We start from the raw sequence: 41,128 nt of genomic DNA on the forward strand, positions 1-41,128 counted from the left end.
GAGCATGTCGACCGAGGCACTCTACGTCTACGCGGTCGTCCACGCCGGGACCACGCTGCCCGCGGGGGCGGCGGGGGTCGGCAGCCCACCCGCCGCGCTCCGCACCGTCGGCACCGGCCAGGTGAACGCCGTCGTCAGCGCGGCCCCGGCGAAGCTGCGCGCCCGGCGGCGCGACCTGATGGCCCATCAGAACCTGCTGACGGAGCTCGCCGGGGCCGGACCGGTCCTGCCGATGCGCTTCGGCGCGGTGGCCCCGGACGAGGACGCGCTGCGGGCCCAGCTCGACGCCGCGGAGCCGGACCATCTCGCCGCGCTGGAGCGGCTCGCCGGGCATGTCGAGATCAACGTCAAGGCCATGCCCGCGCACGACGCGCTGGCCGCGCTGGTCGATGGTGACGCGACCGTGCGGCGACTGCGTGACGAGGCGCGCAGGCGCCCCGGCTACCAGGCGGACGTGCGGCTGGGCGAGGCCGTCGCCTCGGCCCTGGCCCGCCGGGCGGCCGAGGCCGGGCGGCAGGCGCTGCACAGTCTCGCCTCGATGGCCCGCGCGGTGGCCACCGGCCCCGATGTGCAGGGGTGCGCGCTCAACGTGTCGTTCCTCGTGGCCCGTGCGGACACCGACCGGTTCCGCGCCGCGGCCGAGCGGTTCGCCGCCGTGCACCGGGACCACGTCGAACTCCGGCTGGTCGGGCCGCTCCCCTGCTACAGCTTCGTCGCCACCCGTCCGCAGGCCCCGTCGCTCGCGGTCGGCGGGGGATGACGATGGGGCTGATCAGCGGGGTGCTGCTGCTCCCCCTCGCTCCGGCGCGTGGCGTCGTGTGGGTCGCCGAACGGCTCCAGGACGCCGCCGAGCGGGAGCTCTACGACCCGGGCGTGGTACGCGCGCAGCTCGCCGCGCTCAACCAGGACCTGGACGAGGGCCACATCTCCCTGGCCGAGTTCGAGGCCGAAGAAGAGCGGCTGCTCGACCGGTTGTACGCCGCCCAGACCGGCCCGGCGCCGGCAGACAGAAGGTGACAGGCATGGACGACCAGAGCAAAGTGGCGCTCGCGACAGCCGTCGTGGGCGGATATGTACTGGGCCGGACCAAGAAGGGCCGGCTGGCTCTGAGCGTCGCGACCTATCTGGCGGGGCGGCGGTTCGCCCTCGAACCCCGTCAGCTGGCGGCCCTGGGGATGCGCAAGCTCGGCGAGATGCCCCAGTTCGCCGACTTGCAGGACCAGCTCAGGGGCGAGGTGCTCGGCGCGGGCCGGCAGGCCCTGACCGCCGCGGCCAACCGGAGCATGAACACCCTGGCCGACGCCCTCGGCGACCGGACGGCCCGCCTCACCGGGGCGGGCTCCGATGACGAGGACGACGACGAGGACGAGAACGTCGAGGACGACGACGAGGGGTACGACGACGAGGGCTACGACGACTACGAGGACTCGGAGGGGGGTGCGGACGAGGACGAGGAGTACGGGGAGCCGACCGACCGGCCCGAGGACGAACCGGACGACGAGGGCTACGACGACGAGGCCGACGAGGACGACTCCTTCGACGACGCCCGGCCCGATCCCGACGAGGAGGACGAGGACGCGGAGGAGGCAGAGGACGAGGAGGACGAAGCGCCCCCGCCGCCGCCCCGGCGCAGGAGAGCACCTGCCTCGCCCGCACGGTCGGCCCGGAAGCCGCGGACACCGCAGAAGCCCTCTGCCCCGAAGCGGGACGCGGCCCCGGCCAAGAAGTCGGCCCCGGCCAAGAAGTCCCCTCCGGCGAAGAAGAGCGCCGCGAAGACGTCGGCGCCGGCCAGGAAGGCACCCGCGAAGAAGTCCGCCCCGGCGAAGAAGGCCGCGCCTGCGAAGAAGTCGACGGCCAAGCGGCCCGCCGCGAAGAAGTCGGCCCCCGCGAAGAAGGGCGCCGCCAAGAAGGCCGCCCCGGCGAAGAGGACGACCGGGGGCGCGAAGGAGACCGCCGCCAAGAAGACAGCACCCGCGAAGAAAGCGACCCCCAACAAAGCCGCCGCGAAGAAGTCGGCGTCAGCGAAGCGCGCGACCTCCAGGCGCGCCGATCGGCGGAGGTAGCCGGCCATGGCACAGAACGACAGGGACGAGTCCGCGGGGTCCGAGGAGTCGGGGATCGGCCGGCTGAAGGACGAGCTGTCGAAGTTCGCCGAAGCTCAGGTGCAGCAGTGGTCGGAGAAGGCGGGCGACAAACTCACCGACCTGACGGGGAAGTTGGGCGACGCGGCGGAGAACGGCGGTTCGCTGGCCTCCATCGGTTCGCGCGTGCTCCAGGGCGAGTCTCCGGTCAAGGCGTTCGTCTCGGACAAGGCCAAGAACGCCAAGGACGCGGTCGTGGGCAAGGCGAAGGACGTCTTCGGCGGCGGTGGAGGCGGCGGCGGCAAGGGCAGTCGCAAGTCCGGTGACAGCAAGGTCATGAACATCATCGAGGTGCTCGACGTGGGGGTGCCGCTGCGCACCGCGTACGACGCGTGGACGCAGTACGAGGAGTTCAGCGGCTTCACCAAGGGCGTCCGCGATGTGTCGAAGAGCGACGACACGCAGAGCGACTGGAAGGTCAAGGTCGGGCCGTCCTCGCGCAGCTTCAAGGCCACGGTGCAGGAGCAGATCCCCGACGACCGCATCGTGTGGACCTCCGAGGGCGCGAAGGGCACCACCCGCGGCGCCGTCAGCTTCCACGAGCTGGCCCCGACCCTGACGCGGATCGTGCTGGTCGTGGAGTACTACCCGTCCGGGTTCTTCGAGAAGACGGGCAACCTCTGGCGTGCCCAGGGGCGCCGTCTGCGGCTGGACTTCAAGCATTTCCAGCGGTACGTCACTCTCACCGAGGAGGACCCGGAGGGGTGGCGCGGGGAGATCAGGGACGGCGAGGTCGTCCTCTCCCACGAGGACGCCGTCGAGCAGGAGGAGTCGGAGGCCGCCGAGAACCAGGACGGCGAGCAGGACGACGACGCGGACGAGAACTACGCGAGCGACGACGAGGACGACGACTACGACGAAGACGCCGAGGACGATGAAGAGGAGCCCGGCGAAGAAGGAGAGGAGGAGGACGCGGACCAGGCAGCCGAGGACGACGGGACGGACGAGGACGAGACCGACGACGAGGACGATGAGGACGGTGAGGACGAGGACGAGTGGGAGGAGCCGCGGCGGCCCAGCCGTAGGCGACGGCCGGGGGCGTCACGGTGACCGACCTCGACTTCCGGCCGGAGGGGCAGCCGGTGCCCGGCCCTGCCTCCACCAACCTGGCCGACATCCTTGAGCGTGTCCTGGACAAAGGGATCGTCATCGCAGGCGACATCAAGATCGACCTGCTCGACATCGAGCTGCTCACCATCCGCCTACGGCTCTTCGTCGCCTCCGTCGACACCGCGAAGAAGGCGGGCATCGACTGGTGGGAGACCGATCCGGCGCTGAGCTCACGGGCCTCGCGCAACGCGCTGGAGGACGAGAACCGCGAGCTGCGCGAGCGGCTGGAGGCGCTGGAGGAGGCGCCGGACGGCCGGGCGGCGCGGCAGGAGGCGACCAGCGAAGAGGAGCACCGGAAGACATGAACCACCCCGACCACGCCCAGCTCCCGGACCCCGCCGCGCGGATGCCGGGCGCGGGCGCCACGTACGTCTTCGCCGTGTGCCGTGGCACCCGCGCCGTCAACTCGGCCGATCTCAGCGCTCTGCCGGGCATGCCCGGTGGCGAGCGGGTGCGGCTGCTCACCGCCGGAACGCTGACGGCGGTGGTCCAGACGGTGCGGGCCGCCGACTTCACCGACGAGGTCTGGCAGTCGCGGCTGTCGGACCGTGCGGAGATCGAGCGGTACGCGCGGGCCCACCACGAGGTGGTGACGGCGGCGGCCGGCCGGGGCGCGGCGGTCCCGCTGCCCCTCGCCACGCTGTACCACGACGACGAGCGGGTCCGCGGTCTCCTCGACGAGGAGGCGGCGCGCTTCCACGGGGCGCTGAAGCGCATCGCGCACCACACCGAGTGGGGTGTGAAGGTGTACCGGCCGGCGGCGCCGCCGGAGCGTCCGGATCCCGTCCCGGTGCGGACCGCGGCCGGCCCTGCCCGGCCGGCGCCGGGCGCCGGTCTCGCCTATCTGAACCGCAGGCGCGGCGACCAGGACCGGCGGGAGCGGAGCCGGGAAGAGGCGCTGGGTGTCGCGGAGTCGGTCGACGCGGAGCTGCGTGCCCTGGCCGCCGAGTCCCGTCGGCTCCGTACTCACGGTGCGGCTCTCGCGGGGGATCAGCGGGTGCACGTACTCAATGCCACGTATCTGGTCGCCGCGGAGCGGGCGGACGAACTCAGGCGGGTGGTGGGGTCGTTGCGGGAGCGCACGGGAGCGCAGATCGAGCTGTCCGGGCCGTGGGTCCCCTACTCGTTCGTCGGCGGGGTGTAGCCGTGGAGCGGGAAGCGGTGCCGTGGGACGGTGCGGAGCCGCTGAGCGGTCCGCTGGGGGTGCCGCTGGTCGATCTGCTGGACCGGGTGCTGGCCACCGGGGTGGTGGTGAGCGGCGATCTCGTCATCGCGATCGCCGAGGTGCCCCTCGTACGGCTGTCGCTGCACGCGCTCCTGTCGTCGGTCAACGAGCGCGTGCCGGCGCCGTGGGCGGACGGGGGTCCGCTGTGACGGATCCGCGCGGCGACGGCTCGCGTACCGGCGGCGCACGCGTCGAGCTCGACTCGGCGAAGATGGGGCACGACCTGGTGGCCCTGGTGCTGACCGTGGTCGAGCTGTTGCGGCAGTTGATGGAGCGGCAGGCCATCCGGCGGGTCGAGCAGGGGGACCTGAGCGACGAGCAGGTCGAGGAGATCGGCACGACCCTCATGCTGCTCGACGAACGCATGCGGGAGCTCTGCGATCAGCACGGGGTGCGCCCGGAGGACCTGAACCTGGATCTCGGCCCGCTCGGCTCCCTCCTCCCCCGCGACTGAGTGGGAAGGCGTGGTCGGGCGCCTCGGGCGCGCTCACTCGAATGGCAGACCGTGACCGGTGGGCGCAGAGTGAGGGAGGGGAACTCACGGGCGGGCGCCCCCGTCCGTGCCGGCGACTCACTGTGAGGCGGTCATGTCCGACATCGGAATCGGTAGCGGCAGCACGACGACAGGAAGTGGACAGAAGTCCGGCACCCGCGGCACGACCACCATCGCCGACAGTGTCGTGGCCACCATCGCCGGCATCGCGATCCGGGAGACGGACGGTGTCCGTTCGGTGGGCAAGGGCGCGTCGAAGGCTCTGGGCGCGGTCTCGAACCGGATGCCCGGATCCTCCTCCCCCGGACGCTCGGTCAAGGCGCGGGTGGACGGCGAAGAGGTCTCGGTCGATGTCGACGTCGAGGTCGAGTACGGCGTACTGATCCATGAACTCGCCGACGAGATCCGCGCCCGCGTCATCGACGCCGTCGAGACGATGACCGGGCTCGACGTGACCGAGATCAACATCAATGTCTTCGACGTGCACGTCCCGGAGGACGACGAGGACGACGGCAGCGGCTCCGGTCAGAGCTCCGCGTCCCGCGTGGGGTGACGGGGGGCCGCGCCCGCCGGCGGACCGCTCACGCGGCCTGCCGGTGGGCGGGCGCCCGGCTGGCGTGGTCGCGGACCTGGGCGCAGCTGCGGTTGATGAGGCGGGAGACGTGCATCTGCGAGATGCCGACCTTCTCCGCTATGCCGGCCTGCGTCATGTCCTCGAAGTAGCGTAGGTAGAGGATGGTGCGCTCCCTCTCGGGCAGCGCCCTGAGCCCTTCCTTGGCGGCTTCGCGGTCGTTGATGACGTCGTACGCGGTCTCGGTGTGCCCGAGGGTGTCGACGAGGCTGAGCCCGTCCTCGGTGCTCCCGCTCTCGGCGTCGAGCGAGAGGGAGCGGTAGCTCTCCAGCGCCTCCATGCCGTCGTGCACCTCGTCCAGGGTCAGCCCGGTCTGCGCCGCGATCTCCTCCGTGCTGGCCTCGCCGGCGTGGCCGGGCCGGTTCATGATGTCGCGGCGTGCGGCGCGGACCTTGTTGCGCAGGTCCTGGACCCGGCGCGGGACCCGTACGTCCCAGGTGTGGTCGCGGAAGTGGCGGCGCAGTTCACCGGTGATCGTGGGGACCGCGTAGGACTCGAAGGCGCCGCGGGCGGGGTCGTACCGGTCCACGGCCTTGACCAGCCCCATGGCGGCGACCTGCTTCAGGTCCTCCAGGTTCTCGCCACGGTTGCGGAACTTGGTGGCGAGGCGGTGGGCCATGGGCAGCCAGGCCTCCACCAGCTCCTGGCAGAGCAGGTCGCGTTCGGGGCCTTCGGGAGCGGCGGCGAGACGTCGGAATGCCTCTGCGGTCTCGGGTGCGTCATCGTGCAGTCGGCGAACGGCCATCAGGATGTCTCCTCCTATCGCTGCTTCCGGGAAGTCCGTGAGAAGCAGCGGGGCCCGCATCCCGGGCACAGTGCTCCCACGAATGCGCCTGTGGTCCCAAGCACTGACACCCGCCTGCCCTCGGCCCCCGGCGACAAACAGGGGGACGGTCCGGGTTGTCGCAGCTCTCCGCGATGCTGCGATCATGGATGGCATGGACATCCTCCGCAGGAACAACGTCACCGTCACCGGGAACCCGCACGGACGGGCGGTGGTGCTGGCGCACGGCTTCGGCTGTGACCAGAACATGTGGCGGCTGACCGTGCCCGCGCTGGAGCGCGACCACCGCGTGATCCTGTTCGACTACGTCGGCTCGGGCCGCTCGGACCTGACCGCGTTCTCGGCGGAGCGCTACGGCTCGCTGGCCGGGTACGCGCAGGACGTGGTGGACGTGTGCGACGAGCTCGACCTGCGTGACGCGGTGTTCGTGGGCCACTCGGTCAGCGCCATGGTCGGCGTGCTGGCCGCCCGGCAGGCACCGGAACGCTTCGGGGCGCTCGTGATGGTCGCCCCCTCGCCGCGTTACATCGACGACGAGGGGTACCGCGGCGGCTTCAGCGAGAGCGACATCGCGGAGCTCCTGGAGTCCCTGGAGGCGAACTACCTGGGCTGGTCGGCCGCGATGGCCCCGGTCATCATGGGCAACCCCGAGCGGCCCGAGCTCGGGGACGAGCTCAGGAACAGCTTCTGCGCCACCGACCCGGACATGGCGCGGGTCTTCGCGCGGACCACGTTCCTCTCGGACGCCCGCGCCGATCTCAAGGACGTCCGGCTGCCGACGCTGGTCCTGGAGTGCACCCAGGACGCCATCGCGCCCCGGGAGGTCGGCGCCTACGTGCACGCGGCGATCCCCGGCTCGACGCTGGTGACGCTCGACGCGACCGGGCACTGCCCGCACCTTTCCGCGCCCGATTCCACCAATGCGGCGATCACGGCGTTCCTGGCAGGTCTGCGGTGATGTGCCGCACCGGGTCGGACTCCGGGGGCACCGAGGGCGAGACGGCCGCGGCCGCGACGTTCGCCGCCCTCCTGGAGGACAGCCCGGAGGACCTCTACGACAACGCGCCGTGCGGGTATGTGTCCACGCTGATGGACGGCACCATCGTGAAGCTCAACGGCACCCTGCTGGGCTGGCTGGGGCTCGAACGGCAGGCGGTGGTGGGCCAGTTGCGGTTCACGGATCTGCTGCCCGTGGGCGGCAGGCTGTACCACGAGACGCACTTCGCGCCGCTGCTGCGGATGCAGGGCGAGATCAGCGGGGTGGCGCTGGAGCTGAAGCAGGCCGACGGCGGCCGGTTGCCGGTCCTGGTCTCCGGGGTGGTCAAGTACGGCGACAGCGGGACACCGCTCCTGACCCGCATCAACATCTTCGACGCCACCGACCGGCGCGCCTACGAGACGGAGCTGCTGCGCAGCCGCAGGGTGGCCGAGGAGTCCGCGCGGCAGGCCCGCGCCGACCGGGCCCGGCTGCAACAGGCGCTCGCCGTCCTGCAGGAGTCGCTGCTGCCCGCGACGCTGCCCGACATCCCCGGGATGGAGGCGGCGGGCTACTACCACACGGCCTCCCCCGACCGGCTCGGCGGCGACTTCTACGACGTCTTCCCGCTGGACGACAAGCGCTTCGCCTTCTTCCTCGGCGACGTCTGCGGGAAGGGCCCGGAGGCGGCTGCCGTCACCTCGCTGACCCGGTACACCCTGCGCGCCGCCGCGCTGCACGACCCCGAGCCCATAGCCGCGCTGACCACGCTCAACCAGGTCCTGCACGAGCGGTACTCGGGGGACGATCCCCGCTTCTGCACCGCCATCTTCGGTGTCCTGGACCCCGATCAGGACACCGGGCACGTCACCGTCCGGCTCGCCTCCGGAGGCCACCCGCCGGCGCTCGTCCTGCGGGCCGAGGGCACGGCCGAGTTCCTGCCCACCCCCGGCGGCCTGCTCGTCGGCGTCCTGCCCGATCCGCGCTTCGCCACCGCGACCACGAGCCTCGCCCCCGGTGACACGCTGCTGCTCTACACCGACGGCCTCATCGAGGCCCGCACCGGGCCCGACCGCTCGGAACTCTTCGGGGACGAGGCGCTGCGCGACTTCGCGGTCGGGCACACCGGTTCCGCCGAGTCCGTCATCGCTTCGCTGGGCGGCCTGTTGAGCGGTCTCGGTGAAGGTCTCGACGACGACACCGCGCTGCTCGCTCTCGGCGTGCCCGCTTCCGCTCCGACGACGGAGAGCACGCCATGAGCCCGCTGAGGATCCTCACCGAGGAGCACGCGACCGGCACCGTCCTGAAGATCGTCGGCGATCTCGACCACGACACGTCCCCGGTGCTGCGCGAACTGCTGCCCACGGTCGTCCTGCGGCCGGGGGGCCTGCTGGTCCTGGACCTCGGTGCGATGCCGTTCTGCGACTCCAGCGGCATCAGCGCCCTGATCGCCGCGCGCAATCACGCCGGGGCCGCCGGCGCCGACATCGCGCTGGCCGCCGTCCCCGCCAACACCCTGCGCATCCTGCGCATTGTCGGCCTCGACCAGATCTTCGCCCTCCACCCGGACACCGCCGCGGCGACCCGGGCCGGCTGACGCGGAGCCCGGACGACGGAGGGGTGGGCCCGGCCGTCCCAGGCCGGGCCCACCCCTTGGCACGCGCGCCACCGCCCGTGGCGCTGTGCCGCTCGTGTGTCCGCGCGCTCCTGCGCGGAGCTCAGACGACGTGCGTCACCATCGGTACCAGCGGCCCTTGCGGCCGCCGCTCGCGGCGGGCCGGATCAGGAAGCCGAGCAGCCACACCACCAGCACGATGATCGCGATCCACCACAGCGCCTTCAGCGCGAAGCCCGCGCCGAAGAGGATCAGAGCCAGAAGAAGAACCAGAAGCAGGGGAACCATCGTTATCAACCTCCTGGCCCTCGTGTGCTCTTGGCGGGACCCGACAAACACACAAGGGGTGCGTTACTTTCACGGGTTGCAGGGAATGCGACCGCCCGCACACGTCAACGGCCCAGCCGGCGGCGGGCGTCGAAGCGCAGCAGCACCCGCACGACCCGCCACACCGCGGCGACGACGCCGAGCGCGGCGCCCGCTGTCAGAAGGTTCTTCCGCACCGGCCCGGACACGTCGGCAACCAGCGTGGGAACCAGGAACGCCGCGAACACGAGAGCGGCCAGCACCGCGGCCGTGACCAGCGCGAACATGATCTCCACCGTCATGGCGTCCTTCTCCGTACGCGATTCCCGCCCCATGCCCATGCCGCCAGTCGTATCAGACCCGCGCAAGTCCTCCGCCCCGGCGTTCCTCCTGGGACACTGCGAGGCATCGGCGCGGTGCGGACGGGGGCGTGGCGATGCGGTATTGGTGGCGTGGTTCGTGGGTGGGCGCGGTGCTGGCCACCGGGGTGCTCGCGGCGGTGGTGATCCGGGACGGGAGCCTCGCGGGGACGGGCCCCCTGCTGTCGGTCCTCGGGTTCCTCGTCTCGCTGGCCGGGCTGGTGCACAACACGCGGCGACCGGCGCCCTCGATCGCCCCCGGCGTGCAACTGGACGGTGTCGCGGCGGACTTGGCCGTCGCCGTGCGGGCCCAGTGGCAGGCCGAGTGGCGGTTGCGGCGGCTCCAGGACCCCGAGCCGCTCGCCGTACGCTGGTCCCCGGCGCCCGCGTGGCTGGCCGATCTCGACGAGGCCGTCGGATGGCCCGCCCAGGACACCGAGCGCCCCGACATCGCCGGACAACTCGCCGACGTCTCCCAGGTGTTCGGGTACGTTCCGTCGCGCCGCCTGGTCGTGCTGGGCGAACCCGGCAGCGGGAAGACCGTGCTCGCGGTGCGTTTCCTCCTCGACCTGCTGGCGCGGCGCGGTGCGGGCGATCCCGTTCCCGTGCTGTTCCAGGCGTCCACCTGGGACCCGCACCGGCAGGATCTGCGCCGGTGGCTGGCGGACCGGCTCGTGGCCGGATACCCCGCGCTCGGGCCCGAGGGGGCGTCAGGAACCGCACTGGCAAAGGAACTTGTGGCCGCCGGGCGGATCCTCCCCGTACTGGACGGCCTCGACGAACTGGCCGAACCGCTGCGCGCCCGGGCCGTATGGCGCCTCAACACGGAACTCGACGCGGGCTCCCCGTTGCTGCTGACCTGCCGCGGCGGCGTCTACGCGGAGGTCGTCGCCGACGGTGACGTACTGACGGCGGCCTCGGTCGTCGAACTGCGCCCGCTGGACTTCGAGGACGCGGCCGGGTACCTGGCGCGCACCGCCCGGCCCGTGCGGGGACCGGCCGGGGAACGTGCCACGGCCTGGGACCCCGTACTCGAACACGTCAGGCGCCATCCGAACACTTCCAGGGCCCGGTGCCTGGAGCAGGTGCTGGCGAGCCCGTTGATGGTGGCGATGGCCCGCTCGGTGTACGAGGACCCCGGCGCCGACCCCGGCGAGCTCCTGCACCGCCCCGGGTTCGACGAACCGGCCGCGGTGGAACGGCACTTGCTGGACGGTTTCGTCCCCGCCTCGTTCCGCACCTCGGCCCGCTGGGACAGCGACGAGGCCGTGCGCCTGCTCCGTTTCCTCGCCCGGCACCTGGAACGGCGCGGCGCCCCCGACCTCGCCTGGTGGCAGCTGGGTACCGCGCTGCCGCGGCCGTTGCGTCCACTGGGGCCGCTGCTGCTCCTCGGGGCCGTGGCGCTGACGTCCTGCCTCCTCGCATGGCGGGCCGGCGCCGGGCCCGTGGCGCCGGCCGCGACCACCGCGATCCTGGCCGGACTGTGCGCGGGGTACGCGGCCCTGTCCCGCGCGACCGTGCCGCTGCGCCGCAAGGTCCTGCTGTCGCTCGCCGGCGTCGCCGTGCCGGCCGCGATCGTCGGCGGGACGCGCCCGCTCGCCCGGGACACGTACACCGACCTGCCGTTCGCGGGGATGCCCGAGGTGGTCGGGTGGCTCACCGTCGGCGCGCTCTACGGGATCCTGGTGGCCGTCACCCTCGCCGTCATCGGCGTCACGGCCGAGCCCGGCCCCTCCACGATGGCGTTCCCCACGCTGCCCCGCCGCAAGTACGGGCGCTGGGTGTGGAAGGGGCTGGCGGGGCTCTTCGCGGCGGGGATGGCCACGGTCGTGGGCGGCACGGTGTTCTTCGACGCCTCCGGCGTCATGATCCTGGCCTTCGCGGTCGGCGGCGCCGTGCTCGGCGCCACCGTCGTCCGCGGAGAGGCGGGCGCCGCGGCCGGTTCGGCGGACGGGAGGGGCTCTCGCGGGCCCGGCCAGGCGCGGCGGTTCGGCGCGGCCCTGGTGCACGGGCTCGGGGTGGGGCTGCTCGCGGGGGCCGCCCTCGGCCTGACCTTCGCGGTGGCCGAGGGCGCGACCTCGGCCGGGCGGGCGGCCGTACGCGACGAGTTCCCGCTGCGCGCGCCGGTCCAGCGGGCGGCCGACGGCGGCCGGTTCGTGGTGGCGGACGACGGCGCCCGGTACGGTCTGGGCCCGGACGGCCGTCCGTACGTGCGGCCGGCGCGGCCGTTCACCGGAGTCGTGATCGCGGACTGCTACGGGTACCCGCTGCTGCTCTTCGCCGGCGACGTACGCGACCCCGACGCCCCGTGCGCCGAGGAGGGACGGCGCGGCCGGAGCTTCGAGGGAACCATCGAGGTGACCATGGGGGCCACACCGGAGGAGGACTTCCCCGTGCGTCTGCCCGACGGCCGTACAGCGGTGCCTTACGACGTGGAGGTCATCCTCGACAAGGCCGCCCTGGAGTGGGTCGAACAGCAGGACCCGGGCCAACTCCTGGGCTCCGCCGCGTCGTTCGGGCTGGCGGGCGGGCTGGGTATCGGCGTCGTCGCCGGGTTCGCCGCGGGCCTGCACCGGTGGCTCGGCGCCGCTGCCGACATCACCCGCGCGCTCGGCCCGGGGGCGAGTCTGCGTACGGACAGGGACACCGCGGTCGTCCGGGCGTTCCTGATCACGGTCGTCGGATTCTTCAGCGGCCTCCTGCTCGACGCCCCGCTGCCCGGGGACTCGGCCGTCGGCGCCCTCGTCTTCCTGCCCACCGGAGTCATCACCCTCGCCCTGTCCGCCTGGGGGCGGCTCCTCACGGCCCGGCTGTGGCTGTGCACGGCCGGGGCGCTGCCCTGGCGGCTGATGGCCTTCCTCGCCGAGGCGCACGAGCGGGGCGTGCTGCGGCAGGCCGGTGCCGTGTACCAGTTCCGGCACGCAAGGCTCCAGGAGCGGCTGGCGGCGGTGCGAGGGCCTGAGTGAGCGGCGGCCCGGTTCAGAAGTAGCGGGTGAAGGGGGACGAGTCGACGGCGAACAACCCGTGGAAGGGGGTGTCGAGCTGGTAGATGAGCAGCACGGTGAAGGTGATGAGGGCGGAGAGGCCCATCACCATCACGACGTGGGTGAAGCTGCGCTGCACACCGAACATGAACATGAAGGCGATGGTGAGGACGCCGCCGACGATCAGGCCGAACCAGATCGCCGGTGAGAGCCGTTCCGTGGAGTCGGCCTCCCGACCGCGGCGCGCCTCGTCCAGGGTGCTCAGCTGCGCCAACGTCTCCTGCCCTGTGGCCTGTTGGGCAGGGGTGGCGTCCGCGGGGACCTGACTCGTCGCGCGGACCTCGTTCAGCAGGCGCCACCCGGTCCGGCCCAGCGGGGCGCCCTCGGCCATGGCGGGCCACTCCATGTCGACGACGTGCCGGGTGTACGCCTCGATCTCGCCCCGCATCCGGCCGGCCTGCGCGGCGGGCAGGCCCGCGGCGAGCAGATGGATCTGGTGCGCGGCACTGGCCTCGGTGGCGGTGTGCTCCTCGGCGCCGGCGTGGGTGTCCCAGACCGTCACCAGGGCGAGGCCCAGCACGAGGGCGTAGAGGACGCCGACCATCATGGAGATGTACTCGGCGACGTCCTCGCGGGGTTCGTCGTCCGGCGCCGGTGGCCAGAAGCGGTGCTTGACCAGGACGACCGCGGCGGCGAGCACGGCGACGCCCAGGACGATGGCGAGGCTTTCGATCATCGGCGGGTCCCGTTCCGTGGTGGCGGGTCAGAGTCGGCGGGAGCCGAACACGGCGGCCGCGATGGCCGCGGGCAGCAGGATGAGGAACAGCGCGGTCAGCACGCCCAGGTCGGTGGGGCGGTGGTCCTCCGTGATGAAGCGCCTGAGCAGGGGGCGTCTCGACGGGGTCTGCTCCGGCAGCGCGGCCGGCGACTCGGCCGCCGACGGCACATCGGCCGTGGGCACACCGGCCGTGGGCACACCGGCCGTGGGCACACCTGCGGTCGGCACACCAGGGGTCGGCACACCGGCCGTCGGCACCACGGGCGGCGGTACCGCCGCCGGGGCCCTCCCGGCACCTACGCCCCTGCCCGGCCGGGCAGGGGCGGGGACGAGACCGGGGGCCGCTCCCCCGGGCAGGGCCGCCCCCGGCGGCGCGACCCCGCCCGGCACCGCGCCGGTCGCCGCGGCGCCGGGCGGTGCGATGCCCGGTGCCGCGATGCCCGGCGGCGGGGGCGGCAGGCGCAGCAGCGCGGCGATGGACGGCACCGGGGACCGCGCCGGAGGCGGCGGTGCGGGGCGCGGCCGCCGCACGGGGGTCACGGGCGCCGGGAGCCGCGGCGGCGCGGGGGTGGCGCGCGCCGGGGCGCGGAGCGTGAAACGTGCCGAGGCCCGCGCCGTGAGCCGGGGGGCGGGCATCGAGCCGCCGCGGGGGTCGAGGGTGCGGAGCAGGTCGCTGCCGTCGGCCCGCCCGGTGCTGACGTACGTGCCGGGGGCGCGCCGGACCACGGCCGTGCAGACGGCCCGGGCCCCGGCGGCGAGGTGGGCGACGACCGGCCGCCCGCCCGCGCAGGCGATCCGCTCGCGGGGCAGCGCCGGGTCGGTGAGGCGGACGCCGTGGACGGGCCGGTTGCCGTGGTTGGCCAGGACGTAGCGGATCCGCGCCCGGTCCGGGCCGCTGACGCGTGCCGTCTCGGTGAGGGCCAGGGCGGCGCCGACCCCGGCGTACCCGGAGCGCGCCGTCGCCTGCACCGCGGCGCGCAGCCGGGTCTGGCCGGTCGCCCGTACCTCGCCGATCCAGTCGCCGGGGCGGGCGGCGCCGGTCGCCGTGCAGCGCACCGAGTGCATCCCGGTCAGCATCCGCACCCGGCCGGGGCCGCCGGGGCAGCGGATCGCGGCGCCGGGCATCGCGGGGTCCCACACGCGTACCTCGTGCAGGTCGGCGCCGCCGTGGTTGACGAGCCGGTAGGACTTGACGACGGGGGCGCCGGTCCTGATGCCGGGGCGCAGGGCGCCCAGGCCGGGCCGGGTGTTCACCGTGACCGCGAGGGTCAGCCCGCGTGTTCCGGCGCCGTCGGCGGCGGAGGGCGCGGCGGCCGACCAGCCGCTCGCGGCCAGGAGAAGACCCACCGACAGCCACCGCACCGGCCGTGCCGACCGGTCCAGCCTCACACCCGCTCCTGCGATGATCACATCGGAAAGCTGGGCACAGACAGGTGCGGGACGTCGCCCTCGACACGCCCGCACGTGCGGGGATTCACCCGAGCGGCGGCAGCGGCCCTGCCGACCGGCCCGGCGCCGGTTCTACTGCTGGAGGGTGACATACCGGGCGCCGCGCTGTTGTGCGCGGCCCCGCCGAAGCGCTCAGGAACGAGGTGGCGGGGATGACAGCCCGGACAGCCGACGTCGTCGGCGAGCTGACGCCCGTACGACAGGAACCATCGGCGCGGCAGGCGCAGACCGACGCCGAACTGCTGATCGCGGCCTCGATCCTGCTCGCGGACGCCGCCCTCGCGGCGCGGCGGACCGGTGCGGAGCTGACCGCGGCCGCCGCCAGCTGGCGGGTCGCGCTGCAGGCGCTGCGGCGCCCCGGATGGGCGCTCGGCACCGCCCTGTCGGCGGCCCGCGCGATGTCGAACCCCGGCGGGCTCGGCCTCGCCGTCAACGGCGGAATGGTCGGGGAGACGGTCCGCTCGCTCGGCGCCGTGACGCGCCGGCGGCCCGCCTGCGTGGCGATGGCCGTGGACGCCTTCGCGCTGCGCATCGAGGCCGCGGCCCGTGAACACCCGAACCTGGCGGCGCCGCTCGCCAAACGGCTCACGGACGCCGTGGTCGCCGGTCGCAGGATCGAAGTGCTCCGCGCGACGAGGGAGTTGGTGGACCTTCTCGGCGTCACCCGCACCCTGACCACGATCAGCCCCGTGATCATGGAGCTGCTCGCGCTGGCCGGGCTGCTCGACGAGAACCCGACCAACGACAGCTTCGCGTGGGTCACCCTGGCCGGCGGCGTGCCCACCACCGACCCGCTCCTCGGCCTGCCCGCCGGGCTCATCCGGCACCTCAACCCGGGCGCGGGGCGGGCCGAGCGCGCGGAGGCCGACGCGATGCTGGCCCGCGTCCTGGAGCGGTCGGGCAACGACATCGTCCGCTACATCGACGCCATCTCCGCCCTCGGCAACCACGGGCTCGCCCTGCTGCGGCGCGTCGCCTGCGCGGACGGCGCCGAGCGCCACGTGCTGCTGCTGCCCGGCACCAGTTTCGGGCGGCTGAGCAACAGCACCCCGCAGGACCTCGTCGGCGCGTTCGACGCCCTGCTGCGCACCGACACCACGTACAGCCGCTCCGTGAAGCAGATGCTGGTGCGGGCGGGGGTCCCGGAGGGCTCGGAGCTGATGATCGTGGGGCACAGCCTCGGCGGCATCACCGCGATGAACCTGGCCGGCGACCTCGACTTCGTCTCCACGTACCGGCTGACGCATGTGATCACCGTCGGCTCCCCCATCGACACCAAGCGCCCCGCCGACCCCACGACCCGGGTGGTCAGCCTCGTCAACCAGCACGACGTGATCCCGGGCCTCGACGGTCGCGGCCCCGCCTCGGCGAACGACATCCCGGCCGACTGGATCGAGTTCTCCTGGCTGGACGAGACGTACGACTACCCGCTCTCCCACGCCCCGCAGGCGTACGCCGACACCCTGCGCGGCGGTGACGTCCCGTACCGCGCGAGCGTCAACGAACTCCTCACCCGCTACGACGGCGAGATCGTCAGCGACCAGCCCTACCTGCTGCGCGACAAGTGACGCCGCCAGCCCGCGACCTTCCCGAGGGAGACCGGCGATGAACGCCAGCGACACCCCGACCGCTCCTCGCCGGCCGACGACGGCCTGGCCCGTGGAGAACGCGCTGGTCAGCGCCGCACTCGCGGCCCAGCGCATCTCCTGGATCGACGCCCCCGCGCGCGCCTTCGGCCTCAAGCCGTTCACCCGGCAGCACCTGACCCGGCAGGTCCTGGCGCAACTGCGGCGCCGTACTTCGGGCCGGCCGACCCGGCTGCGCACCGCGTTCGGCACCTTCCTGATGCCGCTGGCCGCCGACGACGCCACGGGGCTGGTCCACGCGGCCGACGAGGCCGGGGCCCGGGGCACCGCCACCGCCCTCACGGCCGACGGCCGGCGTCTGCGGCTGACCCCCCATGCGGCGCTGCCGGTCTCTCTGGGCGCGATCCGTGCCGAGGTGCGGGCGGCCGCCGACGACACGGCCGCCGGGATCCATGCCACGCGGCGCCCGGACGGCGGTCTCGCCCGCGCCGACTGGTGCACCCTCGCCGCGCGTTTCGCCCGCCGGATCGTCCTCGGCGCCGACGCCGCCGACGACAGCCTCGTCAGCGCCATCCTGGAGATCGCGGCAGGGGCCGAAGACAGCACCGAGTACGCCTCCCGCGTGGCCGCGCTGCGCCGCCGTCTCGACCCGTACGTCCACGGCGCGCACCCGGGCGGGATCGCCGCGGCCGCGCTCCCGGACGGCACCAGGGACGCGGTGGTCGAGCACACACTGGAGATCGTCACCCGTGCCCTCACCGAAACGGCGGCGCAGGCGCTGGCACTGGTGACGGTGGAGCCGCCGCTGCCCGCCGACGACCGCGCCGAGCGGTCGGTGAGCGTGGCCCTGCGCCGGTATCCGCCGCTGGCCGCCACCGTGCACCAGGTTCTGACGCCGTTCACCTGGCACGGCGTCGGCGTCGACGCGGGCACCGAGATCCTGTGTGCGACCGCCTGGCTGCGCGACCTGGACGACGGGCAGGGGCACGCCGCCGGCGACCCGTCGGCGTCCCTGTGCGCGGCGCCCGCCCCCTGTACGGCGGCCGAGCTGGCCGTCCTCGCCGCCACCGAACTCGTCCGCGCCCTCCTCCGGCACGCCGAACCGGTCGTCCTGTCCCCGCACCTCACCGCCGGCGCGCTGCCGGCCGAGCTGCCCGCCGCGTCGCTGCGCCTCGCCCTCGCGGACGCCGACCACACGCCGGGCGGCGCCGACGCCCGCCCGGTGGCCGACGGGCAGGCACCGACCGCCGCCGGGCAGGGCGCCGACCGCTACGCCACGCTCGTCGCGGCCGGCGCCCGGGGCCTGGACGAGCACGCCCGCAGGCTCACCGAGTGCGCACGGCAGTCCGGCTGGAACCACGACGCGTTCGGCGAGCACTGCCGGATGACGCTGCTGGCCCACGCCCGGCGCTGTGCCCGCGCCGCCGCCGACGCGCGCCGGGCCGCCGAGTGGCTGGCGAACTGAGCGGGGCGCTCCCGCAGCCCGCCGATCACGCGTCACGGTCCGCGGGCCCGCAACCCGGTGCCCGACGCTTGCGGCTCACGACCCGCCGCTCACCGCTCACCGCTCACCGCCTGCGGCTCACCAGAACAGTGAGGCGCGGCGGCGCCGGTCCCGGTCGACCATGCTCTGGACGGTGAACCAGACCTCGTCGCAGAGCCGCCGCGCCGCGGCCGAGCGGGCGGCGAAGGAGGCGGCGGCGGGCGCCGGGGCGGGGATCGGCTCGCCGATGCTGATCCGCCACTTCGCCGGAAACGGCAGCAAGGTGGTCACGGGAAAGTACGGGAGGTCGAACCGGCGGGCCAGCGACCGGATCTCGCCCAGTTTGGGGTACGACTCCTCGGCGCCCACGATCGACACGGGCAGCACCGGCGCGCCGGTCCGGATCGCGGTGGCGGCGAACCCGGGGCCGAAGGGCCGCAGCCGGTAGCGCTGCGAGAACGGTTTGCCGACCCCGTCGAGCCCTTCCGGGAAGACGGCGACGAGGTGCCCCGCCGCCAGCCGGTCCCGGCCCAGCGTGGGATCGTCGGTGAAGGCGTGGTGCCGACGCGCGTACGAGGCGATCGGGGGCAGCCGGAAGGCCACCTCGGACGCGTAGAGGTGCACGGGGCGGCGCAGCTCGCGGTGGAGGAGCTTGTGCAGGACGAACGCGTCGAGGCCCCAGGCGCCCGAGTGGTTGGCGATCAGGAGCGCGGGGCCGGCGGGCGCCACGTTCTCCAGGCCCGAAACCTCGACGCGGAAGTAGTCGTCGACGAGCCGGCTCAGGACGCCGTCGAACAGCTCCGCGCCGACGTCGTCCAGTGTCCGCCCCTCCGCGGCCGCCGTCGCCTGTGCCGCCTCTGTCGCCTCTACTGCCTCTACTGCCTCTGTCGCCTGCGTCACTTCGGTCACAAGATCCCACTTTCTGCTGAAAATGGGGCGGCGCAAGACTAAAGGTGCCATTGAGGTGGTCTCTCTCACTAGCGCCCGACCGCCGGGCGGCGTTCAGGGAGAGGCCCGCCATGAGTACCTCTGCGTCACCTGCGACCGCGGATCTGATCACCGACCTGCTCGTCGGCAGGTTCGAGGTCGACCCGGCCGCCGTACGGGCCGACGCCCGGATGACCGAACTGCTCGTCGACTCGCTGATGGTCGTCGAGATGGCGATCACGCTCAAGGACGAGCTGGGGGTCAGCGCCACCGAGGACGAACTGCGAGAGCTCACCTTCGCCGAGTTCTCCGCCCGCGTCGACGAGCGTCGCGCCGGATGACGCGGGACACCGGCGTCGCGGTGACCGGGCTCGGCCTCGTCACCGCCGCCGGGCCCGACGTGGAGAGCACCTGGGCGGCGGTCCGCGACGGCCGCGCCACCGCCCGCCGGGACCCGGAACTGCGGGAGCTGGGGGCCTCCCTGAGCTGCCGCGTCGGCGACGTGCAAGGGCTGCGCCCGCGGCTGCCAGGGGCCGCCCAGCTCGATCCCGTCGCGCGGATGGGCCTGGCCGCCGTCGCCCAGGCGCTGGACACCGCCAAGCTCGACCCCGCGGCGTGGGACCCGACGCGCGTCGCCGTCGTCACCGGCTGTTCCGTCGGCGGCGTGCACACCCAGCACAGCGCCGCGGCACGGTTCGACGCCGACGGCCCGCAGAGCGTCTCCCCGTACTTCCTGACGGGCTATCTGCCCAACATGGTCTGTGCCACCATCGCCCTGCACCTCGGAGCGAGCGGGCCGACCCTGAACGTCGCGACCGCCTGCGCCTCCGGGGCCACCGCGATCGGCACGGCCCGCGATCTGCTCGCCTCCGGCCAGTGCGACATCGCCGTGGTCTGCGGTGCCGACGCGGCCGTCACCCCGCTCATCGTGACCGGCTTCGCCCAGCTCCGGGCGCTGTCCGACGTCGCCTCCCGCCCCTTCGACCGGGCCCGCGACGGCTTCGTCATCGCGGAGGGCGCGGGCGCCCTGATCCTGGAGCGGCCCGAGCACGCGGCCGCCCGCTCCGCGCCCCGGCTCGCCCGGATCGCCGGGTACGGGGCCGGCAGCGACGCCCACCACCTGGTGGCCCCGCACCCCGAGGGACGCCACGCCGAGCGGGCCCTGCGCGCCGCGCTCGCCGAGGCGGGGATCGCCCCCGGCGACGTGGACCACGTCAACGCGCACGGCACGTCGACCCCGCGCGGCGACGCGATGGAGGCGGCGATGCTGGCCCGGGTCCTCCCCCACCGGCCGCCCGTCACCTCCGCGAAGGGCGCCCTGGGCCACACTCTCGGGGCGGCGGGTGCGATCGAGGCCGCCCTGACGGTCCTGGCGCTGCGCGCGGACGTCGTCCCGCCCACGGCGGGGCTGGCCGACCAGGACCCGGCGCTCGACATCGACGTGGTCGCGGGTACGGCGCGGCCGGTCTCCTCGGCGTTCGCCGTCAGCAACTCCTTCGGCTTCGGCGGCCACAACGCGGTGCTGGTCCTGGCCCGCGACTGAACCCGCGCCCGCCCGAACCGGTGCCTTCAACTCTTCGGCGGCTTCGGCTATACGTCACTGCTGTACGTCACTGCTGTACGCCACTCGGGAAGTGGGGACGATGACGGTGCCGGAGCGGGAGCGGAAACACGAGCGGGGCCAGGACCAGGACCGGGGCTTCGGCGGACGCAAGGGGGTCGCTCTCGTCGCGGGCGGTACCGGTGGCATCGGCGCCGCGATCGTGCGGCTGCTCGTGCGTCGGGGCAGCGCGGTGCTGTTCACGTACCGCTCGAACAGGACCGCGGCCGACGCCCTGACCGCCGAACTGGCCGCGGAAGGCGCACACGTGCACGCCTTGCAGGCGGACTTGACGGTGGAGGCGGAGGCGGCGGCCGCCGTCCGCGACGCCGTCGACCGCTTCGGCGCGCTGCACACACTGGTGTACGCGGCCGGGCCGCACGTGCCGATGGTGCACCTGAGCCAGGTGCCGCCGGCCCGGTACCGCGAACAGTTGCACGCCGACGCGCTCGCCTTCTACCAACTGGTGCATCCCGCGCTCACGGCGCTGCGGGCGTGCGGCGGCGCCGTGGTCGCGGTCACCACGGCGGCCACGCGCCGGTACCCCGTCCGCGACGGCCTGTCGTCGGGCACGAAGGGCGCGGTGGAGGCCGTGGTGCGGGCGCTCGCGGCGGAGGAGGGCCGTTACGGGGTGCGGTTCAACTGCGTCGGGCCCGGCATGCTGACCGACGGGATCGCCGCCCGCCTGATCGAGGACGGGGAGCTCGACGAGGCCGCGTTGCGGGTGACGCGGCGCAATATCCCGCTGCGCCGCTTCGGCAGCGCGGGGGACATCGCCGAGGCGGTCGCCTTCCTCGCCTCGGACCGGGCCGGTTTCATCACGGGGCAGCACCTCGCGGTCGACGGCGGCTACACCGTCTGAGAGGCCGGGCGCGCAGGAGGGAGCGCCGCGACGGGTGCTCGACGCGAAGCCTCCACCGATACTGGCGTTGGATCGAGAAACCCTGATCGCGTCCGCCCGACGGCCTGGCCGGGCCAGTCGGGCGGGACGCAGGTCGGGGAAGAGTTGCCAACGCCACTCGGAGGGCACCCGTGAAAATGTTGATCAATGTGGCCGAGTCCGTCGTCGACGACGCGCTGCGAGGGATGGCCGCCGCTCACCCCGAGTTGACCGTGGACGTCGACAACCGGGTGATCCTGCGCCGGGACGCGCCGGTCGCCGGCAAGGTCGCGCTGGTGTCGGGCGGCGGGTCGGGGCACGAGCCGCTGCACGGGGGTTTCGTGGGCCCGGGGATGCTGCACGCGGCCTGTCCCGGAGAGGTGTTCACGTCGCCGGTGCCCGATCAGATGGTGCGGGCCGCCGCCGCGGTGGACAGCGGGGCGGGCGTGTTGTTCGTCGTGAAGAACTACACCGGTGACGTACTCAACTTCGACATGGCGGCCGAACTCGCCGAGGACGAGGGCATCCAGGTGGCCAAGGTGCTGGTCAACGACGATGTCGCGGTGGTCGACAGCCTCTACACGGCCGGACGGCGCGGGACCGGCGCGACCCTCTTCGTGGAGAAGATCGCGGGCGCCGCCGCCGAGGAGGGGCAGCCGCTGGAGCGGGTCGAGGCGCTGGCCCGGCAGGTCAACGAGAGTGCGCGGAGTCTCGGGGTGGCGTTGAGCGCGTGCACGACGCCCGCGAAGGGGTCGCCGACGTTCGATCTGCCCTCCGGTGAGCTGGAGTTGGGCGTCGGCATCCACGGCGAGCCGGGGCGGGAGCGGCGCTCCATGATGACGTCCGGTGAGATCGCCGACTTCGCCGTCGACGCCGTCCTGGAGGACCTGCGCCCGACGAGCCCCGTCCTCGTCCTCGTCAACGGCATGGGGGCGACCCCGCTCCTCGAACTGTACGGGTTCAACGCCGAGGTGCAGCGGGTCCTCGGCGAGCGCGGCGTACCCGTGGCCCGCACGCTCGTCGGCAACTACGTCACCTCCCTCGACATGGCGGGCGCCTCTGTCACCCTGTGCCAGGTGGACGAGGAGCTGCTGCGCCTGTGGGACGCGCCGGTCAGCACGGCCGGCCTGCGCTGGGGCATGTGACGGCCTGCCCCTCGTCCCCGTACCTACCACGCAAGGAGACCATGTGCTCGACGCCGACTTCTTCCGGCGCTGGATGGCGGCGACCGCGGCGGCGGTGGACCGCGAGGCCGCCCGGCTCACCGAACTCGACTCGCCGATCGGCGACGCGGACCATGGCAGCAACCTGCAACGCGGTTTCACCGCCGTGCGGGCCACGCTCGACAAGGACGCGCCGGACACGCCGGGGGCCGTACTCGCCCTGGCCGGGCGGCAGTTGATCTCGACGGTGGGCGGCGCGTCGGGGCCGTTGTACGGGACGCTGCTGCGGCGCGCCGGCAAGGCGCTCGGGGACGCCGCGCAGGTGAGCGAGGCCGAGCTGGCGCAGGCGCTGCGCGCCGGGGTGGACGCCGTGGCCGCGCTCGGCGGGGCCGCGCCCGGGGACAAGACGATGCTGGACGCGCTGGTGCCGGCGGTGGACGCGCTCGACGGTGGGGACTTCGCCGCGGCCCGGTCCGCGGCGGAGCACGGCGCGGAGGCGACGACGCCGCTCCAGGCCCGCAAGGGCCGGGCCAGTTATCTGGGCGAGCGCAGCATCGGGCACCAGGATCCCGGCGCCACGTCGGCGGCGCTGCTGATCGGCGCGCTGGCCGAGACCGCGGAGGACGCCTCGTGACCGCCCCCGACACGTCCGTCGGCGTCGTGCTCGTGTCGCACAGCCGGGACGTCGCCGAGTCGGTGGCACGCCTGGCCGCCGGGCTCGCCGGGGGCGGGGCCACCGCTCCCGTGGCCGCGGCCGGCGGGACGGCGGACGGCGGCTTCGGTACGAGTGCGGAGCGGATCTCGGCGGCGGCCGCGGAGGTGGACCGCGGCTCGGGCGTCGCGGTCCTGGTGGACCTCGGCAGCGCGGTCCTCACGGTGAAGGCGCTCCTCGCCGAGGAGGACGAACTCCCCGACGGCACACGCCTGGTGGACGCCCCGTTCCTGGAGGGGGCGGTGGCCGCCGTGGTCTCCGCGTCGGCCGGGGCGGACCTGGACGCCGTGGTGGCGGCGGCGTCGGAGGCGTACACGTACCACAAGGTGTGAGACGGCCGGCCGGACGTGCCCCAGCATGTCCGGCCGTCGTACGCCCTCTTGATGGAAACCCGGAACTCGTGCCATACAGGTCGCCTACAGGTCTGTACCAATACAGGTCTGTGCCCATCCGGTTCGAGCGGAAGGCACGCCCGTGCGACGCGTTCCCCCACGCACTCTGCTCCCCCGCGCGGCCTGCGCCGCCGCGCTGCTGACGGCCCTGACCGGCTGCGGCCTGCTCCCGGGCGGTGACGACGAGGCCGGCGGCCCGGCCCTGTCCGAACCGGTCGGCGTCACGGCGCAGGCCGGCAGCGCCACGACCGTGCACGTCATGTGGAACCGGCCGGTGAGCACCACGGACGTCACCGGGTACGAGGTGTACCGCGGTTCGGCGCGCGTCAGGGAGCTGACCGCCGAGCAGCACATGGTGGACGTCACCGGGCTGCGCGCGAAGTCCCGTTACGTCTTCACGGTCCGGGCCCGCGGCAAGGACGGCGCCCTGGGCCCCGCGAGCCGCCGCGTCACCGTCACCACCCCGGCCGCCGTCACCGCGGACACCTCCGCGCCGAGCAGGCCCGCGGGTGTGCGCGGGCAGGTGGACGGGGGGCGGGCCGTCTCCCTGTCCTGGCAGAAGGCGTCCGACGACAGGGCAGTCGTCTCGTACGACGTCTACCAGGGCACCACGAAGATCCACAGCGTCGGCGGTACGCGGACGCGGGCGCTGCTGACCGGGCTGCGGCCGGGCACGGCGTACACGTTCAGCGTGCGGGCGCGGGACGCCGCCGACAACGTCTCGCCCGCGAGCGACGCGGTGCGGCTGACCACGGCGCGCGGCACGGACGAGGGGCCGGGGACCGCGCCGGACGGCTTCCGTGCGACGACGCGGCGCGCGGACGGCGCGTACTACATCGATCTGGCGTGGACGCCGCCGCGGACCGGGGGCGAGGTGCCCGCGTACCAGGTGTTCCTGGACGGGCGGCAGGCGACGACGGTGATGTGGGGCGAGAGCGCCCCCGCGGACGGGGCGAAGTACAGCTTCTACATCGGCGAGGACGCGGGCGCCCGGCACCGGGTGAAGCTCCGGGGACAGCTGCCGGACGGGACGTGGGGCGCGTTCTCCCCGGAGCGGACGGTGACGACGGGAGGCTGACGGGCCGGGGCCGTACGGCGGAACACGTCACCTGCGCGGCGGCGGCCCGCATGCGCGCGGGGGCACGGCTGCGTTGAGTGGGTGTCAGGCAGCACGGGCATTGCCTACTCGGGCGGGCACGGGACGAACCGCCTCCCGTGCCGCCGGAGGGCAGCCGTCATGCGCACCACATCGCTCCTCGCTCCCCGCGCTCTCACCGTCGCGGCGGCGGCCGCGCTGCCGTTGGCCCTGGGGGCATCGGCGGCCTTCGCCGAGGGGGTCGACGTCTCGGCCGAAGGCTCCACGGTGACGGCCACGACGGCCTCCTGCCGCCACGGCGGCAACGCCGCGCTGCTGGAGTCCGGGCAGGCCGACTTCGCCGGGGGCAGGCAGACCGCGCTCAACTCGGGCAGGGCCATCTGGCGGGATCTCCGGCCGGGGACGTACCAGGTGGTGGTCGCCTGCTCCGACGGGTCGACCGTGGGGCCCGTGCCCGTGACCGTCCCGGCGCCCCCGGCCGCGACCCCGGCCGCCTCCGTGACCCCGGCCGCCTCCGTGACTCCCCGCCCGAGCGGCGCCGTGCGGGGCGGGCTCGGCGGAACGGTACGGGAGGTCGGCACGCCCGCGCTCGCCGCGGGCGGCTCACTGGTCGCCGCCGCGGTGGCCGGGGCCTGGTGCCTGCGCCGCCGCTCTACGCGGCCCCGCGGCTGACGACCGGCGCGTGCGGGCCCCCTTGTCGGCGCGGCGCGGTCCGGCTTACCGTCCCCGAGACCGTGTGATCGTCCGCGAACGTCTCTGGGGGCAGCGTGAGTTCAGGTCCTGTGGGGGTCGCCGTCGTCGGGGCGGGCGTGATCAGCAAGCAGTATCTGGCGACGCTGTCGGGCTTCCCCGACGTACGGGTCCTCGCCGTCGCCGATCTCGACGTGCGGCGCGCGGAGGCGGCGGCGCGCGCCCACGGCGTCCCGGTCGCCGGGGACCTGGACACGGCGCTGGCCGTGCCGGAGGTCGAGCTCGTCGTGAATCTGACGGTGCCCGCGGCGCACGTCGAGGTGGCGCGGACGGCGCTCCGCGCGGGCAAGCACGTCTACGGCGAGAAGCCGATCGCGCTCTCGCCGGACGAGGCCGGGAAGCTGCTGGAGGAGGCGTCCGAGCGGGGCCTGCTGGTGGGCAGCGCGCCGGACACGTTCCTCGGGGCGGGACTGCAGTCCGCGCTGCGGGCCGTCGGGGCCGGGTCCATCGGGGCGCCGGTCGCCGCGTCGACGGCGCTGCGCAGCCTCGGCCCCGAGGGCTGGCATCCGGACCCGGCGTTCTTCTACCAGCCGGGCGGCGGGCCGCTGTTCGACCTCGGGCCCTACTATCTGACGGCGCTCGTGGCGCTCTTCGGCGGCGTGGAGCGGGTCGCGGCGTCGGTGCGGCGGGCCCGCGACGACCGGGTGGCCGGGGCGGGCCCTGCGGCCGGGCGGTCGTTCCCCGTCGCCGTCCCCACCCATGTGTCGGCGCTGCTCGACTTCGGGTCGGGGCCCACGGCCACGTCCGTGTTCAGCTGGGACTCGGCGCGTCCGCACCTCCAGTTCGAGGTCATCGGCACGGAGGGCACGCTGTCGGTCCCCGACCCGAACACGTTCGGCGGGCCGCTGCGGATACGGCCCAACGGTGCGTCCGACTGGGCCGAGCTGCCCGTGCGGGGCCGGACGGACGGCCGCGGTCTGGGCGTCGTCGACATGGCGCGGGCGATCCGGACGGGTGGGGCTCCGCGGGCGTCGGGGGCGCTGGCGCTGCATGTGCTGCGGACGATGGCGGCGGTGACGGAGTCGGCGTCACGCGGGGAGTTCGCGCGGCTGCCCGCGCAGGCGGTGGGGGTGCGACCGCTCCCGGACGGCTGGGACCCGGCGCTGTTGACCTTGTGAGGGGCGCCTGCCCGGTTCCTCACCCGGCGGAGGCGTCCGGGTCCAGGTCGGCCAGTGTCCGCTCCAGCCACTCCACCCAGAAGGTCTCCAGGTCGAGCCCGGCCCGCAGCACCGCGTGCTGCAGCCGGTCGGGTACCGAGTCCTTCTCCGGCGGGAAGTCCCGCTGCTCGATGGCCCGGTAGGTCTCCAACTGCCGCCGGTGCAGGTCGAGATGGCGGCGCAGCTCGGCCTCGATCCCGTCCGTGCCGACCACCGCGGCGGAGCGCAGCCGCAGCAGCAGCGGGTCCCGCAGTGTCTTCGGGTCCTGCGGCGCGGCCGTCCAGCGGGCCAGTTCCGCGCGACCCTCGGGCAGGACCTCGTACTCCTTCTTCTGGCCGCGCGCGGGGACCGCGGGGGCCAGTGCGCGGATCTGCCCGTCGCGCTCCAGCTTGCCCAGCTCGCGGTAGATCTGCTGATGCGTGGCCGACCAGAAGTAGCCGAACGACTTGTCGAAGCGGCGGGTCAGTTCGAGCCCCGACGACGGCTTCTCCAGGAGGGCCGTGAGGATCGCGTGCGGCAGTGACATGGGGCCAGCGTAAGTGGATGAGGGCGGTCACGTGGCCGGCGGGCCCGGCCGCGTGACCGCCCGGTCTCAGAGGGCAGCGGCGACCTCGGTGCCCTGCTTGATGGCGCGCTTGGCGTCCAGTTCGGCCGCGACGTCGGCGCCGCCGATCAGGTGCGGGGTGCGGCCGGCGGCGACGAGGTCGTCGTAGAGGGAGCGCCTGGGCTCCTGGCCGGCGCAGAGGACGACGGTGTCGACGGGGATCAGCGTCGGCTCGCCGTCGACGGTGATGTGCAGGCCCGCGTCGTCGATCCGGTCGTACGTGGCGCCCGCGACCATCGTGACGCCGCGGTGGCGCAGCTCGGTGCGGTGGATCCAGCCGGTGGTCTTGCCGAGCCCCGCGCCGACCTTGGACGCCTTGCGCTGGACGAGGTGCACCTGGCGCGGCGGCGCCGGGCGCTCGGGACGGGCGAGGCCGCCGCGGTCGGCGTAGTCCATGTCGACGCCCCACAGCCGGAAGTACGTCGCCGGGTCCTGGCTCGCCTTCTCGCCGCCGTCGGTGAGGTACTCAGCCACGTCGAACCCGATGCCGCCCGCGCCGATGACGGCGACGCGGTCGCCGACGGGCACGCCCTCGCGCAGTACGTCGAGGTAGCCGACGACGCTGGGGTGGTCGACGCCGTCGATGGCCGGGATGCGGGGGCTGACGCCGGTGGCGACGACGACCTCGTCGTAGGCGTCGAGGTCGGCGGCGGACACGTAGGAGTTCAACTTCACGGTGACGCCGCGCTCTTCGAGCTGGGTGCGGAAGTACCGCAGGGTCTCGTCGAACTCCTCCTTGCCGGGCACCTGGCGGGCGACGTTCAGCTGGCCGCCGATCCGGTCGGCGCCGTCGAAGAGGGTCACGTTGTGGCCGCGTTCGGCGGCGGAGACGGCGCAGGCGAGTCCGGCCGGGCCGGCGCCGACGACGGCGACGCTCTTGCGCACCCGCGTGGGCGACAGGACGAGCTCGGTCTCGTGGCAGGCGCGCGGGTTGACCAGACAGGAGGTGATCTTGCCGCTGAAGGTGTGGTCCAGGCACGCCTGGTTGCAGCCGATGCAAGTGTTGATCGCCTCGGAGCGGCCGGCGGCGGCCTTGTTCACGAAGTCCGGGTCGGCGAGCATCGGGCGTGCGAGGGAGACCATGTCGGCGACGCCGTCGGCGAGCAACTCCTCGGCCAGTTCCGGGGTGTTGATGCGGTTGGTGGTGACGAGGGGGATGGACACCTCCCCCATGACCTTCTTGGTGACCCAGGTGTACGCGCCGCGCGGCACGGACGTCGCGATGGTCGGGATGCGGGCCTCGTGCCAGCCGATGCCGGTGTTGATGATGGTGGCGCCGGCCGCCTCGATCTCCTTGGCGAGGTGCACGACCTCCTCCAGCGTCGAGCCGCCGGGCACCAGGTCCAGCATCGAGAGGCGGTAGATGACGATGAAGTCGGGGCCGACCCGTTCGCGCACGCGCCGCACGATCTCCAGGGGGAAGCGGACGCGGTTCTCGTACGAGCCGCCCCAGCGGTCGGTGCGCTGATTGGTGTGGGCGACGATGAACTCGTTGATGAGGTAGCCCTCGGAGCCCATGACCTCGACGCCGTCGTAGCCGGCCGCCTTGGCGAGTTCGGCGGTGCGCGCGAAGTCCTCGATGGTCTGCTCGACCTCGGCGTCGCTCAGCTCGTGGGGGACGAACGGGCTGATGGGCGCCTGGATCGGGCTCGGCGCCACCAGGTTCTCGTGGTAGGCGTAGCGGCCGAAGTGCAGGATCTGCAGGGCGATCCTGCCGCCCGCCGCGTGCACGGCGCCGGTGACCTCGCGGTGCTGCTCGGCCTCCGCGTCGGTGGTGAGTTTGGCGCCGCCGTCGTAGGGGCGTCCGGCCTCGTTCGGAGCGATGCCGCCGGTGACCATGAGGCCGACGCCACCGCGGGCGCGGGTCGCGTAGAACTCGGCCATGCGGGCGAAGCCGTTCTCCGCCTCCTCCAGACCTACGTGCATCGAGCCCATCAGGACGCGGTTGGGCAGGGTGGTGAAGCCCAGGTCGAGCGGGGCGAGCAGATGCGGGTATCGGGACATGGGGCCCTCCGTGCGCGGCGAACGTCGTCACTGTTGTAGACGACCCGGAGCCCCTTGTGCAACAAGTTGCAAAAGAGAGCTGCGCCACGCAGGCAAGCCTTACCAGCCCCTCACCGGCGGCGCTCTACGCGTCCGCGACCTCGGCCACCCACCCGTACGGCAGCTCCTCCCCGTCGACCGTCACCGCCTCCACGGTCCGGGTACGGGGGTCGATGTCGGCCTGCACGCCCTCCCCCTCGTAGCGCGGATAGCCGGACGCCCCCTCGGCGCCGGTGGCGGCCACCGGCACGGTCCGCAGCGGGTTGCCGTGGTCGGGACGGCCTTCGCCGTCGGTCAGACGGGGCTTGAGGACAACGGTGTAGCCGGCGGGCACCTCAGGCATATGGCTCATGCTCGGAGGCTAGTGCGCGACGCGCGGCCCCGCCCGCCGTCCGGCCCGACCCGCCGCGGGACCCCGGCCGCGAAGCCTGGGTTGTAGAGTGCAACAAGTGCTTCGGAAAGGAACCCTCACGTGGCAGAGCCCGACCGTCCCACCGACCGCGAATCGGCCGTGGAGACCATCCAGCGCGAGCTGACCTCCTTCGCCCGCCGCGCCAGGGCGACGGCCGCCCGGATGCACCCCGAGCTGTCGCTCGTCTCGTTCACCCTGCTCAGCCACCTCGACGAGCGGGGCGGCTGCCGCGCCACCGACCTCGCCGCGCACTACGCGCTGGACAAGTCGACGGTCAGCCGGCAGGTCGCCGCTCTGGAACGGGCCGGCCTGGTCATGCGCCGCGTCGACCCGGACGACCACCGCGTCCAGGTCCTGCTCCCCACCCCGGCGGGAGCGGAGATCCTCGCGCAGGTGACCGTCAGCCGCCGGCAGATCTTCGGGGAGCGACTCGCGGACTGGTCGGCGCAGGACCTGACCCGGTTCGCCGCCTACCTGGAGCGCTACAACGAAGCCTCGCGCGAGGACTGAGCCGCCGCGGGCTCGGGAACTCTCGCGGCGCGGAAGCGCGTCGTGCGGCGCAGCCGGAAGCCGAGGGACTCATAGAGCCGGATCGCGTTCGTGTTGCCCGCGCCGGTGTGCAGGAACGGCGTCTCGCCGCGCTCCCTGATCCCGGCGGCCACAGCCCGCACGAGCCGCCCGGCGAGACCCTGGCCGCGCTGGTCGGCGTCGGTGCACACAGCGCTGATCTCGGTCCAGCCCGGCGGATGCAGCCGCTCCCCCGCCATCGCCACGAGGACGCCCCCGCGCCGGATGCCGAGGTACGTGCCGAGCTCGATGGTGCGGGGCAGGAAGGGACCGGGCCGGGTGCGGGCCACGAGGTCGAGCATCTCCGGCACGTCCGCCGCGGTGAGCCGGACCGCCTCGGGGTCGTGCGCCGCGGCCACGCCCGCGTCGACGAGCTGCACGCCCGGTATGTCCTGCGTCAGCTCCCAGCCGGCCGGCAGGGAGCGGGTCGTGCCCGGCAGCGGCACCTGCGCACCGGGTCCGGCGAACGCGGCGAGGTCCGCCCAGTCCCCGGGCCCCGGGTCGTCGGGCAGCGCCAGCCAGGGCGAGACGTCGAGGGGGTAGCGCAGGACCCGGCCGCGCCGCTCGGCGAGATGGGCGTGCGGGCCGGTCAGCGCGGCGTACGCCGGGTTGTCGAGCGGGTGCGCGGGTTCGGCCGGGGCGGGCGACGACGCGTGCCCTTCGTACGTCTGCGTCTCGGTCATCCGGACCCTTCTCTCATGAACTCGACGGGGAGTTGCGGGCGCGGCACCGCTTGCGGCCGTGATCGCGCCGCACCATGAAACCCCCAGGTCAGAGCCTGCATTCCCCGGCACACGCAGTGTTCATGAGGTCGCAACGCGTTCATCCGGACGCAATGCGGCCGTAGGATTCCGCGCGGCCGGACCGCTGTACGCCGCGAAGGACCGGGCGTTGCCGCGGGGTGAGCGCTCTTGGCATGCTGGCGCGATGCCGTCCACGCCACTGACCCACCGCGTCGAGAAGCTCCTCGCCTCGGCCACCCTGCCCCTCGTCCTCGCGGGCGATCCCGTCCTGCGGCGCCCCGCCGAGCCGTTCGACGGACAGCTCCCCGACGACCTCCTGTCCCGGCTGATCGAGGCGATGCGCGTCACGATGCACGCGGCGCCCGGCGTGGGCCTGGCCGCGCCCCAGATCGGCCTGCCGCTGCGCCTCGCGGTGATCGAGGACACGATGGACGTACCGGATGAGGTGCGGATCGCGCGCGACCGCGTCCCGCAGCCGTTCCGGGTGCTGATCAACCCGACGTACGAGGACGCGGGCGGGCGCCGGGTCGCCCACTACGAGGGGTGCTTGAGCGTGCCGGACTACCGGGCCGTGGTCGCCCGGCACGAACGGGTGCGGCTGCGCGCCCTCGACGAGCGGGGGCGTGCGGTGGACGAGGAGGTCGGCGGCTGGCCGGCCCGGATCGTCCAGCACGAGACGGACCACCTCGACGGCACGCTCTACCTGGACCGGGCCGAACTGCGGTCGCTCACGCTGGCCAGGACCCCGGAGCAGAGGGCGCGCTGGGGCCAGCCCACCCCCGGACGGGCCGCCGAGGAGCTGGGCTTCGCGCTGCCGGAAGCCGAACGCTAGCCGTCACTCCAGCCGCGGCATCTCCCCCTTGGCGGCGGTGACGTCGATGACGGTGAACGCCGCGCCCTGCGGATCGCCGACCGCCGCGAACCGGCCGAAGGGGCTGTCCACCGGCCCGAGGTGCAGCTTGCCGCCGAGGCGTTGCACGGTGGCGAGCGCCGCGTCGCAGTCCTCGACGACGAAGTACACGTTCACGTACGACGGCACGTGTGCGGGGAAGTCGTCGGTCATCTGCATGCGGCCCAGCGCGGGCCGGCCGTCGAGCTGCCAGACGTCGAAGTCGATGTGCTCGTCCGCCATCTTCTTCGCCTCGTACGGGAAGACGGCGGTGAAGAACGCGTCGGTGCGCGCCGCGTCGCGGGAGTTGACCTCGGCCCAGCAGAAGGCGCCGGGCTCGTTGACCGCCTCGAAGCCCTCGTGCGTATCGGCCTGCCAGACGCTGAAGAAGCAGCCGGTGGGGTCCTGGGCGGTGACCATCGTGCCGAAGTCGCCGACCCGCATCGGCTCCATCGAGAGCGTGCCGCCCGCGCTTCTGATCCGCTCGGCGGTGGCCGCGATGTCCGGGGTGGCGAAGTACAGGTTCCAGGCGGCCTGGACGCCTTCCATGCCCGGCATCTGCGGCGACAGCGCCGCGACGTTCTTGCCGCCGGGAGTCCTGGCCTGCGTGTAGCGGTTGAACTCCTCGGCGCCCTCGTCGTAGGACCAGCCGAACAGCTCGGCGTAGAAGCCCTTCGCGGCCTCCAGGTCCGGGAACATGGCGTCGGCCCATACGGGCGCGCCCTCGGTTTGTGCGGCCATGACGCCAGACCTTCCGTAGGGTTCACCGGGCGCGACGGGGCCCGGCGGCCACCATCCACGCTAGGACGGTGGCGCGCGCTCCGCCATCCGTGCGAGCCCGGGCCCGGCGGCCCGTGTCCCCGTCGGCCCGCGAAGAGGCCGACGGGGGCAGGCCCGACCGGTCAGGCCTGGGCGAGCTGCGGTTCCGGGAGCGGTGCCGGCACGGCCTTCGGGTGCCACCGCTTCGTGGTCCGGAGGTAGCCGTACACCACGGAGGCCATCGCCAGAAGGAGGAGCGGTCCGAACGCCCACGGGTGCCGGGCCATCTCCAGCGGGAGATAGCGGTACGCGACCAGCAGCACCGCGAAGACGGCCGTGCCGTAGGCGACCAGCCGGGCCGCGGCCCCGTCCCAGCCGCGCTCGAACGCGCGCATCGCCGTCTCGACGGTGACCGCGAAGACGACACCGGCGACGAGGTCGACACCGTAGTGGTATCCGAAGCCCAGTGTGGCGGTGAGCGTGGCGACCAGCCAGAAGGCGCCGGCGAACCGCAGGAGCCGTGACCCCTTGCGGGAGTGGATGAAGATCGTGGTGGCCCATGCGGTGTGCAGGCTGGGCATGCAGTTGCGCGGGGTGATCTCGTCGAACGGCACCGGGTGCGGGGGGCCGACCGGCGTCAGGGTCTGCGGCCACAGGTCGGCCACCGCCCAGTGCCCGCCGTCGGCGCCGTAGGCGAAGACCGGCCCGACCACCGGGAAGATCATGTAGATGGCGGGTCCGAGCAGGCCGATGACCAGGAACGTGCGCACGAGGTGGTGGCCCGGGAAGCGGCGCTCGACCGCCACGTTGCGCAGCTGGTACAGGGCGATGATCGCCGCGGCCAGCGGGAGCTGTCCGTAGACGGCGTGCAGGACGTGCTCGACGACCGGACCGCCGGCCGCGACCCACTGGCCGACGAGCCAGGAGGGGTTGCCCAGCGCGTGGTCCGCGGTCGCGAGGTACGGGTCCAGGACCGACGGGCGCGACTTCGAGGTGATGAGCAGCCAGGTATCACCGGTCTTGTGGCCGGCCACCAGCAGCAGTCCGAGCCCGACGCCCTTCAGCAGCAGGACGCGTTCGGGGCCGGTGCGGCGCGTGAGCGCGACGACGGCCCAGCCGAGGATCACCAGCAGCGCGCCGTTGCCGAAGGCCATCTCGGCGCCGGCCGCCCAGCGGACCAGCAGGAAGACGACGTCGATCCCGGCCGCGACGCCCAGTGAGATGAGCCGCTGCCGCCAGGTGAGCACCACCAGCATCAGGGCCAGACCGGCGTAGAGCAGCGGTCCGGAACGGGGCGCGAAGATCACCTCGCGCGCCTGATTGGTGATCGGCCCCGGCAGTCCGTAGCGGCGCGCGGCGATCTCCAGGGCGATGAGGAACCCGAGGGTCGCCACGCCCGCCGCGGTCCACAGCATCGTCCGCGGCTGACGCAGCGCGGAGAGCGAGGTCCTGCATCGTGTTCGCGAGGGTATTCGCGAGGTCTTCGTCGTCAATTGTCTGGCCGTCTTGTGAGGTTCGGTCGGGCGGGCGCCGTGCGGCCGATCATGTTATCGGAGCGGTGCGTGGGCGTTCGCGACCGAACGGGACGGCCCGCGACCCGTCAGTGACCCGCGGTGAGATTGCCGCTGAGCGTCTTGTGCAGATCGGCGCTCGGCCGGTTCAGGCCGATCATCTCGACGGTCTTGCCGCGTTGTGCGTACCTGGCCTCGACGGCGTCCAGGGCCGCGACCGACGAGGCGTCCCAGATGTGGGTGCCGGAGAGGTCGATGACGACCTTGTCCGGGTCGCCGGCGTAGTCGAAGCGGGTCACCAGGTCGTTGGCGGAGGCGAAGAAGAGCTGGCCGGTCACGGCGTAGACCTGGGTGCCGTCCGGGCCGCGGACCGCGGTGACGTCGGCGAGGCGGGCGACGCGCCTGGCGAAGATGACCATGGCGGTGACCGACCCGGCGACGACGCCGATGGCGAGGTTCGAGGTGGCGACCACGATGGCGACGGTGATGACCATGACGGTGATCTCGCCCGCGGGCATCCGCCTGAGGGTCCGGGGAGCGATGGAGTGCCAGTCGAACGTCGCGAAGCAGACCATCACCATCACCGCGACGAGCGCGCCCATCGGGATGTCGGAGACGACCGGGCCGAAGACGACGCACAGCACCATCAGGAAGGCGCCCGCCAGGAAGGTGGAGAGCCGGGTCCTGGCGCCCGAGACCCGCACGTTGATCATGGTCTGGCCGATCATGGCGCAGCCGCCCATGCCGCCGAAGAACCCGGTGACGATGTTGGCGATGCCCTGGCCGATGGACTCGCGGGTCTTGTTGGAGCGGGTGTCGGTGATGTCGTCGACCAGCTGCGCGGTCATCAGCGACTCCATGAGCCCGACGAGGGCCATGGCGAGCGCGTACGGGGCGACGGTGCTGAGCGTGTCGAGCGTGAACGGCACGTCGGGCAGGCCCGGCACCGGCAGCGAGGAGGGCAGTTCGCCCTTGTCCCCGACGGTCGGCACGGAGACGCCGGCCGCGACGGTGATCACCGTGAGGACGACGATCGAGACCAGCGGCGCCGGGACCACCGTGGTGACCTTCGGGAAGAACACCATCAGCAGCAGACCGCCGATGATCAGCGGGTAGACGGCCCAGGGCACGTCGTGCATCTCGGGGACCTGCGCCATGAAGATCAGGATGGCGAGCGCGTTGACGAAGCCGACCATCACGGAGCGCGGCACGAACCGCATCAGCTTCGCGACGCCCAGCGCTCCGAGGACGATCTGGAAGACCCCGGCCAAAATCACGGCCGCCACGAGGTAGCCGAACCCGTGCTCGCGGTTGAGCGGGGCGATCACCAGGGCGACGGCGCCGGTGGCGGCGGAGATCATCGCGCGCCGGCCGCCGACGACCGAGATGGTCACGGCCATCGTGAAGGCGGCGAAGAGGCCGATCGCCGGATCGACCCCGGCGATGATCGAGAACGAGATCGCCTCCGGAATGAGCGCGAGGCCGACGACGAGCCCGGCGAGCACCTCGGTACGCCACACCTTGGGGTCGGACAGCCAGTCGGGCTTGAGTCCGCGCAGGAGGGCGGCGGGCGAGAACACGGGAGCAGACAAGAAGAAGTACCTGACGGATCGGGCACGCCCGACGGTGAAAGGGACGTGCGTCCACAACTCTACCCTGACGTTACGGTAGAGATAGGAGCCCTCCGGGCGAGCGGCGCCAGGGACGAGAGAGGCAGGTCGCGTGAGCGGCGAGCACATGCAGATCGGCGAGGTCGCCGCACGGACCGAGCTGTCTTTGCGCACCATCCGGCACTACGAGGAGACCGGCCTGGTCATCCCCTCGGCCCGCTCACAGGGCGGATTCCGTCTCTACACCGAGGCCGATGTCGTCCGCCTCATGGTGATCCGCCGCATGAAACCGCTCGGCTTCAGCCTCGACGAGATGCGCGACCTGCTGGCCGCCACCGACCGCCTCGACGCCGCCGAGGAGCTCACCGACGACGTCCGCGATCAGCTCCTCTCCCGCGTACGGGCCTTCGAGAAGGCGACCCAGGAGCGGATCGCCGACCTGCGCGTCCAGCTGGCGCGCGGGGAGGAGTTCGCCGACACGCTGGCCCGGCGTCTGCCCGAGGCGCGATAGTCTTCCCAGGTGCAGACAGGCCCCTGGAACCATGACGACGGTCGATGTGCGGCGGTGCTGATCGCCTCCTCCGCCGGAGGTGTCCTGGGCCTCTGTACGCTCCTGGGCGGGCTGGAAGCCACGCTGCCCGTGCCGGTGCTGGTGGCCCAGCACCTCAACCGCTCCCGTGAGACACACATCGTGGCCATCCTGTCCAGGTCCACGAAGCTCCTGGTCAAGCTCGCCGAGGACGGCGAACGCCCGCGGGCGGGGGCCGTCTACATCGCCCCGCCCGACCAGCACCTGTGCGTCCGGTCGGACGGAACGCTCTCCCTCACACGTGAGGACCGGGTCAACTACGCCCGCCCGGCCGCCGACCCCCTCTTCGAGTCGGCGGCGCAGGCGTTCGGGCCGGTCATCGGCTGCGTGCTCACCGGTGCGGACAGTGACGGCGCCCAAGGCATCAAGGCGGTCAAGGAGAACGGCGGCACGGTTCTCGTGCAGGATCCCGAGACCGCCGCCTTCCAGGGCATGCCCGAATCGGCGATCCGCACCGGGCGGGTGGACCACGTGCTTCCCCTCACCGCGATCGGCCCGGCCATCACGCGGCTCCTCCGGGGAGACGGCGAAAGCGTGGCCGGCCTCGGGACCCGCCCGCCGGTGTAGGGCCGCCGTCAGGGGCGCGGGTTCCCCTGGTCGGGGTCGTCGTCGGGGGTCTGCCAGGTGGTGCCGCGCTGCGCCTCGTCGTTGCCGAGGTGGGCGCCGGGGGCGGGCTGGGTCGGCTCGGTCCGCCGGGCCGCGCGACGCCGCCCGCTGACGAACATGGCGAGCAGGCCGAGGACTACGACGACGCCGACGACGATGAAGACCAGCGAGCCTCCGCCTCCGGCGGCCAGAACGATGTGGTTGTGAGTGTGCATGGCGCTCATCTACCCCGTTCCGCGCTGAAACCGCACGGACCGCCGAGGAAAGATCCCTCGGAGTTCCGCGGTTGATCGTTTCGAGTGGCCGTCGGGGGCTACCTGGCCGAAGGTGGAAAAACAACGCAGTGTGCCTGCATCAGCTACGCAGCGGGAGACGACCATGACCACCCAGGGTCCGAGCGCCGGGCTCAAGAAGACGCTGACGACCCCGCTGCTCTACTTCTTCATCCTCGGCGACGTACTGGGCGCGGGCGTCTACGTCCTCGTCGGCCAGGTCGCCGCGAAATCGGGCGGCGCCGTCTGGGTGCCCCTGGTCCTCGCCCTGCTGCTCTCCCTGCTCACGGCCGCCTCCTACGCCGAGCTGGCCACGAAGTATCCGAGAGCCGGCGGCGCCTCCCACTACGCGACGCTCGCCTACGGGCCGTTCGCCGGGTTCCTCGCCGGGTTCTGCATGCTGGCCGCGGGCATCGTCTCCGTGGCCGCGCTCGCCCGCGGATTCGCCGGTGACTACCTGACGGCCTTCGTCAGCCTGCCGGTCGTCCTGGTGGCGGCCGTCTTCCTGTGCGCCCTGGCTCTCCTCAACGCGCGGGGCATCAGCGAGTCCACCCGCGCCAACGTCGCCGCGACGGTCATCGAGGTGGGCGGGCTCCTCCTCGTGGTCGGCCTGGGCGTATGGCTGTTCGTGCGGGGCGACGGCGACGCGAGCCGCCTCGTGCACCTCGGCACCGCCGACACGGGGGCCGCCGCCGGAGTGCTCGGTGGGACCGTGCTCGCGTACTACTCCTTCGTCGGGTTCGAGACCTCGGTCAACGTCGCGGAGGAGACCCGGGACCCGCGCCGCTCCTACCCGCGTGCCCTCTTCGGCGCCCTGATCACCGCGGGCGCCGTCTACGCCCTCGTCGGGGCCGTCGCCTCGGCGGCCGTTCCCACCGAGACACTGGCCCGCTCCAGCGGCCCGCTGCTCGAAGTGGTGAAGGAGGCCGGCGGGGTACCGCCGAAGGTGTTCAGCGCCATCGCCCTCGTCGCCGTCGCCAACGGCGCGCTGCTCACCGGCATCATGAGCTCCCGGCTGGCCTACGGCATGGCGCGGGACGGGCTGCTGCCCCGCGTCCTGACCCGCGTGCTGCCGGGGCGCGGCACGCCGTGGGCGTCCATCGCCGCGACGACCGTCCTGTCGTTCCTGCTGGCCCTCACGGGAGACGTGGAGACCCTCGCCTCCACTCTGGTCCTGCTGCTGCTCGTGGTGTTCTTCCTCGTCAACACCGCCGTGCTGGTCCTGCGCCGCGACAGCGAAGCGCCGCCCCACTTCCGGGCGTTCACCGTGGTCCCCGTGCTCGGAGCGGTCTCCTGCGTGGTGCTCGCCACGCAGGTCGAGGCCGAGGTGTGGACCCGCGGACTGATCATCCTCGCTGTCGGCGCGGTCCTCGGCGCGATCGCCGCCGTACACCGTCGCGGGGCGACGACGTAACTGAACAGCCCCGTGCGAGACGGAGCAATTCGGGTACCCCTGTTTCCGTCCGCTTCTGTGGCGGACCACCGCGGCAGCGGAACAGGCAGCACAGTGCGACCGAAGGAGAGACAGATGGACGACGGGCACCCCATCAAGGAAGCGGCGGAAAAGGTGAAGGAGACGGTGACCGGCGAAGCGGCCCCCAAAGGCCCCGAGGACGGCGTTCCTGGGAAGCCGGGGCCCCAGTCGCCGACGTTCGACGAGCCCACCGAGGCGCGCGGCCCCCTGCCGCCCAAGGCCGACCAGAGCGGTCCGCGGCCCGTGAGCCCCACCGGCGCCCCCTCGCGCGACGGCCGGGCGGCCGCCGCCCAGCAGGGCGAGCGTCTCACCACCGCGCAGGGCGACCGTCTGTACGACACCGATCACTCGCTCAAGGCCGGTCCGCGCGGGCCGGTCCTCCTCCAGGACCACCACTTGCGGGAGAAGATCACCCACTTCGACCACGAGCGCATCCCGGAGCGGGTCGTCCACGCGCGGGGCGCCGCCGCCCACGGTGTGTTCCGCGGCTACGGCCGGGCGGCCGGGGTCACCAAGGCGGCCTTCCTCGGGGAGGGTGTCGAGACGGACGTCTTCGTCCGGTTCTCCACCGTCCTCGGCTCCCGCGGTTCGGCGGACACCGTCCGTGACACCCGCGGTTTCGCGACGAAGTTCTACACCTCCGAGGGCACGTTCGACCTCGTCGGCAACAACATCCCGGTCTTCTTCATCCAGGACGCCATCAAGTTCCCGGACGTCATCCACGCCGGGAAGCCCCACCCCGACCGGGAGATCCCGCAGGCGCAGAGCGCGCACGACACGTTCTGGGACTTCGTCACCCTGCACTCCGAGGCCACCCACCACACCCTGTGGAACATGTCCGACCGGGGCATCCCCCGCTCGTACCGCATGATGGAGGGCTTCGCCGTCCACACGTTCCGGCTGGAGAACGCGGCCGGCGAGACGACCCTGGTGAAGTTCCACTGGAAGCCGAAGCTGGGCGTGCACTCCCTCGTCTGGGAGGAGGCCCAGATCGCCGGCGGTGTGGACCCCGACTTCCACCGCCGCGACCTCGCCGACGCCATCGAGGCGGGCGCCTACCCGGAGTGGGAGCTGGGCATTCAGACCTTCCCCGACACCCCGGAGCAGATGTTCGAGGGCATCGACCTGCTCGACCCGACGAAGATCGTGCCCGAGGAGCTGGCCCCGGTGCAGCCCATCGGGCTGCTCACGCTCAACCGCAACCCCTCGAACTATTTCGCCGAGACCGAGCAGGTCGCCTTCCACGTCGGGCACCTCGTCCCCGGTATCGACGTCACCGACGACCCGCTGCTCCAGGGGCGGCTGTTCTCGTACCTGGACACCCAGATCAGCAGGCTCGGCGGGCCCAACTTCGCCCAGCTGCCCATCAACCGGCCGCACGCCCCCGTCAACGACATGCTGCGGGACGGCATGCACCAGACGGCCGTGCACCGGGGCGTCGCGCCGTACCGGCCGAACTCGCTCGACGGGGGCTGCCCGTTCACGGCGGGCGCCACCACCGGGGCGGACATCGAGGTGCCCGTCGAACTGCCCGCTTCGCGCAAGGTCCGCGAGGCTCCCGCGACCTTCGACGACCACTTCAGCCAGGCGCGTCTCTTCTGGCTGAGCATGAGCCCGCCCGAGCGCGAGCACATCGTCAACGCCTACTCCTTCGAGCTCGGCAAGTGCTACGAGCAGGCCATCAAGGAGCGCGGTCTGCAGTCCCTGGCCAACATCGACCCGGAGCTGTGCGCGCAGGTCGCCGCCGCGCTCGGGCTGCCCGCTCCGCAGCCGACCGAGCCGCTCCAGGACGCGCCGCCCAGCCCGGCCCTCTCCCAGCTCGGGCGGGTCTGGCCGCTGGACGGGCGGATCATCGGCATCGTGACCGACGGCTCCGAGGACATCGACGGGGTGCGGGCGGTGCGCCAGAGCGTGCTCGACGCGGGCATGGTGCCGCTGCTCATCGCCCCGGCGGGCGGGAAGCTCGACGCGGGCGGCGAACCCCTCGCGGTGCAGCGGACGTTCGCCACGGCCCGCTCCATCGAGTTCGACGCCCTTCTGGTGGTGGGGGTGCCCGCGGCGGGCGCCGACGCCGTTCCCGCGCGGGACGCGAAGGCGAAGACCTCGGCCTCCGACCTCGACCCGCGGGTGCGTCTGCTGCTGGACGAGGCGTTCCGCCACGGCAAGGCCATCGGCGGCTGGGCCGGGGCAGGCCGGGCGCTCGAAGCGGCCGGCCTGCCGGACGGCGCCCCGGGCGTCGTCCTCGGCGACAGCGGTGCCGGGGTGCTCGACCAGTTGCAGGAACTGCTCGGCGCGCACCGCGTCTGGGAGCGGTTCGGCACGACCGTGTGACAGCGGTCAGCTGACCGGCCCGGGGGGTGTGGGAACGGTTTCCCCAAGAAGAAACAGGGTGCTTTTTTTTTTTTGTGCCCCCCAAACCTAATGGGGCAAACCACGGAGACCGACAGGCGTT

At 73.2% G+C, this 41,128-nt stretch carries 45 protein-coding genes (1 of these 45 running past the window's edge); 31 read left to right on the plus strand and 14 right to left on the minus strand.

Going from position 1 to position 41,128, the window contains the following annotated elements; genetic code table 11:
* The 10 genes from gvpJ to ACZ45E_RS01645 all read left to right on the plus strand — a co-directional run.
* Window positions 1–2, plus strand: partial view of a gas vesicle protein GvpJ gene (gvpJ, locus tag ACZ45E_RS01600; protein WP_468215152.1) — a 2-nt sliver only. It extends 478 nt beyond the left edge of the window; only 2 of the gene's 480 nt are visible here; the start codon falls outside the window, past its left edge; the stop codon is cut by the window's left edge — 2 of its three bases fall inside, at window positions 1–2.
* Between the two features lie 2 nt (window positions 3–4).
* Complete coding sequence (locus ACZ45E_RS01605) at window positions 5–760, plus strand: GvpL/GvpF family gas vesicle protein (RefSeq protein ID WP_468215155.1); 756 nt, start codon at window positions 5–7, stop codon at window positions 758–760.
* Between the two features lie 2 nt (window positions 761–762).
* Entirely contained in the window at window positions 763–1,017 is a 255-nt protein-coding gene (locus tag ACZ45E_RS01610; RefSeq protein WP_468215157.1) for a gas vesicle protein GvpG, read from the plus strand.
* A gap of 5 nt (window positions 1,018–1,022) precedes the next feature.
* Complete coding sequence (locus ACZ45E_RS01615) at window positions 1,023–2,063, plus strand: histone protein (protein ID WP_468215159.1); 1,041 nt, start codon at window positions 1,023–1,025, stop codon at window positions 2,061–2,063.
* Between the two features lie 6 nt (window positions 2,064–2,069).
* Entirely contained in the window at window positions 2,070–3,191 is a 1,122-nt protein-coding gene (locus tag ACZ45E_RS01620) for an SRPBCC family protein (protein ID WP_468215162.1), read from the plus strand.
* Complete coding sequence (locus tag ACZ45E_RS01625; protein WP_468215164.1) at window positions 3,188–3,556, plus strand: gas vesicle protein; 369 nt, start codon at window positions 3,188–3,190, stop codon at window positions 3,554–3,556. The genes ACZ45E_RS01620 and ACZ45E_RS01625 overlap by 4 nt, the downstream gene beginning before the upstream one ends.
* Entirely contained in the window at window positions 3,553–4,395 is an 843-nt protein-coding gene (locus ACZ45E_RS01630) for a GvpL/GvpF family gas vesicle protein (protein WP_468215166.1), read from the plus strand. The genes ACZ45E_RS01625 and ACZ45E_RS01630 overlap by 4 nt, the downstream gene beginning before the upstream one ends.
* A gap of 2 nt (window positions 4,396–4,397) precedes the next feature.
* Window positions 4,398–4,625 carry a gas vesicle protein gene (locus tag ACZ45E_RS01635; RefSeq protein ID WP_468215168.1) on the plus strand — a complete coding sequence of 76 codons (228 nt, stop codon included), beginning with the start codon at window positions 4,398–4,400 and terminating at the stop codon, window positions 4,623–4,625.
* Window positions 4,622–4,930 carry a gas vesicle protein K gene (locus tag ACZ45E_RS01640; protein ID WP_468215170.1) on the plus strand — a complete coding sequence of 103 codons (309 nt, stop codon included), beginning with the start codon at window positions 4,622–4,624 and terminating at the stop codon, window positions 4,928–4,930. Before ACZ45E_RS01635 ends, ACZ45E_RS01640 begins: the two co-directional genes overlap by 4 nt.
* Window positions 4,931–5,063: 133 nt before the next feature.
* A complete protein-coding gene (locus ACZ45E_RS01645; RefSeq protein WP_468215171.1) occupies window positions 5,064–5,522 on the plus strand; it encodes an Asp23/Gls24 family envelope stress response protein in 459 nt (152 codons plus the stop codon).
* Between the two features lie 28 nt (window positions 5,523–5,550).
* Here the strand turns inward: ACZ45E_RS01645 and ACZ45E_RS01650 are convergent, their stop codons facing one another.
* On the minus strand, window positions 5,551–6,345 hold the full coding sequence (locus ACZ45E_RS01650; protein ID WP_468215173.1) for a SigB/SigF/SigG family RNA polymerase sigma factor: 795 nt from the start codon (window positions 6,343–6,345) through the stop codon (window positions 5,551–5,553).
* 193 nt (window positions 6,346–6,538) lie between these two features.
* On the opposite strand from ACZ45E_RS01650, the gene ACZ45E_RS01655 reads away from it, so the two are divergent.
* Genes ACZ45E_RS01655 through ACZ45E_RS01665 form a run of 3 tightly spaced genes read left to right on the plus strand, consistent with a single transcriptional unit; the run spans window position 6,539 to window position 8,957 of the window.
* Window positions 6,539–7,342: an alpha/beta fold hydrolase gene (locus ACZ45E_RS01655; protein ID WP_468215997.1), complete on the plus strand. Its 804-nt coding sequence runs from the start codon at window positions 6,539–6,541 to the stop codon at window positions 7,340–7,342.
* Window positions 7,342–8,619: a PP2C family protein-serine/threonine phosphatase gene (locus tag ACZ45E_RS01660; RefSeq protein WP_468215175.1), complete on the plus strand. Its 1,278-nt coding sequence runs from the start codon at window positions 7,342–7,344 to the stop codon at window positions 8,617–8,619. Before ACZ45E_RS01655 ends, ACZ45E_RS01660 begins: the two co-directional genes overlap by 1 nt.
* The gene (locus ACZ45E_RS01665) at window positions 8,616–8,957 is read left to right on the plus strand and encodes an STAS domain-containing protein (RefSeq protein WP_468215177.1); all 342 of its coding nucleotides are present in this window, start codon (window positions 8,616–8,618) and stop codon (window positions 8,955–8,957) included. Before ACZ45E_RS01660 ends, ACZ45E_RS01665 begins: the two co-directional genes overlap by 4 nt.
* A 135-nt stretch (window positions 8,958–9,092) precedes the next feature.
* Here ACZ45E_RS01665 and ACZ45E_RS01670 read toward each other — a convergent pair whose 3' ends face one another.
* Together ACZ45E_RS01670 and ACZ45E_RS01675 are read right to left on the minus strand one after the other, a co-directional pair.
* Window positions 9,093–9,263: a hydrophobic protein gene (locus tag ACZ45E_RS01670; RefSeq protein WP_468215179.1), complete on the minus strand. Its 171-nt coding sequence runs from the start codon at window positions 9,261–9,263 to the stop codon at window positions 9,093–9,095.
* A 104-nt stretch (window positions 9,264–9,367) separates the two neighbouring features.
* Window positions 9,368–9,622 (minus strand): DUF6332 family protein, encoded by a 255-nt coding sequence (locus ACZ45E_RS01675; protein WP_468215182.1) that lies wholly within the window; start codon window positions 9,620–9,622, stop codon window positions 9,368–9,370.
* Window positions 9,623–9,717: 95 nt separating this feature from the next.
* Between ACZ45E_RS01675 and ACZ45E_RS01680 the strand changes: the two genes are divergently transcribed.
* Window positions 9,718–12,606 carry an NACHT domain-containing protein gene (locus ACZ45E_RS01680; RefSeq protein ID WP_468216000.1) on the plus strand — a complete coding sequence of 963 codons (2,889 nt, stop codon included), beginning with the start codon at window positions 9,718–9,720 and terminating at the stop codon, window positions 12,604–12,606.
* 13 nt (window positions 12,607–12,619) lie between these two features.
* Here ACZ45E_RS01680 and ACZ45E_RS01685 read toward each other — a convergent pair whose 3' ends face one another.
* Window positions 12,620–13,360: a bestrophin-like domain gene (locus ACZ45E_RS01685; protein ID WP_468215184.1), complete on the minus strand. Its 741-nt coding sequence runs from the start codon at window positions 13,358–13,360 to the stop codon at window positions 12,620–12,622.
* 27 nt (window positions 13,361–13,387) lie between these two features.
* Complete coding sequence (locus ACZ45E_RS01690; RefSeq protein ID WP_468215186.1) at window positions 13,388–14,791, minus strand: hypothetical protein; 1,404 nt, start codon at window positions 14,789–14,791, stop codon at window positions 13,388–13,390.
* Between the two features lie 212 nt (window positions 14,792–15,003).
* On the opposite strand from ACZ45E_RS01690, the gene ACZ45E_RS01695 reads away from it, so the two are divergent.
* Window positions 15,004–16,419 (plus strand): lipase family protein, encoded by a 1,416-nt coding sequence (locus ACZ45E_RS01695; RefSeq protein ID WP_468215188.1) that lies wholly within the window; start codon window positions 15,004–15,006, stop codon window positions 16,417–16,419.
* A gap of 37 nt (window positions 16,420–16,456) precedes the next feature.
* Window positions 16,457–17,902: a hypothetical protein gene (locus ACZ45E_RS01700; RefSeq protein ID WP_468215191.1), complete on the plus strand. Its 1,446-nt coding sequence runs from the start codon at window positions 16,457–16,459 to the stop codon at window positions 17,900–17,902.
* 117 nt (window positions 17,903–18,019) lie between these two features.
* On the opposite strand, the gene ACZ45E_RS01705 is transcribed toward ACZ45E_RS01700, so the two are convergent.
* Entirely contained in the window at window positions 18,020–18,820 is an 801-nt protein-coding gene (locus ACZ45E_RS01705) for a 1-acyl-sn-glycerol-3-phosphate acyltransferase (protein WP_468215194.1), read from the minus strand.
* 119 nt (window positions 18,821–18,939) lie between these two features.
* On the opposite strand from ACZ45E_RS01705, the gene ACZ45E_RS01710 reads away from it, so the two are divergent.
* The 9 genes from ACZ45E_RS01710 to ACZ45E_RS01750 all read left to right on the plus strand — a co-directional run bounded on the left by ACZ45E_RS01710 (window position 18,940) and on the right by ACZ45E_RS01750 (window position 26,558).
* Window positions 18,940–19,188 (plus strand): acyl carrier protein, encoded by a 249-nt coding sequence (locus tag ACZ45E_RS01710; protein ID WP_468215197.1) that lies wholly within the window; start codon window positions 18,940–18,942, stop codon window positions 19,186–19,188.
* Window positions 19,185–20,390, plus strand: a complete 1,206-nt coding sequence (locus ACZ45E_RS01715; RefSeq protein WP_468215200.1) for a beta-ketoacyl-[acyl-carrier-protein] synthase family protein — start codon at window positions 19,185–19,187, stop codon at window positions 20,388–20,390. Before ACZ45E_RS01710 ends, ACZ45E_RS01715 begins: the two co-directional genes overlap by 4 nt.
* Before the next feature lie 100 nt (window positions 20,391–20,490).
* Complete coding sequence (locus ACZ45E_RS01720; RefSeq protein WP_468215202.1) at window positions 20,491–21,309, plus strand: SDR family NAD(P)-dependent oxidoreductase; 819 nt, start codon at window positions 20,491–20,493, stop codon at window positions 21,307–21,309.
* A gap of 170 nt (window positions 21,310–21,479) precedes the next feature.
* The gene (gene dhaK, locus ACZ45E_RS01725; protein ID WP_468215204.1) at window positions 21,480–22,472 is read left to right on the plus strand and encodes a dihydroxyacetone kinase subunit DhaK; all 993 of its coding nucleotides are present in this window, start codon (window positions 21,480–21,482) and stop codon (window positions 22,470–22,472) included.
* A 43-nt stretch (window positions 22,473–22,515) separates the two neighbouring features.
* Complete coding sequence (dhaL, locus tag ACZ45E_RS01730) at window positions 22,516–23,124, plus strand: dihydroxyacetone kinase subunit DhaL (RefSeq protein WP_468215207.1); 609 nt, start codon at window positions 22,516–22,518, stop codon at window positions 23,122–23,124.
* Window positions 23,121–23,534: a PTS sugar transporter subunit IIA domain-containing protein gene (locus tag ACZ45E_RS01735; RefSeq protein WP_468215209.1), complete on the plus strand. Its 414-nt coding sequence runs from the start codon at window positions 23,121–23,123 to the stop codon at window positions 23,532–23,534. Before dhaL ends, ACZ45E_RS01735 begins: the two co-directional genes overlap by 4 nt.
* Before the next feature lie 142 nt (window positions 23,535–23,676).
* A complete protein-coding gene (locus ACZ45E_RS01740; protein ID WP_468215211.1) occupies window positions 23,677–24,672 on the plus strand; it encodes a fibronectin type III domain-containing protein in 996 nt (331 codons plus the stop codon).
* Window positions 24,673–24,831: 159 nt separating this feature from the next.
* On the plus strand, window positions 24,832–25,362 hold the full coding sequence (locus tag ACZ45E_RS01745; protein ID WP_468215213.1) for a hypothetical protein: 531 nt from the start codon (window positions 24,832–24,834) through the stop codon (window positions 25,360–25,362).
* A 95-nt stretch (window positions 25,363–25,457) separates the two neighbouring features.
* Window positions 25,458–26,558, plus strand: a complete 1,101-nt coding sequence (locus tag ACZ45E_RS01750; protein WP_468215215.1) for a Gfo/Idh/MocA family protein — start codon at window positions 25,458–25,460, stop codon at window positions 26,556–26,558.
* A gap of 19 nt (window positions 26,559–26,577) precedes the next feature.
* Here the strand turns inward: ACZ45E_RS01750 and ACZ45E_RS01755 are convergent, their stop codons facing one another.
* From ACZ45E_RS01755 to ACZ45E_RS01765, 3 genes are all read right to left on the minus strand, one after another.
* Window positions 26,578–27,123: a PadR family transcriptional regulator gene (locus ACZ45E_RS01755; protein WP_468215218.1), complete on the minus strand. Its 546-nt coding sequence runs from the start codon at window positions 27,121–27,123 to the stop codon at window positions 26,578–26,580.
* Window positions 27,124–27,189: 66 nt separating this feature from the next.
* Window positions 27,190–29,205, minus strand: a complete 2,016-nt coding sequence (locus ACZ45E_RS01760) for an NADPH-dependent 2,4-dienoyl-CoA reductase (protein WP_468215220.1) — start codon at window positions 29,203–29,205, stop codon at window positions 27,190–27,192.
* A 124-nt stretch (window positions 29,206–29,329) separates the two neighbouring features.
* Window positions 29,330–29,596 (minus strand): hypothetical protein, encoded by a 267-nt coding sequence (locus tag ACZ45E_RS01765; RefSeq protein ID WP_468215222.1) that lies wholly within the window; start codon window positions 29,594–29,596, stop codon window positions 29,330–29,332.
* 120 nt (window positions 29,597–29,716) lie between these two features.
* Between ACZ45E_RS01765 and ACZ45E_RS01770 the strand changes: the two genes are divergently transcribed.
* Window positions 29,717–30,166 (plus strand): MarR family winged helix-turn-helix transcriptional regulator, encoded by a 450-nt coding sequence (locus ACZ45E_RS01770; RefSeq protein ID WP_468215225.1) that lies wholly within the window; start codon window positions 29,717–29,719, stop codon window positions 30,164–30,166.
* On the opposite strand, the gene ACZ45E_RS01775 is transcribed toward ACZ45E_RS01770, so the two are convergent.
* A complete protein-coding gene (locus tag ACZ45E_RS01775) occupies window positions 30,139–30,906 on the minus strand; it encodes a GNAT family N-acetyltransferase (RefSeq protein WP_468215228.1) in 768 nt (255 codons plus the stop codon). The two genes, ACZ45E_RS01770 and ACZ45E_RS01775, sit on opposite strands and share 28 nt — an antisense overlap.
* 244 nt (window positions 30,907–31,150) lie before the next feature.
* On the opposite strand from ACZ45E_RS01775, the gene def reads away from it, so the two are divergent.
* On the plus strand, window positions 31,151–31,798 hold the full coding sequence (gene def, locus ACZ45E_RS01780; protein WP_468215231.1) for a peptide deformylase: 648 nt from the start codon (window positions 31,151–31,153) through the stop codon (window positions 31,796–31,798).
* A gap of 3 nt (window positions 31,799–31,801) precedes the next feature.
* Here the strand turns inward: def and ACZ45E_RS01785 are convergent, their stop codons facing one another.
* The 3 genes from ACZ45E_RS01785 to ACZ45E_RS01795 form a co-directional block, all read right to left on the minus strand.
* Entirely contained in the window at window positions 31,802–32,596 is a 795-nt protein-coding gene (locus ACZ45E_RS01785; RefSeq protein ID WP_468215233.1) for a VOC family protein, read from the minus strand.
* A 161-nt stretch (window positions 32,597–32,757) separates the two neighbouring features.
* On the minus strand, window positions 32,758–34,029 hold the full coding sequence (locus ACZ45E_RS01790; RefSeq protein ID WP_468215236.1) for a phosphatase PAP2 family protein: 1,272 nt from the start codon (window positions 34,027–34,029) through the stop codon (window positions 32,758–32,760).
* A 185-nt stretch (window positions 34,030–34,214) separates the two neighbouring features.
* Window positions 34,215–35,717 (minus strand): SulP family inorganic anion transporter, encoded by a 1,503-nt coding sequence (locus tag ACZ45E_RS01795; protein ID WP_468215239.1) that lies wholly within the window; start codon window positions 35,715–35,717, stop codon window positions 34,215–34,217.
* Window positions 35,718–35,847: 130 nt separating this feature from the next.
* On the opposite strand from ACZ45E_RS01795, the gene ACZ45E_RS01800 reads away from it, so the two are divergent.
* A complete protein-coding gene (locus ACZ45E_RS01800; protein ID WP_468215241.1) occupies window positions 35,848–36,246 on the plus strand; it encodes a MerR family transcriptional regulator in 399 nt (132 codons plus the stop codon).
* 9 nt (window positions 36,247–36,255) lie between these two features.
* Window positions 36,256–36,891, plus strand: a complete 636-nt coding sequence (locus tag ACZ45E_RS01805) for a chemotaxis protein CheB (RefSeq protein ID WP_468215243.1) — start codon at window positions 36,256–36,258, stop codon at window positions 36,889–36,891.
* An 8-nt stretch (window positions 36,892–36,899) separates the two neighbouring features.
* On the opposite strand, the gene ACZ45E_RS01810 is transcribed toward ACZ45E_RS01805, so the two are convergent.
* The gene (locus ACZ45E_RS01810; protein ID WP_468215245.1) at window positions 36,900–37,145 is read right to left on the minus strand and encodes a DUF6479 family protein; all 246 of its coding nucleotides are present in this window, start codon (window positions 37,143–37,145) and stop codon (window positions 36,900–36,902) included.
* A 163-nt stretch (window positions 37,146–37,308) separates the two neighbouring features.
* Here ACZ45E_RS01810 and ACZ45E_RS01815 point away from each other — a divergent pair, with 163 nt between their 5' ends.
* Together ACZ45E_RS01815 and ACZ45E_RS01820 are read left to right on the plus strand one after the other, a co-directional pair.
* Entirely contained in the window at window positions 37,309–38,616 is a 1,308-nt protein-coding gene (locus ACZ45E_RS01815; RefSeq protein WP_468215246.1) for an APC family permease, read from the plus strand.
* Between the two features lie 114 nt (window positions 38,617–38,730).
* Window positions 38,731–41,007, plus strand: coding sequence for a catalase (locus tag ACZ45E_RS01820; RefSeq protein WP_468215248.1), 2,277 nt, complete (start codon window positions 38,731–38,733; stop codon window positions 41,005–41,007).
* Window positions 41,008–41,128: the final 121 nt, after the last annotated feature.

The sequence above is a fragment of the Streptomyces sp. NPDC030991 genome (assembly GCF_055571235.1).

Bases quoted from the DNA above. Each gene is read 5' to 3' on its own strand.
- ACZ45E_RS01790 (WP_468215236.1), bottom strand. From the start codon at position 34,029: ATGCTGTGGACCGCGGCGGGCGTGGCGACCCTCGGGTTCCTCATCGCC.
- ACZ45E_RS01785 (WP_468215233.1), bottom strand. From the start codon at position 32,596: ATGGCCGCACAAACCGAGGGCGCGCCCGTATGGGCCGACGCCATGTTC.
- ACZ45E_RS01675 (WP_468215182.1), bottom strand. From the start codon at position 9,622: ATGGGCATGGGGCGGGAATCGCGTACGGAGAAGGACGCCATGACGGTG.
- ACZ45E_RS01655 (WP_468215997.1), top strand. From the start codon at position 6,539: ATGGACATCCTCCGCAGGAACAACGTCACCGTCACCGGGAACCCGCAC.
- def (WP_468215231.1), top strand. From the start codon at position 31,151: ATGCCGTCCACGCCACTGACCCACCGCGTCGAGAAGCTCCTCGCCTCG.
- ACZ45E_RS01810 (WP_468215245.1), bottom strand. From the start codon at position 37,145: ATGCACACTCACAACCACATCGTTCTGGCCGCCGGAGGCGGAGGCTCG.
- ACZ45E_RS01620 (WP_468215162.1), top strand. From the start codon at position 2,070: ATGGCACAGAACGACAGGGACGAGTCCGCGGGGTCCGAGGAGTCGGGG.
- ACZ45E_RS01695 (WP_468215188.1), top strand. From the start codon at position 15,004: ATGACAGCCCGGACAGCCGACGTCGTCGGCGAGCTGACGCCCGTACGA.
- ACZ45E_RS01670 (WP_468215179.1), bottom strand. From the start codon at position 9,263: ATGGTTCCCCTGCTTCTGGTTCTTCTTCTGGCTCTGATCCTCTTCGGC.
- ACZ45E_RS01745 (WP_468215213.1), top strand. From the start codon at position 24,832: ATGCGCACCACATCGCTCCTCGCTCCCCGCGCTCTCACCGTCGCGGCG.
- ACZ45E_RS01660 (WP_468215175.1), top strand. From the start codon at position 7,342: ATGTGCCGCACCGGGTCGGACTCCGGGGGCACCGAGGGCGAGACGGCC.
- ACZ45E_RS01775 (WP_468215228.1), bottom strand. From the start codon at position 30,906: ATGACCGAGACGCAGACGTACGAAGGGCACGCGTCGTCGCCCGCCCCG.
- ACZ45E_RS01815 (WP_468215246.1), top strand. From the start codon at position 37,309: ATGACCACCCAGGGTCCGAGCGCCGGGCTCAAGAAGACGCTGACGACC.
- ACZ45E_RS01650 (WP_468215173.1), bottom strand. From the start codon at position 6,345: ATGGCCGTTCGCCGACTGCACGATGACGCACCCGAGACCGCAGAGGCA.
- ACZ45E_RS01715 (WP_468215200.1), top strand. From the start codon at position 19,185: ATGACGCGGGACACCGGCGTCGCGGTGACCGGGCTCGGCCTCGTCACC.
- ACZ45E_RS01680 (WP_468216000.1), top strand. From the start codon at position 9,718: ATGCGGTATTGGTGGCGTGGTTCGTGGGTGGGCGCGGTGCTGGCCACC.
- ACZ45E_RS01820 (WP_468215248.1), top strand. From the start codon at position 38,731: ATGGACGACGGGCACCCCATCAAGGAAGCGGCGGAAAAGGTGAAGGAG.
- ACZ45E_RS01630 (WP_468215166.1), top strand. From the start codon at position 3,553: ATGAACCACCCCGACCACGCCCAGCTCCCGGACCCCGCCGCGCGGATG.
- ACZ45E_RS01765 (WP_468215222.1), bottom strand. From the start codon at position 29,596: ATGAGCCATATGCCTGAGGTGCCCGCCGGCTACACCGTTGTCCTCAAG.
- ACZ45E_RS01605 (WP_468215155.1), top strand. From the start codon at position 5: ATGTCGACCGAGGCACTCTACGTCTACGCGGTCGTCCACGCCGGGACC.
- ACZ45E_RS01610 (WP_468215157.1), top strand. From the start codon at position 763: ATGGGGCTGATCAGCGGGGTGCTGCTGCTCCCCCTCGCTCCGGCGCGT.
- ACZ45E_RS01665 (WP_468215177.1), top strand. From the start codon at position 8,616: ATGAGCCCGCTGAGGATCCTCACCGAGGAGCACGCGACCGGCACCGTC.
- ACZ45E_RS01755 (WP_468215218.1), bottom strand. From the start codon at position 27,123: ATGTCACTGCCGCACGCGATCCTCACGGCCCTCCTGGAGAAGCCGTCG.
- ACZ45E_RS01615 (WP_468215159.1), top strand. From the start codon at position 1,023: ATGGACGACCAGAGCAAAGTGGCGCTCGCGACAGCCGTCGTGGGCGGA.
- ACZ45E_RS01645 (WP_468215171.1), top strand. From the start codon at position 5,064: ATGTCCGACATCGGAATCGGTAGCGGCAGCACGACGACAGGAAGTGGA.
- ACZ45E_RS01710 (WP_468215197.1), top strand. From the start codon at position 18,940: ATGAGTACCTCTGCGTCACCTGCGACCGCGGATCTGATCACCGACCTG.
- ACZ45E_RS01720 (WP_468215202.1), top strand. From the start codon at position 20,491: ATGACGGTGCCGGAGCGGGAGCGGAAACACGAGCGGGGCCAGGACCAG.
- ACZ45E_RS01760 (WP_468215220.1), bottom strand. From the start codon at position 29,205: ATGTCCCGATACCCGCATCTGCTCGCCCCGCTCGACCTGGGCTTCACC.
- ACZ45E_RS01700 (WP_468215191.1), top strand. From the start codon at position 16,457: ATGAACGCCAGCGACACCCCGACCGCTCCTCGCCGGCCGACGACGGCC.
- ACZ45E_RS01685 (WP_468215184.1), bottom strand. From the start codon at position 13,360: ATGATCGAAAGCCTCGCCATCGTCCTGGGCGTCGCCGTGCTCGCCGCC.